This window comes from Kribbella sp. VKM Ac-2568, assembly GCF_004345365.1.
GTDB lineage: Bacteria > Actinomycetota > Actinomycetes > Propionibacteriales > Kribbellaceae > Kribbella > Kribbella orskensis.
This window is the reverse complement of the sequence record NZ_SLVF01000007.1, coordinates 449,767-506,221: the sequence shown is the minus strand read 5'-3', so window position 1 is coordinate 506,221 and position 56,455 is coordinate 449,767. Positions and strand designations below refer to the sequence as shown.

The 56,455-nt window shown below is 68.6% G+C and carries 52 protein-coding genes (2 of these 52 running past the window's edge); 28 read left to right on the top strand and 24 right to left on the bottom strand.

Features of this window, described 5'->3' with window-relative positions; genetic code table 11:
* Positions 1-626, top strand: partial view of an HAD family phosphatase gene (locus EV648_RS23255; protein ID WP_132295433.1) — the 3' portion only. It extends 31 nt beyond the left edge of the window; only the last 626 of its 657 coding nucleotides appear in the window; the start codon falls outside the window, past its left edge; its stop codon occupies positions 624-626.
* A gap of 2 nt (positions 627-628) precedes the next feature.
* Entirely contained in the window at positions 629-1,852 is a 1,224-nt protein-coding gene (locus EV648_RS23250; protein WP_132295588.1) for a glycosyltransferase 87 family protein, read from the top strand.
* On the opposite strand, the gene EV648_RS23245 is transcribed toward EV648_RS23250, so the two are convergent.
* The 3 genes from EV648_RS23245 to EV648_RS23235 form a co-directional block, all read right to left on the bottom strand.
* Positions 1,815-2,552, bottom strand: coding sequence for a nucleotidyltransferase domain-containing protein (locus EV648_RS23245; RefSeq protein ID WP_132295431.1), 738 nt, complete (start codon positions 2,550-2,552; stop codon positions 1,815-1,817). The two genes, EV648_RS23250 and EV648_RS23245, sit on opposite strands and share 38 nt — an antisense overlap.
* Positions 2,553-2,716: 164 nt before the next feature.
* Positions 2,717-4,075, bottom strand: coding sequence for a hypothetical protein (locus EV648_RS23240; RefSeq protein WP_241995509.1), 1,359 nt, complete (start codon positions 4,073-4,075; stop codon positions 2,717-2,719).
* Complete coding sequence (locus EV648_RS23235) at positions 4,072-4,563, bottom strand: cupredoxin domain-containing protein (RefSeq protein WP_132295428.1); 492 nt, start codon at positions 4,561-4,563, stop codon at positions 4,072-4,074. Before EV648_RS23235 ends, EV648_RS23240 begins: the two co-directional genes overlap by 4 nt.
* Positions 4,564-4,783: 220 nt before the next feature.
* Here EV648_RS23235 and EV648_RS23230 point away from each other — a divergent pair, with 220 nt between their 5' ends.
* The 5 genes from EV648_RS23230 to pruA all read left to right on the top strand — a co-directional run bounded on the left by EV648_RS23230 (position 4,784) and on the right by pruA (position 10,251).
* A complete protein-coding gene (locus tag EV648_RS23230) occupies positions 4,784-6,247 on the top strand; it encodes a wax ester/triacylglycerol synthase family O-acyltransferase (RefSeq protein ID WP_132295425.1) in 1,464 nt (487 codons plus the stop codon).
* The gene (locus EV648_RS23225) at positions 6,247-6,786 is read left to right on the top strand and encodes a hypothetical protein (protein WP_132295582.1); all 540 of its coding nucleotides are present in this window, start codon (positions 6,247-6,249) and stop codon (positions 6,784-6,786) included. Before EV648_RS23230 ends, EV648_RS23225 begins: the two co-directional genes overlap by 1 nt.
* 29 nt (positions 6,787-6,815) lie before the next feature.
* Positions 6,816-7,760 (top strand): Ku protein, encoded by a 945-nt coding sequence (locus tag EV648_RS23220; RefSeq protein WP_132295422.1) that lies wholly within the window; start codon positions 6,816-6,818, stop codon positions 7,758-7,760.
* 122 nt (positions 7,761-7,882) lie between these two features.
* A complete protein-coding gene (locus EV648_RS23215) occupies positions 7,883-8,305 on the top strand; it encodes a VOC family protein (protein WP_132295419.1) in 423 nt (140 codons plus the stop codon).
* 317 nt (positions 8,306-8,622) lie between these two features.
* A complete protein-coding gene (gene pruA / locus EV648_RS23210; RefSeq protein WP_132295416.1) occupies positions 8,623-10,251 on the top strand; it encodes an L-glutamate gamma-semialdehyde dehydrogenase in 1,629 nt (542 codons plus the stop codon).
* Positions 10,252-10,266: 15 nt separating this feature from the next.
* Here the strand turns inward: pruA and EV648_RS23205 are convergent, their stop codons facing one another.
* The 3 genes from EV648_RS23205 to EV648_RS23190 form a co-directional block, all read right to left on the bottom strand.
* Positions 10,267-11,127, bottom strand: a complete 861-nt coding sequence (locus EV648_RS23205) for a hypothetical protein (RefSeq protein ID WP_132295413.1) — start codon at positions 11,125-11,127, stop codon at positions 10,267-10,269.
* Positions 11,128-11,736: 609 nt separating this feature from the next.
* A complete protein-coding gene (locus EV648_RS23195) occupies positions 11,737-11,931 on the bottom strand; it encodes a hypothetical protein (protein WP_132295410.1) in 195 nt (64 codons plus the stop codon).
* Between the two features lie 97 nt (positions 11,932-12,028).
* On the bottom strand, positions 12,029-12,526 hold the full coding sequence (locus EV648_RS23190) for a DUF2505 domain-containing protein (RefSeq protein ID WP_132295407.1): 498 nt from the start codon (positions 12,524-12,526) through the stop codon (positions 12,029-12,031).
* A 249-nt stretch (positions 12,527-12,775) separates the two neighbouring features.
* Here EV648_RS23190 and EV648_RS23185 point away from each other — a divergent pair, with 249 nt between their 5' ends.
* From EV648_RS23185 to EV648_RS23175, 3 genes are read left to right on the top strand one after another with little or no spacing between them, the layout of a single operon-like run.
* Positions 12,776-13,258 (top strand): MarR family winged helix-turn-helix transcriptional regulator, encoded by a 483-nt coding sequence (locus EV648_RS23185; protein WP_132295404.1) that lies wholly within the window; start codon positions 12,776-12,778, stop codon positions 13,256-13,258.
* The gene (locus tag EV648_RS23180; RefSeq protein WP_132295401.1) at positions 13,255-13,887 is read left to right on the top strand and encodes an NADPH-dependent F420 reductase; all 633 of its coding nucleotides are present in this window, start codon (positions 13,255-13,257) and stop codon (positions 13,885-13,887) included. Before EV648_RS23185 ends, EV648_RS23180 begins: the two co-directional genes overlap by 4 nt.
* Before the next feature lie 47 nt (positions 13,888-13,934).
* Positions 13,935-14,999 carry an LLM class flavin-dependent oxidoreductase gene (locus tag EV648_RS23175; protein WP_132295398.1) on the top strand — a complete coding sequence of 355 codons (1,065 nt, stop codon included), beginning with the start codon at positions 13,935-13,937 and terminating at the stop codon, positions 14,997-14,999.
* Here the strand turns inward: EV648_RS23175 and EV648_RS23170 are convergent.
* Positions 14,992-15,927, bottom strand: a complete 936-nt coding sequence (locus EV648_RS23170; protein ID WP_132295395.1) for an SDR family NAD(P)-dependent oxidoreductase — start codon at positions 15,925-15,927, stop codon at positions 14,992-14,994. The two genes, EV648_RS23175 and EV648_RS23170, sit on opposite strands and share 8 nt — an antisense overlap.
* A gap of 89 nt (positions 15,928-16,016) precedes the next feature.
* Here EV648_RS23170 and EV648_RS23165 point away from each other — a divergent pair, with 89 nt between their 5' ends.
* The gene (locus tag EV648_RS23165) at positions 16,017-16,562 is read left to right on the top strand and encodes a TetR/AcrR family transcriptional regulator (RefSeq protein WP_132295392.1); all 546 of its coding nucleotides are present in this window, start codon (positions 16,017-16,019) and stop codon (positions 16,560-16,562) included.
* A gap of 17 nt (positions 16,563-16,579) precedes the next feature.
* On the opposite strand, the gene EV648_RS23160 is transcribed toward EV648_RS23165, so the two are convergent.
* From EV648_RS23160 to EV648_RS23140, 5 genes are all read right to left on the bottom strand, one after another.
* Positions 16,580-20,311 carry a S8 family serine peptidase gene (locus EV648_RS23160; RefSeq protein WP_199234760.1) on the bottom strand — a complete coding sequence of 1,244 codons (3,732 nt, stop codon included), beginning with the start codon at positions 20,309-20,311 and terminating at the stop codon, positions 16,580-16,582.
* A 140-nt stretch (positions 20,312-20,451) separates the two neighbouring features.
* Positions 20,452-21,420: a helix-turn-helix domain-containing protein gene (locus EV648_RS23155; RefSeq protein ID WP_241995507.1), complete on the bottom strand. Its 969-nt coding sequence runs from the start codon at positions 21,418-21,420 to the stop codon at positions 20,452-20,454.
* A gap of 156 nt (positions 21,421-21,576) precedes the next feature.
* Positions 21,577-22,722: a hypothetical protein gene (locus EV648_RS23150; RefSeq protein WP_132295386.1), complete on the bottom strand. Its 1,146-nt coding sequence runs from the start codon at positions 22,720-22,722 to the stop codon at positions 21,577-21,579.
* A gap of 31 nt (positions 22,723-22,753) precedes the next feature.
* Positions 22,754-23,695, bottom strand: coding sequence for a glycoside hydrolase family 76 protein (locus tag EV648_RS23145; RefSeq protein ID WP_241995505.1), 942 nt, complete (start codon positions 23,693-23,695; stop codon positions 22,754-22,756).
* A gap of 125 nt (positions 23,696-23,820) precedes the next feature.
* The gene (locus tag EV648_RS23140) at positions 23,821-24,132 is read right to left on the bottom strand and encodes a hypothetical protein (protein ID WP_132295384.1); all 312 of its coding nucleotides are present in this window, start codon (positions 24,130-24,132) and stop codon (positions 23,821-23,823) included.
* Between the two features lie 110 nt (positions 24,133-24,242).
* On the opposite strand from EV648_RS23140, the gene EV648_RS23135 reads away from it, so the two are divergent.
* Entirely contained in the window at positions 24,243-25,094 is an 852-nt protein-coding gene (locus EV648_RS23135) for a tryptophan 2,3-dioxygenase (protein WP_132295381.1), read from the top strand.
* A 274-nt stretch (positions 25,095-25,368) separates the two neighbouring features.
* Here EV648_RS23135 and EV648_RS44950 read toward each other — a convergent pair whose 3' ends face one another.
* From EV648_RS44950 to EV648_RS23120, 3 genes are all read right to left on the bottom strand, one after another.
* On the bottom strand, positions 25,369-30,516 hold the full coding sequence (locus tag EV648_RS44950) for an AAA domain-containing protein (protein ID WP_132295378.1): 5,148 nt from the start codon (positions 30,514-30,516) through the stop codon (positions 25,369-25,371).
* Positions 30,513-31,706, bottom strand: a complete 1,194-nt coding sequence (locus EV648_RS23125; RefSeq protein WP_132295375.1) for a M48 family metalloprotease — start codon at positions 31,704-31,706, stop codon at positions 30,513-30,515. Before EV648_RS23125 ends, EV648_RS44950 begins: the two co-directional genes overlap by 4 nt.
* 76 nt (positions 31,707-31,782) lie before the next feature.
* Positions 31,783-32,952, bottom strand: coding sequence for an amidohydrolase family protein (locus EV648_RS23120; protein ID WP_132295372.1), 1,170 nt, complete (start codon positions 32,950-32,952; stop codon positions 31,783-31,785).
* A 93-nt stretch (positions 32,953-33,045) separates the two neighbouring features.
* On the opposite strand from EV648_RS23120, the gene EV648_RS23115 reads away from it, so the two are divergent.
* The 3 genes from EV648_RS23115 to EV648_RS23105 are packed head-to-tail and all read left to right on the top strand — an operon-like array spanning position 33,046 to position 35,733.
* Positions 33,046-33,663 (top strand): hypothetical protein, encoded by a 618-nt coding sequence (locus EV648_RS23115; RefSeq protein ID WP_132295369.1) that lies wholly within the window; start codon positions 33,046-33,048, stop codon positions 33,661-33,663.
* Between the two features lie 40 nt (positions 33,664-33,703).
* A complete protein-coding gene (locus tag EV648_RS23110) occupies positions 33,704-34,396 on the top strand; it encodes a response regulator transcription factor (protein ID WP_132295366.1) in 693 nt (230 codons plus the stop codon).
* Positions 34,397-34,398: 2 nt separating this feature from the next.
* Positions 34,399-35,733, top strand: coding sequence for a HAMP domain-containing sensor histidine kinase (locus tag EV648_RS23105; RefSeq protein WP_132295363.1), 1,335 nt, complete (start codon positions 34,399-34,401; stop codon positions 35,731-35,733).
* A gap of 10 nt (positions 35,734-35,743) precedes the next feature.
* Here EV648_RS23105 and EV648_RS44780 read toward each other — a convergent pair whose 3' ends face one another.
* Positions 35,744-35,866 carry a hypothetical protein gene (locus EV648_RS44780; RefSeq protein WP_255512860.1) on the bottom strand — a complete coding sequence of 41 codons (123 nt, stop codon included), beginning with the start codon at positions 35,864-35,866 and terminating at the stop codon, positions 35,744-35,746.
* A 210-nt stretch (positions 35,867-36,076) separates the two neighbouring features.
* Between EV648_RS44780 and EV648_RS23100 the strand changes: the two genes are divergently transcribed.
* On the top strand, positions 36,077-37,954 hold the full coding sequence (locus EV648_RS23100) for a sensor histidine kinase (RefSeq protein ID WP_132295360.1): 1,878 nt from the start codon (positions 36,077-36,079) through the stop codon (positions 37,952-37,954).
* Positions 37,942-38,586 (top strand): response regulator transcription factor, encoded by a 645-nt coding sequence (locus tag EV648_RS23095; protein ID WP_132295357.1) that lies wholly within the window; start codon positions 37,942-37,944, stop codon positions 38,584-38,586. Before EV648_RS23100 ends, EV648_RS23095 begins: the two co-directional genes overlap by 13 nt.
* Here EV648_RS23095 and EV648_RS23090 read toward each other — a convergent pair.
* Both EV648_RS23090 and EV648_RS23085 read right to left on the bottom strand, forming a co-directional pair.
* Positions 38,565-39,290, bottom strand: a complete 726-nt coding sequence (locus EV648_RS23090) for a hypothetical protein (RefSeq protein ID WP_132295354.1) — start codon at positions 39,288-39,290, stop codon at positions 38,565-38,567. The two genes, EV648_RS23095 and EV648_RS23090, sit on opposite strands and share 22 nt — an antisense overlap.
* An 846-nt stretch (positions 39,291-40,136) precedes the next feature.
* Positions 40,137-40,328, bottom strand: coding sequence for a hypothetical protein (locus EV648_RS23085; protein WP_132295351.1), 192 nt, complete (start codon positions 40,326-40,328; stop codon positions 40,137-40,139).
* A gap of 800 nt (positions 40,329-41,128) precedes the next feature.
* On the opposite strand from EV648_RS23085, the gene EV648_RS23080 reads away from it, so the two are divergent.
* The gene (locus tag EV648_RS23080) at positions 41,129-41,527 is read left to right on the top strand and encodes a hypothetical protein (RefSeq protein ID WP_132295348.1); all 399 of its coding nucleotides are present in this window, start codon (positions 41,129-41,131) and stop codon (positions 41,525-41,527) included.
* A gap of 126 nt (positions 41,528-41,653) precedes the next feature.
* Here EV648_RS23080 and EV648_RS23075 read toward each other — a convergent pair whose 3' ends face one another.
* Positions 41,654-41,869: a hypothetical protein gene (locus EV648_RS23075; protein ID WP_132295345.1), complete on the bottom strand. Its 216-nt coding sequence runs from the start codon at positions 41,867-41,869 to the stop codon at positions 41,654-41,656.
* A 572-nt stretch (positions 41,870-42,441) separates the two neighbouring features.
* On the opposite strand from EV648_RS23075, the gene EV648_RS23070 reads away from it, so the two are divergent.
* The gene (locus tag EV648_RS23070) at positions 42,442-42,825 is read left to right on the top strand and encodes a VOC family protein (RefSeq protein ID WP_132295342.1); all 384 of its coding nucleotides are present in this window, start codon (positions 42,442-42,444) and stop codon (positions 42,823-42,825) included.
* A gap of 239 nt (positions 42,826-43,064) precedes the next feature.
* On the opposite strand, the gene EV648_RS23065 is transcribed toward EV648_RS23070, so the two are convergent.
* Together EV648_RS23065 and EV648_RS44205 are read right to left on the bottom strand one after the other, a co-directional pair.
* Positions 43,065-43,532 carry an organic hydroperoxide resistance protein gene (locus tag EV648_RS23065; protein WP_132295339.1) on the bottom strand — a complete coding sequence of 156 codons (468 nt, stop codon included), beginning with the start codon at positions 43,530-43,532 and terminating at the stop codon, positions 43,065-43,067.
* Positions 43,533-43,592: 60 nt separating this feature from the next.
* Entirely contained in the window at positions 43,593-43,952 is a 360-nt protein-coding gene (locus tag EV648_RS44205; protein WP_241995503.1) for a hypothetical protein, read from the bottom strand.
* Positions 43,953-44,474: 522 nt separating this feature from the next.
* Between EV648_RS44205 and EV648_RS23055 the strand changes: the two genes are divergently transcribed.
* Positions 44,475-44,618, top strand: a complete 144-nt coding sequence (locus EV648_RS23055) for a hypothetical protein (protein ID WP_199234759.1) — start codon at positions 44,475-44,477, stop codon at positions 44,616-44,618.
* A 223-nt stretch (positions 44,619-44,841) separates the two neighbouring features.
* Here EV648_RS23055 and EV648_RS23050 read toward each other — a convergent pair whose 3' ends face one another.
* Positions 44,842-45,573 carry an SDR family NAD(P)-dependent oxidoreductase gene (locus tag EV648_RS23050; RefSeq protein WP_199234758.1) on the bottom strand — a complete coding sequence of 244 codons (732 nt, stop codon included), beginning with the start codon at positions 45,571-45,573 and terminating at the stop codon, positions 44,842-44,844.
* Here EV648_RS23050 and EV648_RS23045 point away from each other — a divergent pair.
* On the top strand, positions 45,488-46,015 hold the full coding sequence (locus tag EV648_RS23045) for a GntR family transcriptional regulator (RefSeq protein WP_132295330.1): 528 nt from the start codon (positions 45,488-45,490) through the stop codon (positions 46,013-46,015). The two genes, EV648_RS23050 and EV648_RS23045, sit on opposite strands and share 86 nt — an antisense overlap.
* Before the next feature lie 265 nt (positions 46,016-46,280).
* Here the strand turns inward: EV648_RS23045 and EV648_RS23040 are convergent, their stop codons facing one another.
* A complete protein-coding gene (locus EV648_RS23040; RefSeq protein WP_132295328.1) occupies positions 46,281-47,264 on the bottom strand; it encodes an NmrA/HSCARG family protein in 984 nt (327 codons plus the stop codon).
* A gap of 99 nt (positions 47,265-47,363) precedes the next feature.
* Between EV648_RS23040 and EV648_RS23035 the strand changes: the two genes are divergently transcribed.
* From EV648_RS23035 to EV648_RS23005, 7 genes are all read left to right on the top strand, one after another.
* On the top strand, positions 47,364-47,855 hold the full coding sequence (locus EV648_RS23035; RefSeq protein ID WP_132295325.1) for a MarR family winged helix-turn-helix transcriptional regulator: 492 nt from the start codon (positions 47,364-47,366) through the stop codon (positions 47,853-47,855).
* Between the two features lie 136 nt (positions 47,856-47,991).
* Complete coding sequence (locus tag EV648_RS23030) at positions 47,992-48,309, top strand: hypothetical protein (RefSeq protein WP_132295322.1); 318 nt, start codon at positions 47,992-47,994, stop codon at positions 48,307-48,309.
* On the top strand, positions 48,306-49,214 hold the full coding sequence (locus EV648_RS23025) for an FAD:protein FMN transferase (RefSeq protein WP_132295319.1): 909 nt from the start codon (positions 48,306-48,308) through the stop codon (positions 49,212-49,214). The genes EV648_RS23030 and EV648_RS23025 overlap by 4 nt, the downstream gene beginning before the upstream one ends.
* Positions 49,214-49,786 carry a hypothetical protein gene (locus tag EV648_RS23020; protein ID WP_132295316.1) on the top strand — a complete coding sequence of 191 codons (573 nt, stop codon included), beginning with the start codon at positions 49,214-49,216 and terminating at the stop codon, positions 49,784-49,786. Before EV648_RS23025 ends, EV648_RS23020 begins: the two co-directional genes overlap by 1 nt.
* Positions 49,783-51,012, top strand: coding sequence for an NADH-ubiquinone oxidoreductase-F iron-sulfur binding region domain-containing protein (locus EV648_RS23015; protein WP_132295313.1), 1,230 nt, complete (start codon positions 49,783-49,785; stop codon positions 51,010-51,012). The genes EV648_RS23020 and EV648_RS23015 overlap by 4 nt, the downstream gene beginning before the upstream one ends.
* Positions 51,009-51,221 (top strand): ferredoxin, encoded by a 213-nt coding sequence (locus tag EV648_RS23010; protein ID WP_132295310.1) that lies wholly within the window; start codon positions 51,009-51,011, stop codon positions 51,219-51,221. Before EV648_RS23015 ends, EV648_RS23010 begins: the two co-directional genes overlap by 4 nt.
* Positions 51,222-51,343: 122 nt before the next feature.
* A complete protein-coding gene (locus tag EV648_RS23005) occupies positions 51,344-56,209 on the top strand; it encodes an NAD-glutamate dehydrogenase (protein ID WP_132295307.1) in 4,866 nt (1,621 codons plus the stop codon).
* 91 nt (positions 56,210-56,300) lie between these two features.
* Here EV648_RS23005 and EV648_RS23000 read toward each other — a convergent pair whose 3' ends face one another.
* A protein-coding gene (locus EV648_RS23000; protein WP_132295304.1) for a GntR family transcriptional regulator crosses the window boundary here: on the bottom strand, positions 56,301-56,455 show its 3' portion. The gene runs 583 nt beyond the window's last position; only the last 155 of its 738 coding nucleotides appear in the window; its start codon lies beyond the right edge, outside the window; the stop codon is at positions 56,301-56,303.

Genomic DNA, 56,455 nt, shown 5'->3' with positions numbered 1-56,455 from the left:
TGCTGGTGGACTGGGGTGGCGTGCTCACCGACGGTCTCGACGTGGCCCTGGGCCGGTGGGCCGAGCTGGACGACCTCGACTTCGACGCCTACTACCAGGCGATCGTCGACTGGCTGGCCGCGACGCCGGCCGAGGCCGAGCTGAACCCGATCCACGCGCTCGAGCGCGGTCAGATCGCGGTCCCCGACTTCGAGCGCAAACTCGCCGCCGTGCTGATCCGTCGCGACGGCACCCCGGTCCCGGCCGAGGGCCTGATCGAGCGGATGTTCGCGCACTTCGAGCACCAGCCGCAGATGTCCGCGCTGATCCGGCGGGCCAAGTCGCACGGCATCAGGACCGCGCTGCTGTCCAACTCCTGGGGCAACACCTACCCGCGCGACACCTGGGACGGCATGTTCGACGACATCGTCATCTCCGGCGAGGTCGGGCTGCGCAAGCCGGAGAAGGAGATCTTCCAGCTCGCGGCCGAGCGGATCGCCCTGCGCCCGGCGCAATGCGTCTTCATCGACGACCTCGAGCTCAACGTCGACGGTGCCCGCACGCTCGGCATGACCGCCATCCACCACACCTCGTACGACGAGACGCGGCGCGAGCTGGAGTCTTTGTTCGGAGTCGACCTGACGTGACCATGACCTCCAGCTCGCGAACCACCGACCGGCGCTGGATCGTCGCCGCCATCCTGGGCTGCGCGATCTTCGTCACCCTTGGCGCCTGGGCTTACGGGCTCTTCGACGGCATGATCGACCTGCAGGTCTATCGGATGGGCGGCTCGGTCCTGCTCGACCGCGAGTCCCTGTACGACGCGCAGCTGCCGGGCTCGGGTCTTCCGTTCACCTATCCACCGTTCGCGGCGATCGCGATGGTGCCGCTGGCGGCGGTTCCTTGGGGTGTCGCCCTGGTGGTCTGGACGACGATCTCGGTGCTCTGCATCGGGCTGATCTGGCGCGCCAGCCTCCCGGCGACGGCCTGGTCCCTGCTGCCCGGGCAGTGGCGCGAGCGGCGGATCGTAGTACTGGCGGCGTTGACGGGCTTGTCGTTGCTGCTCGAGCCGGTCTGGCAGACGATCCAGTTCGGCCAGATCAACCTGTTGCTCACCGCAATGATCCTGCTGGACCTGGTCCGGCCGGCGAACGCGAAGTGGCGTGGGTTCTGGGTCGGGGTCACGATCGGGGTGAAGCTGACGCCGCTGCCGTTCCTGGCGTTCCTGCTGATCACCAAGCAGTGGCGGGCCTTCCGGAACGCGGTGCTCGGACTGCTCGCGACGATGGCGATCGGCTTCGCGGTGGTGCCGAACCAGTCCTGGGAGTACTGGACGGTCGTCATCCGCAACGCCAACCGCGTCGGCGGTCTGGCCTACACGGCGAACCAGTCCTTCATGGGATTCCTCAGCCGGCTCGGCGACGAGGCGTCCTGGGTCGAACCGACCTGGTTCCTGCTGTCGGCGGTCTTCGGCCTGGCCGTGCTCTGGCTGGCGCGTCGTTTCTGGCTGGCCGACGAACGGGTCACCGCGATCTCGGTGATGGCCCTGGCCGTGCTTTACGCGTCTCCGGTCTCGTGGAGCCACCACTGGGTCTGGATCATCCCGCTCGGCGTCAGCCTGATCCGCGCGGTCAACCGCCAGTGGGGCTACCGACCGGCCGTCGCCACCGGCATCCTCTGGTACGGCCTGTTCGTGCTCAGGTCGATCTGGTGGGTCCCGTACCGCGACGACCGCGAGCTGAGCTGGTCGTTCTGGCAGTCGATCCCCGGCAACTCCCACCTGATCCTCGGCATGATCGCCTTCCTCATCCTGGCCTACACCAGCCGCTCGCTGCCTAAGCCAGCGCCTGCAAAGGCCCCGTCAACCGTCTAGCCAGGTCCTGGTCGACGTGGGCGATCTCGGTCAGCAGTACTGCGACCGCGGCGCGGAGGGCGCGGGTGAGCTCGTCCTGGTCGAGTGAGCGGACCAAGGTTTCTTTGATCGGGTCGGTGGTAGCCACAGGCAGCAGGTGGAGACCGCGGCCCTGCGATGAGGTGACGCCGTGCCGAAGGCAGGCCAACGCAAGCACCTGGTCGCGAACACCACTGATCATGTACTCCGCCTGCCACGCCTTGCCGCGAGCGATACTCGACCGAGCGTGCAGGGCATACAGCCACCCCATCGAGGCCAGGTCGATCGCCGCCGGCTCCTGCGCCTGCTCCTGCTCGACCGCCTCCCCGAACAGCAGCCGGAAGGTCGGTGCGTAGGCGCCGAACTCCTCCGCGGGCGCGAAGGCGACATCCACCTGCAACGTGTTCTCCAGCAGGAACACCCGATAGATCGTCCCCCGCCGACCTATGTCCATGTGATGCACACACCCGTACTCCCGATACATGCGGGCAGTCCAGTCGGCGATCACCTCACCCTGATCGGCCCCCTCGACCAGCCCGAAGGCCAGGTCGATGTCAGACCACTCGTCCTCAGCGCCAACAGCCCCGGACCCGGTCAGAGCCGCCCCACTGATCCTGCTGTCCGCCTTGGCTGCCGCAACGAGTTCGTCCCGTAGCTGCTCGCGATCCCGCACACTGAACATCCCGCCAACCTAACCCCGCCCCCATCAGCCGACGCACCGATTTTGGAGCGATGCCCGTGGCAGCCCGCACGCTGCTGGGTTACCCACTCTTGTTGTGGGTTGCCTAGTCGTCTGCGCAGGGGTAACCCACAACAAGAGGAGGTAACCCGGCGCGGGACGTAGTACTAGGCGGAGAACAGCAATAGGAGGCCGCCGACTGTGTAGCCGACCATGACGATCAGCAGGGGGATTTGGCCGGCTAGGGCTTTGTTGCGGGGGAAGAGGGCTACTGCTCGGTCGTGGGCTGAGACGACGCCCATGAGGTGGCCGCCTACTACTGCTAGGACCTGGATGACGGCGATCGTGGTGCTGTGGTTGGTGATGCCGGTGTTGAGGCCGAGCAGACCGGTGCCGAAGATGTTGGCGCCGTTGCTCAGGGGGTCGCTGAGGTAGATCAGCGACCGTTGGCCTTCCAGGATCAGCAGGGTCAGGTAGTGCGCGACGACGTACCCGAAGGCGATCGGTACGACGGAGTGCGCGAACAGCCTCGGCAGCGTTCGACGGGAGCTGTCGGACAGCCGACCGGCAAGCAGGGCGGCACTCGAGAACGTCACCAGCACGAACAGGATGAACGCGAGCAGCGCCAAGGTGCCGAGCGTGGTCATCGAGTAGTCGGTGTTCTGGGCCCACCCGATCCACGCTGTCGAGTTCGAGAACCCGTCGTACGCCGTTGAGCCGAGCAGGGCGGCCACCATGCCGACGAGGCCGGGTTGTGGCTTCAGGCCGTCGAGGTTCTCCAAGGGGCGGCGGATCACCAGGGCGCCGTCGGTGCGGCGGCCCCAGGGGGACAGCCGGGACATCAGCGTGGCGTAGACCTCGAACGGGTCGGCGGTGGAGAACCAGCGGTCGCCGAAGAGGATCGCGCCGAACAGCATGATCACGACGTACAGGGCGAGCCAGGCCTGGAGTACCGGCAGGGTGGCCCGGTCGGGGGCGACCAGTTCCAGCCACGTGAAGGCGAAGATGCCGACTGCCGCGGGCCAGAGTCCGAGCCCCGCGGGCAGTTCGAACAGACCTTTGGAAGGCGGCTGCCGCAGCAGTTTGCTGATCAGCAGGTGGATCGTCCGGAGCGGGTTCAGGGTGCGCCAGACCGGGCCGAGCAGGATCGAGATCGGGACCAGGCCGACCCAGACCAGGATGTAGACGAAGCCGAAGATCGGGTTTGTCAGCCGGTCCACGCCGAACAGCAGCGCGACCATCGCGTAGAGGAAGATCGCCAGCCCGACCAGCCGGACGAACCAGCGGAAGCCGGACGAGTCGACCGTCCGGGTGATTGCGGCGGGCAACGGCTTGCCGGAGGCGTTGCCGCGGTACCTCGGGTTCCGCCAGGCCACGGCCAGGATCGCGAACGACAGCGCGATCGCGACCGCGGCGCCGCCGACGGCCAGACCGAACGGGATCGGCAGGTCCTGCCGGCCGCCGATCCCGTGCAGCGGCAGCAGCAGCGGCGTCGCCAGTTGCGTGGGGAGGATCAGCGCGGTCACGAGACGACGAGCTTGGCGACCAGCTTGCCGCTCTCGTGGGTCTCGACCTCGAAGGTGCCCTTCATGTTCGCGGTGAACTTCACCGAGGCGGGCTTGCCCGGGGCCAGCTCGAGCTCCTTGTCGTAGCCGTGGATGTGCAGCTCGTCCGCGGCGTCGCTGACGGCGGTGATGAGCACGGTCTGGCCGGCCTTCACCTTGATGCTCGAACCGCTCGGGTTGACCTTGCCGTTGGCAACGGTGACGTTCAGGGTCACGTCGGCCTGGTCGCCGGACGGGTCCGCGGTGTTCGACGGCGTGTTGGTCTTCGGCCCACCCGGGGTGCTCGGCGTGCCGCTCGGCGTCTCGGTCGGGGACGCGGTGGGCGCTACCGACGGACTGGGGCTCGCGCCCGCGCCGGAGTCGTCGCCGCCGCCACAGCCGGCCAGAACCAGCATGCCGAGGGCGGGCAGGAGCGCGAGCGCGGTACCGCGGGAGAGCGTCGAACGCATGAGACGAGGGGCCTTTCAGCAGGTCGGTTCCAGTACGCGGGCGCGTGACGCACCCTCTTGCCTGACGAACGCGCCCGGTCCAGTGTTCCCGGTATGCACCATCGGTCGTGTCACGATCGCTGTGGGCCACGTCCGCCTCGCCCAGCCAGTGTCGCAGCCCACTGTCGGCGCACACCGTTAGGGTGACTGCACACGTACCTGAGGAGTAAGGAGGGCCTGGATGCCGGACCGGTTGACGTCGCTGGACCTGACCTTCCTGAAGGCCGAGAGTCCGGCCACGCCGATGCACGTCGGCACCGTGGACATCTTCGAGCCGCCGGTGCACGGCGACGACGGGTTCGACTACGAGCGCCTGGTTGCGCTGATCCGCGACCGGATCGCCTTCGTGCCGCGGTACCGGCAGCGCGTCCAGAACGTGCCGGGCCGTTTCGCCGGGCCTGTCTGGGTCGACGACGAAGACTTCGACATCACCTTCCACGTACGGCGGTCTGCCCTGCCCCGGCCGGGGACGCACGCCCAGCTGCTCGAGCTGGTCGCCCGGATCATGTCGCGGCGGCTCGACCGGGCCAGGCCGCTCTGGGAGATGTACCTGGTCGAGGGCCTGCAGGGGGACCGGTTCGCGATCATCTCCAAGTCCCACCAGGCGCTTGTCGACGGCACCAGCACGGTCGACATCGGCCAGGTGGTGCTCGACTCGACCGCCCACCCGCGGGACACGCCGACCGACACCTGGCAGCCCGCGCACCCGCCGTCCGCGCTGGAGTTGCTCGCCGGGGTGTTCGCCGACGCCACCCGCCACCCGACCGCGGTGCTGGAGCTGGCGCGGGCCGAGATAGCCAGCCTGACCGGGTCCACCTCGGTCCGCGAGGTGCTCGGTGACGTGGTCGGCTCGGTGGTCGCGCAGCGGCACGTCCAGGAGAGCTCGCTGCACGTGAAGACGTCAGGCCAACGCCGGTTCACCACGGTCCAGACGGACCTGGAGGACTACCGCACGGTCCGGGCGATGCACGGCGGCACGGTGAACGACGTGGTCCTGGCGGTCGTCGCGGGCGCGTTGCGCGCCTGGATGATGACCCGGGGTGAGAGCGTCAGCCCGACCCGTGGGGTCCGCGCGGTCGTGCCGGTGAGCATCCGCGACGACGATGACGAGGAGCCGACCTCGCTCGGTTCCCGGGTGATCTCGTCGACGGTGAACCTGCCGGTCGGGGAGAACTCGCCGGTGATGCGGCTGCACCAGATCTCCTACCAGACGAAGGTGCACAAGGACACCGGCCGGGCCGTGAGCGCCCGCTCGCTGGTCGGCATCGCCGGCTTCGCGCCGACCACCCTGCACGCGCTCGCTGCCCGGGTGGCCACCGCGACCGTGCGGCCGATCGACGACGTGGTGATCACGAACGTGCCAGGGCCGCAGTTCCCGCTGTACGCACAGGGCGCGCCCATGCTGGCGTCGTACCCGGTCGTCCCGCTGATGCCCGGCCAGGGCCTGTCGGTGGGCGTCACGTCGTACGACGGGAAGGTGTCCTTCGGGCTGAACGCGGACCGGACGGCGATGCCGGATCTGACCGTGTTCGCCCAGTGCGTCACCGACGCGCTCGACGAGTTGCTCGACACCACCAAGGGGAGCCGGAACCGTGCCTCGCGCGGCCGGAAGAACCCTCGCAGCACGAAGAAGGCGGACTCATGATGAGGATCTACGTCCCATCGACCATTCCCCTGCTCGACGCCGCCTGCCACGCCGGGGAGATCGGACCGGCGCCACTGACGGCGTACGCCGTGACGCCGGCGCTGCGCGAGTGGTACTCCGGCGGCGATGACGAGGAGCTCGAGTACGCCGCGATGGCTCAGGCGGCGCGAGCCTCGGTCGGGCTGCTCGCGGCCGACCCGAGCGCGGCGCGGCGACGGGTGGTCATCGCCTGCGAGGTCGGCGCGGTCCCGCCGGCCGACGGCACGGTGGAGCTGGGCGACGCCCGGTTGGAGATGCGCGTGGTGATCCCGTGGACGAAGGTGGCCGCAGTACACGTGGACGCGGTGGCAGCCGCGGGGGTGGTCGGGAAGGCCGCGGACACCTGGGACGCCGCCCACGGTGACACTGCAAATGGGGGTGATGAGGACGCTGTTTTCGCCCTCGACTCGTGCGAGGGTGAAGATCTGTTGTGGTACGCGACCCAGGAGATCCCGGATCTCCTCGCCGCGGAAGGCCCGCGCGGCGGGCTCCGGGCCTGACCGGTTGAGCTGACAGGGAGCTGATGGCGATGCAGGCGATCTGGAAGGGTGCCATCTCGTTCGGGATGGTGACGATCCCGATCAAGGTGTTCTCGGCGACGGAGGAGAAGGACATCTCCTTCCGGCAGGTCCACGTCGCCGACGGCGGCCGGATCCGGTACAAGCGCGTCTGCCAGGAGTGCGGCGAGGAAGTCCCGTACTCCGACATAGGCAAGGGCTACGAGATGGCCGACGGGCGGATGGTGGTGCTCGAGCCGGAGGACTTCGCCGACCTGCCGCTGTCCAGCAAGAAGGTCATCGACGTGCTGGAGTTCGTGCCGTCCGACCAGGTCGACCCGCTCTACCTGGGCAAGTCGTACTACCTGGCGGCTGACGGTGGGCCCGGCGCGAAGCCGTATGTGTTGCTCCGGGACGCGCTGGAAGGCTCCGAGCTGTACGCGCTGGTGAAGGTGGCGTTGCGCTCGCGGGAGAGCCTCGGATTGCTGCGCACCCACGACAACGTGCTCGTCCTGCAGGTGATGCTCTGGCCGGACGAGGTCCGCGACTCCTCCTTCGCGGCGCCGTCCGAGGACGTGGAGATCCGCAAGCAGGAGAAGGCGATGGCCGAGTCGTACATCGACACCCTGCGCGGGGAGTTCGACCCGGACCAGTACCACGACGAGTACCGGCAGGCGCTCGAGCAGGTCGTCGAGGCGAAGGCCGCCGGCGTACCGATCCCGGAGGCCGAGGAGGAGGAGACCGAGGGCGCCGAGGTCGTCGACCTGGTCGCCGCGCTCCGTGCCTCGGTGGAAGCCGCAAAGGCCCGTCGCGCGGGTGGCGGCTCGGGCGGTGGCGGCAAGGGCGACGCGGAGGAGAAGCCCGCCGCCAAGAAGTCCGCCCCCGCGGCGAAGAAGGCTCCCGCCAAGAAGGCCGTCGCGAAGAAGGCCCCGGCCAAGAAGACCGCGGCCAAGAAGGCAGCGAAGAAGTCCGCCTGATGACTCCGGGTGGCCGGAGGATCTCGACCGGTGAATTTCCGGGAGATCCTCCGGCAACACCTGCCCGATCACACGGTGTTGTGGGATCTTTGGCGGATTGTTCCTGAGGCGAGAGGCCCGTCATGAGCGAGAATCCGATCGAGAACCCGACGGCGGCGGTCGAGGCGGGTGTCTATCTGCTCGAACTCGTGCCGGTGCCCGTCACCGACATCGACCGGGCCAAGGCGTTCTACTCCGAGAAGGCCGGCTTCAAGGTCGACGTCGACGTCACCCCGGCGGACGGCGTACGGATCGTCCAGCTGACGCCGCCTGGTTCGTACTGCTCGATCACCCTGAGCTCGGGTCTCCCCACCCTCGACATGCCGGCCGGCTCGATCCGGGGCCTTCACCTGGTGGTCGCCGACATCGAAGCGTCCCGGGCGGAACTGGTCGGCCGCGGCGTCGACGTTGCGCCGGTGGAAGACATGGGCGGCGTGTTCTACGCATCCTTCGCCGATCCCGATGGCAACACCTGGACCCTCCAGCACATGCCCTGGCGTCCCTGAGGGGTCACGCCTGATCTAGCTCTCGTCAGGGCATTGTGGTGCCCTGGGTGATCTTGCTCGCACGCAGCAGCGGTGCCGTCTCAGCATCGTTGCTGTGCCGGGTGTTCGGCTGAAACGCATGCTACAAATGGTGCCGCGGGGTGTGACGGGTTCAGGAGCGGACCAGTCGGGTTCGTGGTAAGGCGTCCGACGTGGCAGCATGAAGACGCGAACCTGTCGCGGCAGGCCCCGATCGGGCCCCACGAGGGAGCCGCCAGCAGTCGACAGACCCAGCCGGGCCGAGAACCAGCCGAGCCGATCTAGGAGCACCGCACACCATGGATGCCGTCACCGCCGTCCCCACGCCTGTCAACGAGACCGTCCGCGGGTATGCGCCCGGCTCCCCAGAGCGCGGCAGCCTGGAGGCGAAGCTCAAGGAGTTCAACGCGGCCGGCGCGATCGACCTGACCTGCACGATCGGCGGCGAGCAGAAACTCGGCGGCGGCGCCCAGGTCCAGGTGGTCCAGCCGCACAAGCACGCGCACGTGCTCGGCACGCTCGGCAACGCCACCGAGGCGGACGGCAAGGCGGCCGTGGACGCCGCGCTCGCGGCCGCTCCGGCCTGGCGCTCGCTGTCCTTCGACGACCGCGCGGCGGTGTTCCTCAAGGCGGCCGACCTGCTGGCCGGCCCGTGGCGCGACACCCTGAACGCGGCGACCATGCTCGGCCAGTCCAAGACGGTCCAGCAGGCCGAGATCGACGCCGCCTGCGAGTTGATCGACTTCCTCCGCTTCAACGTCGCTTTCGCGCGCAACATCATCAACGACCAGCCGATCTCCTCGCCGGGGATCTGGAACCGGGTCGACTACCGGCCGCTCGAGGGCTTCGTCTACGCGATCACCCCCTTCAACTTCACCGCGATCGCCGGCAACCTGCCGACCGCGCCCGCGCTGATGGGCAACACCGTGGTCTGGAAGCCGTCGCCGACCCAGCAGTTCGCGGCGCACTGGACGATGCGGCTGTTCGAGGCCGCCGGGCTCCCGGCCGGTGTGATCAACCTGGTCACCGGTGACGGCATCGACGTCAGCAAGGCCGCGCTGACCCACCCGGACCTGGCCGGCATCCACTTCACCGGTTCGACCAGGACCTTCCAGAGCCTGTGGGGGACCGTCGGGCAGAACATCGCCGGCTACAAGACCTACCCGCGCCTGGTCGGCGAGACCGGCGGCAAGGACTTCATCCTGGCGCACCCCTCGGCCGACCCCGCCGTACTGAAGACCGCGATGGTCCGCGGCGCCTTCGAGTACCAGGGCCAGAAGTGCTCCGCAGCCAGCCGCTCGTACGTCGCCCGCTCGGTCTGGAACAAGATCCGCGACGACATCGCCGCCGAGACCGACTCCCTCACGATGGGTGACGTCAGCGACCTGTCGAACTTCATCGGCGCCGTGATCGACGACCGCGCGTTCGCCAAGCACAAGGCGGCGCTGGACCGGGCCCGGCAGTCCGACGCGATCGAGGTCCTTGCCGGTGGCACCTATGACGACTCCCAGGGGTACTTCGTCCGCCCGACGCTGCTGGTCTCCGACGACCCGACCGACGAGATCTTCACCACCGAGTACTTCGGACCGATCCTCGGCGTGCACGTGTACGAGGACGGCGACTACGCCAAGGTGATGCAGCAGATGGAGAGTGCGGCGCCGTACGGCCTGACCGGTGCGGTGATCGCCCAAGACCGGGCCGCCGTCGCCGAGGCGAGCGAGTACCTGCGCTTCGCGGCCGGCAACTTCTACGTGAACGACAAGCCGACCGGCGCGGTCGTCGGCCAGCAGCCGTTCGGTGGCGCCCGCGCGAGCGGCACGAACGACAAGGCCGGCTCGATGTGGAACCTGATCCGCTGGGCGAGCCCCCGCTCGATGAAGGAGACCTTCGCCCCGCCGATCGACTACCGCTACCCGCACCAGGGCTGAGCCCAACCAGGCAGCTTAGAGACGACCGGCCGGCGCACCTGCCTCGGCCGGTCGTTTCTTGTTCGGACTGTCCGGCATCGCGCCGCAGGACGGGCAGCCGACCTGCTGCAGACGGCGGTGTTCTTCCAGCATGTTCGCCGCGCCGGGCGAGACCCGGCTCAGCAGGCGCAGGATCCGCCCGCGGGCGATCGGCTGCGTCCCGGCGTGCCACCACGGCACCTGCCCACTGGCCCGGGTCGCTCGACGATGAAGGAAGTGAGTGCGGAGCAGCAGGAACTGGCGGCGGAAGCGGTGCCGCTCGAACAGCACCAGACCGACCAGCACCGCGGCGATGAACACGCGGGTGAGAGTCGGAGAAGGGCGGTCCGGAACCTCGTACCCACCATCGGTCAGCCCGGCGGCTCGCTCGAAGTGGTTGTAGGGCCCAGGCGCGACCAACTCGTCGGCGCTGTACGCGACCGGGAAGGCGAGCGGCCCGCCAAGGAGAGTGCCCGCCGCCCACTGGGTGGTGTGCCGCGTCTCATGCCGCTTGATCGACCGCAGTTCGCGGTACGAGTAGTCGTCGTGCGCATAGGTAAGGAACACGTGGCCGTACATCGTGCCCCCGCGGGCGAATCCCGACTCCATCCGCGCGACGAGATTGCCGTTCGGCGCGAACCTGCAGACGTTTGCGCCCCGCGTCTTCGCGTAGGTCAGCGCCAGCCCGGTCTGGCCGGCCGTCAACACCTGGCGGGCGAATACCGCCGGACTGGCGCCGCTGCGGGTGTAGGCCGCCGCCTGGTTCACGGTCAGTTTCGCCGGTGGCTGGCAGGTCGGTGCGCCCAGACCGAAGGCCGCCAGCCCCAGCAGGCCGACGACCTGCAGGCTGACGAGCACCGCGAGCAGGCGTAACAGCCGGCGGTGCCGCTTCCGGCATCCGCCGCACTTCTCCTGTCGGTCCTCCCGCCGCCGGCCGCATGTGCCAGAGTCCCAGTCCACCGGTCCCGAAAGTCCGCAGCACGCCCTCGCCCCAGGTCGACCGAACGCGTCGGACCAACCTCGCAAGCACGGATCATCGCCTCCCACCCCTAAGGATGAGGCCGAGCCCGTCGCCGCGGTATCAGTCAGATGACCGCGATCGGAAGGCCCTACCGGGACAGGCCGCGGCGGACGGTGATGTAGAAGGCAGTCAGGTCGTCGATCAGGGTCTCGACCTGTTCCGGGTCACGCTCGGCCGGCGTCCCGTCTTTCCGGGGCGGCACTTTGTGCACCGGTTGAGTAGTCGGGGCGCAGGAATCTGCTCAGGTCGTGCACAAAGTGCCGGTTTCGGGGGTCTCCGCCGGCCCCGGGGCGGGACCCCGAACTCTGGGTACTGACGCCTGCCGGCCGAGCTCGTCGGACATGTCGGGCTCGCGTTCGACTCCAACCGTCGCCCAGTTGGTCGCCAATGCGCTCGACCCGGCTCACGCCCGCTGGGTCAGCTGTGGTTTCGTCCCGCGCCGTGGTTCAGGCGGTGCGGTGCAGCGGCTGCGCGGCCGGTCCGATCAACAACGCGAAACCGCACATCACGCAGATCCACTCGGCCGCCGGGTCGTCCTCGGGGTGATCCCCGGTCTCGACCCGTTCGAAGAGCACCACGGCGTCGCAGAGGACGCAGTACTGCGTGTCGTCGGTTGCCGGCCTGCGGCGTTGGGTACGCATGAAAAACCCACCTCCGAGTGTCCTTTTCAGACTGCCACCGGAGGTGGGTTCACCAGGTCAGCGACACGGTTCAGCAGGCGTGTCGTTGGGCCGATCGTCAGTTGGTGCCGTTGTGCCAGTCGCGGCCGAGGTCGTGCTCCTTCTGCAGGCCGGAGCGGATCGCGCCGACGACGAACGGTTCGATCTTCTTGCCGATCAGCGGGACGGCGACCTTGACGTCGAGGTCGATCGACTGGACGGTCTCGCTGCCGCTCGCGGCGATCCGTGCGCTGCCCTTGAGCGTCACGGGGGTGTTGGCGATCTCGCCCTTGACGTCGGCGTCGCGCGACCCGTCGGCGTTGGCCGGGTGCCAGGTCTCGGTCTGCACGACGGTCAGCGTCTGGCCGACGAACTTCCGGGCGATGTCCGGCACGTCGTCGGACGGCATCTCGCGCTGCACCCGGACGATCGTGTCGCCGCCGGACTGGCTCACCTTGACGTCGTACGACAGCGCCTTCGTCTTCTCGCAGGCCTGCTCGCGGAAGGTGGCGTCGCTGACGATCGCGAAGACTTCCTCAGGGGTGGCGTCGTACGACGCCGACATCTTCAGCTCCATGCCGCACATCATGGCACTACTGATCGGTCACCGAGGTCGTGATGCAGCCGTGCCGCGACAGTGACGGAGTGTTACGGGAAAGTGATTACCGAACAGTGATAGCCGCTCGTAAGTTTCCTACCAATGCAGGGCAGGCTTCTAGGTAGGAGGCGCGATGCGGGTTCGTAGGGTCTCTCGTTCGCGGATTTGATTGACGTGTCATCATTGATACATCAATCGGATACGGGACGACAGAGCGAGGCAGGCGGGATGGTGGGGAACGGCAGGACGGCCGCGGTGGACCGGCGGCGGATGACGGTGGAGGAGTTGACGGTCTGGCGGTCGCTGGTCGACACGACCGCCGAGCTCCGGCGGCTGCTGAGCGTTCAGCTGGCCGAGGAGTCGGGGCTGTCCCCGGCGGACTACCAGGTGCTGCTCGCGCTGAGCGAGGCCGAAGGCAAGCGGAGTAGGTCGTCGCGGCTGGCGGCGGAGATGGAGTGGGAGCGCAGCCGGCTCTCCCACCACCTCGGGCGGATGGAGAAGCGCGGGCTGATCCGGCGGGAGGACTGTGCGACCGACAACCGCGGTGCCGAGGTCGTGCTGACCGACGAGGGAGCCGCCGCGTTCCGGCGAGCGACCGCACCGCACACGAAGGCGATCAAGAAGTACTTCGCGGATGCGCTGACGCCTGATCAGTTCGACGCGCTCGCCGACGTGATGCAGACCCTGCAGAAGCACGTGGCGGCGCGATGACCCGGATCGCAGTACTGGGTGCAGGGCATGTCGGGCCGGTGATCGCGCGCGTCGCGATCGAGGCCGGGTACGACGTGTCGATCTCGGCCTCGGGTGATCCGGCGGAGATCGAGTTGATCACCCAGGTGCTGGTGCCGGGCGCCGAAGCGCGCTGGGCCGCTGATGCCGTCGCCGACGCCGACCTGGTGGTGTTGTCGATCCCGCTGCACAAGTTCGCGACGTTCGACCCCGACCTGGTGGCGGGCAAGCTCGTCGTGGACACGATGAACTACTGGCCACCGGTCGACGGCGTCCAGGAACTCTTCGACGATGACCGCTTCGGCAGCAGCGAGATCGTCCAGCGACGGCTCGCCCGGTCGACCGTGGTCAAGACCCTCAACCACCTCGGCTACCACGAGCTCGCCGACGACCGCCGACCCGTTGGTTCTCCGGAACGGCGGGCACTCGGCGTCGCCGGAGGCCGTACTGCGGTCGACCTGGTGGCGGGTGTCATCGAGGACATCGGCTACGACACGGTCCGGCTCGACGGTCTGCGCGCGGGGCGGCTGCTCGAACCGGGCGGTCCCGTCTTCGGAGTGGCGCTGAGCCGCGCGGAGTTCGAGTCGACCGTCAGCGCCGAAGCAGCCTGAATCCCCTGTTTCCAACGACTTTCACAACTTCAGAGAGAGAACGAATCATGACCACAGCAGTACCAGAGGCCGGCGGGGGATTCCCGCTGGTCCTCGGCCTCGACACCTTCGGCGACCTCACCTCCGACGAGCAGGGCCGCCCGCTCTCGCATGCCCAGACGATCAGGGACCTCGTAGAACAAGGGGTTCTGGCCGATCAGGTCGGGCTGGACTTCTTCGGGATCGGCGAGCACCACACCGACGACTTCCCGCTCTCGGCCGCGGACGTCGTGCTCGGCGCGATCGCGGCGCGGACCGAGCGCATCCACGTCGGCTCGGCCGTCACCGTGCTGAGCTCGGACGACCCGGTCAGGGTGTTCCAGCGGTACTCGACCTTGAACGCCCTCTCGGGTGGCCGCGCCGAGGTCATCCTCGGGCGCGGCTCCAGCATCGACTCGTTCCCGCTGTTCGGGTACGACCTGGCCGACTACGAGGACCTCTTCGAGGAGAAGACGAATCTCTTCGCCGAACTCCTCAAGGGCAGCCCGGTCAACTGGGAGGGCAAGACCCGTGCGTCCCTGCACGACCAGGACGTCGTACCGCATCTCGAGAACGGCACGCTGCCGACGTGGATCGGTGTCGGCGGTAGCCCGCAGTCGGTGATCCGGGCCGCGCACTACGGGTTCTCCCTGATGCTCGCGATCATCGGCGGCAGCCCGTCGCGCTTCGCGCCCTTCTCCCAGCTCTTCCACAAGGCGCTGGACAGCTTCGGCCGCGACCCGCTGCCGGTCGGGGTGCACTCGCCCGGCCACGTGGCGGCGACCGACGAGCAGGCCCGCGAGGAGTTCTGGCCGCGGTACCTGGAGGTCATCACTCATGTGAGCAAGACCCGCGGCTTCGCGATCCCGACCAAGCAGTCCTTCCTGGCCGAGGTCGGTCCGCACGGCGCCCTCTTCGTCGGCTCGCCGGAAACGGTCGCGCAGAAGATCGCGGCGAACCTCAAGACCCTCGGCGCGAACCGCTTCGACCTGAAGTACGGCATGGGCGGTCTGTCCCACGCGGCCCTGATGACCAACATCGAACTCTTCGGCACCCAGGTCGCCCCCCGAGTCCGCGAACTGATGGCTAGCTGAGCAGGCCTTCCGAGAGTTCCCAGAGGCGGGTGGCGTTGGCGGGGTCGATGGCGTAGGCCGCGACCCCGTCGAAGCCGCCCGGTACTGCGAGCTCAGCCGGCTGGCAGTCTTCGAAGTAGGTGCCGGTGATGCCTTGTACCAAAGGCGAGGCGGCCAGGAGGACTGAGGTGGCGGCGCCCTGTTCGGTGGTCTTCCAGGTGATGGACGGGTCCACGGCGCCGAAAGAGGTCGGGGCGTTGGCAGTGGTCTCGTCGCCGATGTGGCGCATCAGGTTGGTGCGGATGCGGCCCGGGGCCAAGGCGTTCACGGTGATCCCGGCGGCGGTCCAGCGGCGTGCGGCCTCGACCGCGAAGAGCACGTTGGCCGTCTTCGACTGGCTGTACGCCGCCCAGCGGTCGTACGGGTGGTGCTCGAAGTTCACGTCGTCGAACAGCACCTCGCCCTGCAGGTGACCCCGCGAGCTCACCACCACGACCCGCGCGTCACCCGCGGCGGCGAGTGCGTCGTACAGGCCGGTGGTGAGGGCGAAATGGCCGAGGTGGTTGGTGGCGAACTGCAGCTCCCAGCCGTCGGCGGTGCGGGTCTCGGGGGTCGCCATCACACCGGCGTTGTCGACGAGGATGTGCAGCTGGCCGTGCCAGTTCGCGACGAAGTCGGCGATCGACTGGCGGTCCGAGAGGTCCAGCGGCGCGACGAGGACGGACTTGTTGCCGGTGCCGGCGATCAGGTCGTCGGCGACCTGCCGGCCGGCCTCGACGTTGCGGACGGCGAGCGTCACCTCGGCGCCTGCCGAGGCCAGGGCTCGGGCGGTCTCCAGGCCGATGCCCGAGTTGCCGCCGGTGACGATCGCGCGGCGGCCGGTCAGGTCGACGCCGGCGATCACCTCAGCCGCGGTGGAGGACGGCCCGAAGGGGTTGGTGGTGGTCATGTGAGTGCTCCTATAGACTGATAAGCGGAGCCGGATCCGGTTAATCATCACTGTAACCGGACGCGGCTCCACTTATCAAGGGAGGACTCATGCGAGCCGACGCGCAGCAGAACCACGACCGGCTGCTGGATGCCGCCGCCCGGGCGTTCGGCACGCAGGGCACCGAGGCGTCGCTCAAGGACATCGCCAAGGACGCGGGCGTCGGGATCGGCACGCTGTACCGCCGGTTCCCGAACCGTGAGGTGCTGGTCGAGGCGGTCTACCGGAACGAGACCGCCCGGCTGGGGGCCGCCGCGACCGAGTTGCTCGAGCAGAAGCCGCCGCTGGAGGCTCTGCGGGTCTGGATGGATCGCTTCGTCGAGTACATCGACACCAAGCACGGCATGGGCGACGCGCTCCCCGTGGTGCTCAGCAGTTCGGGTGAGCTGCGGATGGGGTCACGCCTTTTGCTCGCCGACGCCCTCGCAGTACTGCTCGAGGCGGGTGCCGCCGACGGCGCCATCCGCGCCGACGCGGCCCCCGCGGATGTCCTGATGGCCCTTGGCGGGATCACGTTGATCGCCGCCAAGGAACCACCAGGACTGGCCGACCGCCTCCTCGACCTCTTGGTCGACGGTCTCCGCTTCAGTGCCTGACGTTCAGGGCCTGAGGCCTACTCGAGACCGAAGGCCCGGACCACCGTCTGCGTGACGCTGTTGCCCTTGGTGTCCTTGGCTGTTGCACGCACGGTCGCGAACTCGCTCGTCGAAGGTGCGTCCAGCTTGGTCAGCCACTCGTTGCCCGAGCGTCGGAGCGTGGCTGTCCGCCAGGTCGCGCCGTCGTCGTACGAGATCTCCAAGGTGACCGCGCTGATCTTGCCTGCCTCGGCAGCGCCCGGCAGATGCGACGGCGTCACCGCCAGGTCGGTACTCCGGTGGGCGCGTCCGGCCAGGTCGGTGGACACGTCGTAGTCGAGCTGGATCAGCGGCAATGCCTCCAGCGCTGTGTAGTCGGCCTGGTCCGAGACGAAACGCCACTCCGTGTGGGTGCGAGGCGAGTACGGCCGATCGGGAAGGTCGCGGGTGGCGTCCACGACGAGCCGGTACGGGAGCTCGTCCGGGGTGACCTCGGCGGACAGCATGTCGCTGCCCTGGGCAAGCAGGTTGTCGCCCTGATAGAGCGAGCTCTCCAGCGTGAAGCCGCCCCAGATGATGCCCTGGTGGCGACCCGAGTCGCCCCAGCTGGGCATCCCGAACACGCTGATGATGTCGCCGACCCGCGAGGGAGCTGTGGAGACCGCGCTGTCGCTCAGCAGCCGTGGCCGCTGGATCCCGGCGAACCAGGTCTCCTTGGTGGTGCTGCGCGCCTGGTAGGAAAGGGACGAGCCCAATTGGGTGAGGTCCGGCACAGCAGCCTGGGTGAGCCACTTGTATTGCGAGCCGGCGGTGACCCAGGCGGTGTAGTTGCCCTGGGCAGCGACTGGTGTCCCTGCCGCACTCACTGCCCAGGTGAAGTCGGTGGACAGGTCGTAGCGGATGTCGAGAGCCTCGCCCTGCTTGGTGTCGCGGAACGACTCGTCGATCTTCGCCAGCTCGTTCGCTCCCGGCCGGTAGGCGGGATCGCGCGGGATGGCGCCGTCATGGTGCTGGACGAGGTCGTACAGGTACTGCGGGTACGGGTGCGAGGTGAGCTTCAGCGACTTGGAGCCGCGCTGGATCCGGTCGATGAGCTGCTTGCCCTGGTCGGTGCTCAGCGAGGCCACCGGCAGGGGAGATGCCTCCTCCTGTGGGAGATCGGCCCACGCGTCCAGCGGTCCGAAGCCGTCGTTCACGAGCAGGAGGAGTTTGGCGCCGGCCTTCTGGGCGGTGGCTGCCTGGGCGGTGGGGACGGTCACGTCGTTCCGGCGGACCAGCGCGATCTTGTCGCGTACGTTGACCTTCGCGAACTCCGCGGCCGATCCGCTGCCGACGTCGACGACGGAGTACGAACCCGTGCCTTGCGGGAGCTTCGGGGAGAAGCTCTGGATGATGCTGTCGTAGGACTGGTTGCCAACAGCAACCGTCAGCGGCGATTGCACCTGACGCCAGCGAGTGGCGAAGGTGTACGAGCCCTGCGTCACCTTGCGGGTGGGGGTGGCCCAGAGGCTGTCGTAGATCCAGGGCTCGAGCTGATAGGTGTCGACGAACCGGTGCAGGTCGCCGTAGCTCCGGTACTGATCGACCCGCACGTAGCTGTTGGTGGTCGGCTGCGGCGTCGTCGCGCTGACCTTGCGCAGGGTGGAGGCGTCGAAGGTCAGCGTCCGGTCCTTGGCGACCACCACCTCCGGTTCACTGAGTACTGCGCGCCCGAGCGAGTGCGGCCCGTCTAGCCCGGTGACATCGGCGTACAGCCAAGCCGCGTAGGTGCTCGGCCGGATGCTCAGGTCGAGGCTGCCGCTCTCGTCGACCAGGTAGACCTTCGGCACGGTGTCCCGCGCGATGTCCTTCATGACGAGCATGCCGGGCAGTGCGGAGCCGCGCCGGTCCTTGGCCGTGACCGAGAGCTTGACCCGCTGACTCTGCTTGTTGAGGCCGACAGGCGTGTGAGTACGCAGTACGCCGTCCTGGCCGGTCGCCGTGAGAACTGCGCTGTAGCCGGCGTCCTCGACAGCCGCCTCCAGATGACCCACTACACCGGCCGTGGCGGTGCCGTGTGCGGGCACGACCACCTGCGGGGTCGTCAGCGTGAACAGACCGGCGGGAATCCCCTGAATCTTGAGAGCCAGGTCCAGCGTGATCGGCTCCGAGCCGGTGTTCGTGTAGGTGACGTCCTTCTGCACGGTCTGGCTCGGCGGGTACGGCCACTTGGCTGACATGGACGCAGACCCGGTGGCGAACAGCGTGCTCTTCACTGCGGCGGCCACGTCGAGACGACCGCTGCCGGCCGAGAACGGGCTGTACTGGACGGTGGTCTTGGTGGTGCTGACCAGGGCGTCCTTGAGTTGCTGGCCGTTCCAGTCGGGGTGCGTCCGGGCCAGGAGGGCGGCGGCACCCGCGACGTGCGGCGTCGCCATCGAAGTACCACTCATGGTCAGGTATGAGCCCTCACCTTCCGGCGCGTACTGCGAGCGCGCGGCGAGGACGTCGACACCGGGAGCGGTGAGATCGGGCTTGAGGGCGCTGTCGCCCACGCGAGGACCGCGGCTGGAGAACGAGGCCAGGCGATCGGCGCCGTCCACCGCACCCACGGTCAGCGCCGCGTCGGCTGCGCCGGGCGCGCTCACGCTGTAGGGGTCCGGGCCGGAGTTGCCGGCGGCGATCACGAACAGCGCGCCGGTCTCGGCGCTGAGTTCGTTGACGGCCTGGCTCATCGGGTCGGTGCCGTCGGTGGGGCCGGAGCCGAGGCTCATGCTGATGACCTTGGCGTGCTGGTCGCGCGCCGCCCACTCCATGCCCGCGAGGATCCACGAGTCCTGGCCGTTGCCGTCGTCGTCGAGGACCTTGCCGATGTGCAGGTCGGCGCCCGGGGCGACACCCTTCTCCTTGCCGTCGGAGGCTGCGCCGGTACCGGCGATCGTCGAGGCGACGTGGGTGCCATGGCCGTGCCGGTCAGTGACGTCCTGGCCCGGGACGAAGCTGGCCGTCGCGGCGATCCGGCCGCCGAAGTCCGGGTGCGCGGCGTCGATGCCGGTGTCCAGTACGGCGACGTCCACGTCCTGGCCGGTGTCGCCGCCCTGCCAGACCTCGGGAGCGCCGATCTGCGCGGTGGTGTCGGACAAGGTCGCCTTCGCCTTGCCGTCGAGCCAGATCTTGGCGATCCCGCCTCGCAGTACGGCCTGCGTGGTCGGAGCGGCCGAGCGGTTGGCTGTCGAGGTGCCGGTGATGGAGGTCCAGAAGTCGGCGGCGCGGGAGCGGTCGGTCGACAGCGCGGCGCCCTGGATGCTGCTCAGCGTCAGGGTCTGCCGGGCGCCCTCGGGGACGACCTGCTTGCGGGAGCGGGTGGCGGCGTCGGTGTACGAGACGATCAGCGGTAGGTGGTCGCTGTGCGCGTCGTCGTACTCGTCCGCGAGCAACTCCGTGACGTTGAACAGGTGCTCGTCGAGAACGCCGGACGCGAGATAGGGCAGGGCCGAGTCGGGGTAGACGTAGGTGTCCTTGCCGGTGGTCATGATGTGGGCGCCGGCGGGGCGGCCGTTGGGGGCTTGCACGGTCGCGGTGGTGTGACCGTCACTCGTGACGGTCGCCGTCACCTTGTCGCCGGTGATGAGCGTGACGGTGCGCGGAGGACCAGCTGGTGCGAGGTTGCGGGCGGCTGCGAGTGCTGGGGTGGTCGCCGGGCCGGTCTGCGCCATCGAGGGCGTTGCCGCGGTCAGAGCTACCAGTGTGGCACCAAGCGCGATCAACCCGCGTCTGGAGGACGATGACAAGGGGACTCCAAGGGTCGGCGTTCGCGAAGCCCCTGATTAAAGGCACGCCCGACGCCGCCGTGCCACGAAGAACCGTGGCGCAAACCGGTCACGACCAATCCCGCCAGCACCGCTTGCCCAGTGCGGCTCGTCCGGTGAACTCAGAGCCAGCCGCGTTCGCGGGCCTGCCAGCCGAGTTGGAGGCGGGAACGGGAGTTGGTCTGTTCCATCAGTTGCTGGACCCGGCGGGCGACTGTCCGGCGGCTGATTCCGAGCCGGGCTCCGGCCGCGTCGTCGGTGAGCCCGGCGACCAGGAGAGACAGCAGGTAGCGGTCCTCGGCGGACATCGAGGCTTCCTCCGACAGCCCGCCCGACTCGGTCACCGAGAGCGGGCTGGCGCGCGCCCACACGGTCTCGAAGAGCGCGACGAGCGCGTCGAGCAGGTTGCTCGGATGGACGAGCAGCGCCGCGTCGTGGGCCGGGGTGGTCCAGTCGAGTGGCAGCAGTGCGAGCTCCCGGTCGGCAATCGCGAGCTTGGTCGGTAGCGCGTCCGCGATCCGGGCTTGCTCGCCGGACCGGACGTGGCTCACGGCGCTGGCGGCGAGCACCGAGTCTGCGAGAGCTGAGCTGTCGTAGACCACTCGATAGGCGACTCCGGCGGCCTGGCGGTCGAGCTGGGTCCGGTTCACCTCCGTGGAAGCCGCGTACGGCGGCGCCACCAGTTCTCGCATCTCCTTCTGGGCCGTGCGCTGCACCCGGTCGAACGCCCACCCGACAGCGGCCTGGCCGGAGACGATCTCGATCAGCTCCTCGGTCCGCCGGTTGATCGGTCGGCTGTAGGCCTCTGCAGCCAGCCGCTGCGCCGCAGCACGGGTCCGTTCCAGCTCGAGCTCCTGGCTCTTGATGAACTGCTCGACCGCCAACTCGGGCGGTACTGGTACGACGAGCTCTTGTGGTGGCGGCGTCCGGTGCACGAACCCCTCGCGCTGCAGGGCGGCCACGGCCCGGCGTACCTGGACGACCGTCAGCCCAACTCGCTCGGCCAGTTGCGTGACAGAGGCGCTGCCCTGCCGGACCAGCGCGAGGTACGTCGCTTCCTTCGTCTCACTGAGGCCGGCAGCTTTCAGCACAGATCGCCTCCCGGCGCTCACAACTCCGATCCAATGACGGCGCAGCTCACCCGGCAACACTGACGGCCAAGCCCAAGAACTCGATTTCCCCAGTCGAGCGGGCCCCATCGTACGTCGACCGCCCACCCCGGCCACGGCCGCCGGGTTGCTCGTGGGTTAGTCGGAGTTGAGCCAGGACCACGTGTCGGTGGTGGTGGGGGCGCCGGCGGCTTCGAACCAGGTACCTACGCGGAGGTGGTTCTCGCGGAGGGGGAGGTTGTCGCCCAGGTCGCCTCGGGTGATCAGGGCAGCGAAGCAGTCGATCAAGCGCGCCTGGGGCGAGCCGGTGCTGGTGCGGCGGAGTCGTTGGTCGAAGTAGGTGATCAGTGCAGGCAAGGAGTCGTACGGCGCGTGCACGGTGTACGCGTACTCGCGGCCGGGGTCGTCGGCCAGCGGGAGATAGTCGTAGGACTCGGTGAAGCGGATCCCCTCGGCGCCGCGCTCCGGGTCGAACGTCATCCGGAGGGCGAAGATGCAGTCGTTCCGTTGCCGGTGCACCTTGAGCAAGGTCGTCTTCCACTCGGATCCGTAGCTCTGGAACGGGACCCCGGCCGCGGCCAACCACCCGGCGACCCGATCCCGTACCGCGCCCGGCTCGCCGAGCTCGAGCTCCCCGCGAGCCGCCACCGCCCGGAACGCGGCAAACAACCGATCATCCCGACTCAACTCCACACCCGGCCTCCACTTGCCAGGCACCTCCTCGGGCGGCGTCGGGTCGAGCGATCTGCCTTCCAGTACTTCGATCAGGGCGTCGAGGGTGGTGTGGCCGAGGTGGAGTTGGTAGAGACCTGATCTGTCGGCGGCGGGTCCGTGGCACTCCTGGAAGATGATCTGCCGGTTGTAGGAGTTGATCGTCAGCTCGACGGACGCCTCGCCCCGCGCGAGCAACACCTCGTGCCGATCGAGTCCACCGCGGCGTGGCGCCAGCCCGGCCTCTTCGCACCAGGCGAACACCTGATCGCGGAGCGCGGAGCCACCACCATCGGGGCTCAGCTCGCCGCGGGTGATCAGCTCCTCGAGGCAGTGGACCAACTGCTCCGCAGGATCGCCGAGCACCTCCAGCCCGAACCGCCCGACCAGGAACGCCCCGAGCACGGGCACCTCGGAGTACGGGAGTTTCAGGTCGTAACTGTGGCCGCGCAGTTCCTCGGGACCGCGGTAGAGCTCCTCGAAGGTGAAGGTCCCCTCGCCGGACGACGAGAAGTCGGTACTGACGATCAGGTCGCTCGACGGGTCGACGTACAGGATGTCCTTGCGCCTCACAGCCCCCAGGTTAGAACGGGCGGAAAACGCTTCAGGGAGTGGCGTTCATCAGGTCGAGGGCGCTGTGCTGGCGGGCTGCGTCGAGTTTGTCGATCGGGCCGTACCAGCGGAGGCCGTACTGGTCCATCGGGGTGCGGTCGGCGGCGAACGCGCGGTCGGCCTGTCGCTGGAGGTAGGTCGTGTACGGGTGGTCGGCGAGCGCCGCGTTCAGCTTGCCGAGGCCGCGGACGTGCGCGCCCTTGAAGGACGGGCCGTCGCCACCGCAGTCGCCAGACTCGCAGGGCTCCCGGAGGATGCCGTCGGCGGTGTTGAGTGCGGACGAGGTCGTCGCCGCGTCGGCGAGCTGCCTGGCGGTGGTCGGGTAGCTCGTGTTGTTCGTTGCCTTGGACAACTCGGTGAGGGCCCCGAGCAACACTCCCTGGTTGTAGCTCCAGGCAACATCACCGTTGTTCTTGCAGGTGGACAGGTTGATGCCGTCGTTGACCAGGTGCGAGCTGTTGATCATCCCCGTCTGCTGGAACCAGGTCCAGCCGCTCTGCGCCCGTTGCAGGTAGGTGCTGTCGCCGGCGATCCGTTGGTGCAGCGCCGCGTTGAGCTGGATGTAGAGGGAGTTGGAGATCGCGTTCTTGTACGTCTTCGCCTGACTCCACCAGACCCCGCCGCCACATGTGTTGTCCCAGTACGCCGCCATGTGGTCGGCGTCGGCGCGAGCCGTCTGCAGGTAGCGGGACTCGCCGGTCAGGTCGTAGGCGGCGACCCAGGCGAGACCCCACCAGCCGGTGTCGTCGAGGTAGTCGTTGCGGAACTGGCCCTGCTGGGCGTTGAGGTTGAGGTCGTACGTCCGGGCGATCGCGTAGCGGTAGCTGCCCATCCCGGTCACCCGGGCGTTGTCGATGATCGCGTTCAGCGCGTTTGCAGAGTTCCACCAGCCGGTGGTGTCGAACAACCCGGTCCCGTAGTTGTAGAACTGCATCGTGATTGTCCCTGGGGCGGTAGGAAGAGAGCGCTTTCACCGAAACTACGGCGCACCCAGTGACAGGGTCAATACGCCAGGTGATCGATCCTGTGCAAAACGTCGACTGCCGGTTGAGGTCGAAGTCAGCCGGGCCGGCCGATCGGAGTGAGGGTGGAGCCGGTGGTGGAGTCCTCGCCGACACCCGTAATCAGGGAGGCCAGGATTGCCATTGCGAGCACGGCGGTTACTGCAATCGCCACGGCGCGGCCGCGAGCCTTGCGGCGCATCAGGTCGGTCGGGGCCAGCGGCACTGAGCAGGGGTCGAAGACAGAGGCGTCCAGGGGACCGCTCAGGCAGCCTGCCGCACCCTTTTCGAGCGTGGCCTCGATGATCGCGCCCTGCGGGTGTTGCACGCCCATCGCGCGCAGTCGGAGTTCCGACTGCTCCACCGACACCGATCAACTAACGAGCGACTGTCATCGCGGTCACACCATCGCTGCCTGCTGAGCCGGTGTTGGTCTGTGGAGCGCCCGTGACGGGATGTAGTGGCGGTTATCCTCGGCGCGTGAGCAGCGCGAGCGAGACAGACGGGGTTCAGCCCAGCGGTGATGCGGTCACCGGCCGCTGGGACGGGGTCGACGTGCACTTCGGTGAGGAAGGCGGTCGGCTCACGTACGGCAGCTACCTGCGATTGGGGGAGTTGCTCGACCAGCAGCGACTGGAGTCCGACCCTCCGGCGCACGACGAACTGCTGTTCATCACCATCCACCAGGTGTACGAACTGTGGTTCAAGCAGGTTCTGCACGAGATGACCGCGTCCCGGGACGCGATGCTGGGCGGCGAGGTCTGGCTGGCGCAGCACCTGCTCCGCCGGGTGCACACGATCGAGCGGACGCTGACCCAGCAGGTCGACATCCTGGAGACGATGACGCCGCAGGACTTCGGCGAGTTCCGGCACCGGTTGTCACCGGCCAGCGGGTTCCAGTCGGTGCAGTTCCGGGAGATCGAGTTCCTCTCCGGCGCCAAGGACCCGTCGTTCGTGAAGCGGTTCCGCGGCCTGACCAAGGCGGAGAAGACGCGGCTCGAGCGCCGCCTGTCCGAGCCGACCCTGTGGGACGCGTTCCTCGCCGTGGTCGAGAAGGCCGGTTTCTCCACGGCCACCGAGGACGACCTCCGCAAGGCGCTGCAGACCGTCGCGGGCGATCGCGGCCAGCACGCCGCGATCTGGGAACTGGCCGAGGCGCTGCTCCAGCACGACGAGCTGGCCGCCTCCTGGCGCGCGCGTCACGTCGTCATGGTCGAGCGCATGATCGGCACCAAGCCAGGCACCGGCGGCTCCTCCGGCGCCGGCTACCTCCGCAGCCGCCTGGACCTCCGCTACTACCCCCTCCTCTGGGACCTCCGCACCACCCTCTGACCCGCTGCCCACCCCTATCCCCGACTCCGGGTAGCTGGGTCCGCTGAGTGGGACCTTGAACACCAACTGGGGACCTCGGACAGGCAATGACCTGTTCAAGGTCCTCACGAGGTGACCGCAGTCCCGACAGCGTGGTCGGCAACAGCGTTGCGTCTGGCAGGGCGAGCGTCGGCCGGACCAGCTGCCGGGCGGGGCACCGGGGGTGGTTCAGGTGCTGTGCCGAGCAGGTGTCGGGCGGGGCAGCAGGTGCCGGGCCCGGTGGGTGCCGGGGCGATCAGCTGTCAGTGGGGCGGTCGAGGGTGTCGAGGAGGCGGGTCAGGACCGCGTCCGGGGTGCGGGTCCAGTCGGTGGTTAGGACGTGGTGGACTCGCCAGCCGCCGGTGGTGAGTGCTCGCGGGTGGGTGCTCAGCCGCTCCAGTAGGGAGTCGGCGGCCACCCGCTCCGGTGTGTCCACCAGTACTGCGAGCCGATGGCCGACGTCGCCTGGACGACGCAACGCGAGGTCACATCGGAACACTGATTCGCCGACCGAGGTGTCCACCTCGATGCAACGTGCTCGGAGCGCCGCCGCCAACTGCTCGACTACGGCAGACCCATCGCCCTCCGCACCGGGACCGCCCGTACTGCGGGACGCCGTGCGGGCGGTGAGAGTTGGGCGGTGGGTGGACTGGTAAGGGTTGAGGGCGGCGCGGGTCGCCTCCGGGTTGCCTTGGGAGACTGCGTCGGCGTAGGTGAGGAAGCGGCGCAGGGTGTTGGCGCCGTCGTTGTAGGTGTTGGTGATCGCGTCGGGCTCGATGCTGGAGACGATCACCATGTGCTCGCGGGCGCGGCTGAAGATGACGTTCAGCCGCTTCTCGCCACCGGCGGTGTTGATCGGGCCGAAGTTCATCAGCATCCGGCCGTCGGGTCCGGCGGCGTAGCACACGCTCATGATGACGATGTCGCGCTCGTCGCCCTGGACGTTCTCGAGGTTCTTCACGAACAACCCGGCGTCCTGCTCGTCGCGGCTCCGCACCTGCTCGGCCTCGTACCGCGCGCCGAAGTCCGGGTCCGCCTCCGCCAGGGCGTCCAGCGCACGCTCGATCTCACCCTGCTGGGCCTCGGAGAACGCGACGATCCCGATGCTCTTGCCGGTGTCGCGGTAGAGCAGTTCCCGCACCAGCCCGGCGATCCAGCTCGCCTCCGCCGGGTTCGTCCGCCGTACGTAGATCCCGTCCACCACTCGCACCGACGTGATGCTGCCGGCCAGCACTCCGTCCACGACACTGCCGAACCCAGCCGACCCCGGATCCAGCGTCGGTACCTCGTCCTGCGGCACCGAGCGGACGGCCCACGGTTGTGCACTGGCAGCTGGCAGGCGGTCGGGGATGGTGGCGAGCCGACCTTGGTAGAAGGCCGCGTTGCTGAAGGAGATCAGTGCCTCGGAGCGGCTGCGGTAGTGCCAGGTGAGCATGGTCGAGGCCAGCCTCAGGGCACTGATCGCGAGGAAGCTGTCGTCGGTCAGGGCGATGCCGACCTGCTCGGCCTCGTCGTCGTCCGGGTCCACCGTCGGCGTGCTGACCCGGAAGTACTGCGTGGGCGGCAATTGCATCTGGTCGCCGACGACGATCACCTGAGGCGCGCGGTGCAGCGCGGGGATCGCTTCCTCGATCGGGATCTGGCTCGCCTCGTCGTAGATCACCACGTCGAAGGCGGTGTCGAGCGGCAACGTGTCCGACACCGACGACGGGCTCATCAGCCAGACCGGCCGCAGCAACGACACCACCTCGCCAGGCGCACCCGAGGCGAGATCGCGGATCGACTTGTAGCGCATCACCTTGCCGAACTCGTGTTCAAGCTCGCGCCGGCCGGTGCTGAAGTTCTTCTTGCGGGTCCGGTCCTCCGACGACATCCCCGTGACACTCAGCTCGGAGTGCGCGAGCTCGGTCAGGAACCGCCGCCGCACTCCGGCGACCACGACCTCCGCGTTCACCGTGGTCAGTTCGTCGTACACGAGGCTCAGTTCGCCGACGATCGAGTCGAAACGCGCGGAGGTGAGCTCGTTCAGCAACGGCGTCGCCGCCCGCGCCCGCTCCCAGTGCAACGCGCAGACCGCGTACTCGAGCTGCTCCGGCGTTGCCTCCAACCCGCGCACAGCAGCCTGCACCGACGTCGGCGCCTCGGCCAACGCACGCATCGCCGGGATCACCTGCTGAATCGCCGACACCAACCCCGCCGACGCCAAGGCCCCGACAGCAGCCTGTACTCCGGCCAGCGTCAGGCGGGCGTAGTCGTCACTGAGGAACCCGCGAGTGGCGTCCTCGGCGGAATCCAGCACGGCGGCAACCCGAACCAGCGCAGCAGCCACCTTCGGATCCTCGGCCAGCCGCGAACGCCAGTCAGCGAGCGAAGGATCTTGCTCCACTGCGCGAATCCGGCGGGCCAGGCCGACCGGGTCCGCCGAACCCCAGTCGCGCTCGGACTTCTCGGCGTTCTGCTGGACCGCGGCGGACGCGTCCTGCGCGGCGACCAAGGTGGTCAGGATCTCTGTCACCGAAGGGCGAACGTCCCGGCCCGAGGCATCGAAGCGTGACCGCACCAGCGTCTTCACCCGCCGCCAGTCGCCGCTGAGGAACGACAACAGCCCGCCCTCTTTGCCCTGGGCAACTGTCAGCGCGGCCCGTGCATCCCTGGGCGCGAGCGGCTCGGACCAGCCATCGGCCTCCGCCCAAGCGGAGCTCGCCGTCGCGACCAAAGCCTCATGGTCGCCCGCCGCGGCCTGCAACCGCTGCGCGGCAGCCGACCCAGGTTGGAGAGCAGCACCCATCCCTCTCTCGGACAGCGGCTGCATCACCATCCCGAGCTCGGCCAGCCGCCGAACCTCGTCCAGCCCCAGCGCTCCCCAGGTCTCAGCGGAGGCCGACGGATCGGCTTCAGCCAAGGCATTCGCGACCGCCGTCCAGCCATCGCGAGCGCGACTAGCCGCAACCGGGATCTCGGTGTCCGCTCCTGGCGCCACCCACACGTCAGAGGAGACGAGGCCAAGAGGACTCCGCGCCAACAACCCATTGCTCGACGGATCAGCCTCAGCCAGCACTTTGGCCAACCCGGTCACAGTCTCGCGCGCGGTCCACCAGTCGCCAGGCGATGGAATCAGTCGACGCTCGAGAGGCTCCAGCTCAGAACCCCACTGGTGATCCCGCAGCCCGGCCAGCTGGTTCACCACCGCACGCAGGCTGGGCGAATCACCGGCCAGTTGCGTCTCGAACTGCCCGACCGTCGCGAGCAGGCGATCCACCCGCGCCACGAGCGCGTCCCGGCGTCCGGTCAGTTCGTCGAGGTCGTCCTCGGCGGCCAGCCACGCCTCGTACGTCTCGCGCAGCCTGTGGACGAAAGCCTTCTTGTCCGCCTGCGAGTCGTGGATCAGCGTGCACAGTCCGTCGAGCCGGCGGCTCGCCAACCGCGCGTGCACGACGTCGAGCGCCGCGCGCTTCTGGCAGACGAACAGCACCCGCTGCCCGCGGGCGACGAAGTCCGCGATCATGTTGGTGATCGTCTGCGACTTACCCGTCCCTGGCGGACCCTGGATCACGAAGCTCTCGCCTCGCTGCGCCCGCGCGACCGCCGCGACCTGCGAGCCGTCCGCCGGTACGACGAGATGTCGCTCCGCGGTGGGCAGCTCCGGTGGCTCGCTGCTGATCGGTCGCGGCTGATCCGAGAACAACTGGTCGAAGGACTGGCACGACCGGCCGGTGTCGAGCAGTTCGTCGTAGTCCCGGACCAGACCGAGCGTGCGGTAGTTGAAGTTGGCCAGCGCCACGGCACACAGGTCGACATCCCACGAGTACGGGCTCCCGTCATCGCCCGTCTCGAGCGTGTACGTGTCCGTCTCGATCGCCCCGGGCCGCCGTGGCTCGCCCAGCACGATGCTCAGCGGCAGGTCCTGTACTGCGAGCTGGTTGCGGAAGATCTGCACTCCGAGCGGCTGGTAGTCGGGCCGCTGGTAGGAGTACGCGTAGTGCCGTCCGCCGAACTCGTTCGCCGTGTTTCCGTGCTGCCGCCGCCGGTAGTTGCGCAGCTTCACCATCGCCCGCTGCCGGACCAGGTCGATCCGCGGCTTCTCCCGCAGGTGCAACTGCAGCCCGGGCTCCGACGCCTGCAACTCGGCGCGCAACCGCTCATGCAGTACGCCGAGCGCGTCCGGCTCGGCCAGATCCACCTTGTCCGGCAGGTTGATCCCGTACAGCTGGTGCAGGTGATGCCGCAGCGTCGGGTTCACCTCGGCAATGGGGTCCGTGATCCGCAGGGTGTAGGAGTCGCGGACGCCACGCTTCTTGGCGAGCTCCACCTTCACCAGCACCAGGGGAGACGACAGCCGGGTGGCGGGGTCGTTCTTCAGGTCGTGCCAGCGCAGGAACGCCGGAACCAGCCGCAACTGATCCTGCCCGTACTCCGCGCGGTCCCGCCGGGCCGTGGAGATCAGCTTGTCCAGCGAGGACGCGGCGTACGGGGCTTCGTCGTACCGGATCCACTTCCCGAGGGTTTGCGCCTTGCCGTCGACGAGTCGCGCGGCGAGCTCCGCGTTCCAGGTGAACAGCTGCTCGGCGCGGATGTTGCGCACGTCGAGCATCAGCGGGACCGACACCTCGGTCAGGTTGAGGGTCTGCGCGGTGTGCCGGAAGTTGACCAGCCGGTTGCGCCGGGAGAGGTCGAACAGCCTGTCCCGCAAGGCTTTCAGCACAGCCGCGCGCCGGTCCGCCTTACCGCGGGTGATCGCGGCGACGTCGAAGTCGAGCGGCTGGTCGCGGTAGTCGTCGAGCTGCCCGATCAGCGACCGGAGATCCTGCGCCCGGTGGTGCCGGTCCGGCTCGGCCATCTGCGCCGCGACCGAGACGATCACCGGGTGCAGCGTGCTGGTCAGGGTGTAGAGGTTGCCTCGGGCCCCGATCAGCCGGGCGACGTCCTCCGGGCGGGACAGGTCCAGGCCGCAGCCGAGAGCGATCAGCAGTTGGCCGAGGCTGAAGATGTCGGTCAGCGGGTCGTGGTTGCCGACGACATGCTCCCAGCTCTGCCAGCCGGGCACGAGCACGGGCGCGGTGATTGCCTCGGGCACCGGTTCGGTGACCTGGAGCCTGCCCTGGCCACCGCTCTCGCCGAGATCCGTCTCGACCTGGCGGTGCGCGACCACCTCGACTGCAGAGTCCCGATGCCCTTCCCTGGTTGAGATCTCGTCGGGCGCCAGCACCGGCCTCGACGCATCCTCCGGGGCGAACCCGAGCCGGGTCTGCTCGTCGACCGTGATCCGGTCGAGCCCACGCAGCGGAGCGACCAGGCCGCGCTCGTGCACCTCCGCGGTCGCGTGGAACAGCGGCAGCACGGCCGCCAGCAACGCGTCGTTGCCGAGACCACCCTGGGAAACCGCGAGGGCGACGAGATCCTTCACTGGATCACCCCGTCCGCGGCCGCGGCCAGCTCCGCCCGGCGCTTGTCGCTCCACCCGAGCTCGTCGTCCGCCAGATCGTCGTACGGCGTGAGTCCGGCGCGGCGGGCGAGTCGCAGGGACGCGACCAGTCCTTCGTCTCCGGCATCGGGATCGGCCGTCGCGAGATCCAGCAGGAGATAGCAGAGGTACTGCTTCGTGGCGGCGGTCAACGCCCGCGGCCGGGGAATCGGTGCGCCGTCCACCGGCCGGATCGCCAGCGGCTCGTCGAACCGCGGCACCGCGCCACCCGGTACGCCGAGAGGCCCGGGCGGATCCGCGAACCCGGCCGCATATGTGGCGACGGTGTCCGAGCGCAGGCCTTCTGTCTGGGCGATGTGCGCAGCGAAGTCCATGCTCAGCTCGCGCAGGAGCACTGCGTCCAGCAGATCGGGCGCATCCACGTCGAGCGGACCGGTCAGGAGCACCTCGACGTCTTCGCCTGCGATCCAGTTCTGCAGGGCCCAGGCGCGGGCGACACCTTCAGGGTGAGTGGTGCCGCGGCTGCCCGTGCTGAGGTCGAGCTCGCCGGCCTGCCGCAGATAGGCCTCGGGGTCCACGCCGGACAACCCGGTCTGCACCTTGAGGAGCGCGCGGACCGTAGTACCGAGGTCTCCACAGGACTTGAGCGCGCCGCGATCGGCGAACAACTCCGACGCCATCACCCACCGGCGATGAGTCTCCAGGTACTGCGCGGGTGTCCGCGCGTCACCCGCCGCGGCGTCGAGCAACCGGTCGACGGCGAGATAGGCGCCGTCGTCGATGGTCCAGAGCAGGCGATGCGCCAACTCGTGGCCGCAGACTGCTGCCAGCTCGTCGGGCGTCAGCCTGTCCAGCAGCGGACCCTCGAACAGGATCACCGCCTTCTCACTCTGGTGCAGCAGTGACGCGTTGGGCTGTCCCGCCCCCTGCGCCTGGAAGAACTCCACCTCGACCTCGAGCCCCAACGCCTCGGCCGCCCGACACCCAGCCTCGTGCAACGCCGGATGACCACCCGCCTCGAGCCGGTAGGTGTTCCTCAGCAAGGTCTCGGTCAACCCCGGATCGTCAGCCTCCGCCGGCCGCAACGCCTCCCACGCACGCTCGTCCACCCGGCGCACATGCGACAGCACGGCCTGGTGATACCCCAGCGGCAACAACGGAAGCTCAACCACCCCGCCACCCTAACGAGGCCCTCCGACAAACCCAGCCTGATCCCAGGACGGGCCCGACGGCCCAGTCGGTGGTTGGCTAGAAGTCCACGCGGTTTCCCTGTAGGTAAAGGGCTTGGGGACTGCGGAGGCGGGTTATGTCGGCGGTGGGGTTGCTTTGGATGATCAGGAGGTCGGCGTCGAAGCCGGCGAGGACGCGGCCCTTGGTGGTTAGGCCGCAGGTGGTGGCGGCTGTGGAGGTGGCTGTGGTCAGGGCGGCCTCGGGGGAGACGCCGCCCTGGACGAGGCCGATTACTGCTTCGGGGAGGATGCCGTGGGCTTTGCCGGGGTTGATGCCGCCGTCGGAGCCGGAGACCAGGCGCACCCCGGATTCGTGAAGGCCTGCGAAGAGGTGGGTGCGGGCTTCGTAGGTGGTGCCCGTGCGGCGGAGCATCTCCAGTACTGCGGGAGGTGGGTGCGCGCCCGGGACGATTCCCAGGGTCGGGCAGACCGTCGTACGGGAGGTGATCAGGTCGGCGACCACCGACTCGTCCAGGTCGACGCCGTTGGTGGTGATGAAGGAGCAGTGTTCGATGCTGTCCACGCCTGCGCTGAGGGAGTTCTTGATGGACTCCAGGGAGTGGGCGTGGGCCGTGACGGGGAGGCCGCGGGCGTGGGATTCGTCAACGACCACAAGGATTTCCTCGGCGCTGAACTGGACCACGGCTGGATCGGTCCCAGGGGTGTTGGCGCCGCCGCTGGCCATGACCTTCACGAGGTCAGCGCCGCGCTCGGCACGTTCGGCGACCGCCCGGCGGAGCTCGTCGGCACCGCGGACGGCGCCTCCCATGTTCCAGCAGTGTCCCTGCGGAATCGTGATCGGCGGCCCACTCGCGACCACAGTCGGGAACGAACTGTCGCCGGACCGCCAGTCCACGACGGCAAAGGAACGGTCGCCCAGGTCGCGCACCGTGGTGACCCCGCTGGCCAGTTGCGCCTTCAGGGAGTTCTCGATGACGGTGACGAGCTCGGCGTCGCTGAAGTTGGGGATCCGGTCGAGTGCGCCGGGTCCGCTGTCACAACACAGGTGTACGTGCGTGTCGATCAGTCCCGGCAACAACGTGCAGCCCTCGAAGCGCGTCACCTCGCACGACAACGCAGTACCGCGGGGCTCGACGCCTGCGATCCGTCCGTCGTCGACGATCACGACCGCACCGTCACCGGAGTAACGCTCACCGTCGAAGACGGCGTCCACCTCGATCGCGAACACGCATCACGGTAACCCCTCGGCGCCGCGGCGGTCAGTAGTGTCGCCTTTGGCCGAGCGGGGCATTAGAGGAGTAGTCGACGAAGGGGATTGCTGGTGAAGCTCTACTCGAGTGTGGGCGTGCAGCGGGTGGGGCAGATGTTCGGGGATCTGATGCTGGTCGCCTGGATCGCGTTCTGCACTGCGCTAGGCCTGACCGTCTTCAAGATCACCAACGCGCTGGGGTATCCGGGGCGCAAGGCGGCCGAGGCCGGGGACGGCCTGGCGGGGGATCTCCGGAAGATGTCCGAGCCGGTCGGGAAGGTGCCGGCCGTCGGTGACGAGTTGCGGGCGCCGATCGACGGTGCGGCCGGCGCGGCGGCGCGGTTGGCGCAGGCCGGGCGGGACCAGGCGCACGCGGTCGAGCAGTTGGCGTATCTCCTGGCCGCCGTGACGATCGGGTTGCCCGTACTGTTCGCGCTGCTGATCTGGCTGCCTCGCCGGATCCGGTTCTCCCGGCGGGCGACCGCCGCGCAGAAGTTCATCGACAACGCGGCCGACCTGGACCTGTTCGCGCTCCGGGCGATGGCGAACCAGCCGATGCACCGGCTCGCCAAGATCTCCGACGACCCGGTCGGGGCCTGGCGTCAGGGCGACACCACCGTCATAGCCCAACTCGCCGACCTGGAGTTGCGCAGTACCGGCCTGAAGGCGCCCAAACCGGCGCCTGCCTGAATCAGGGGCGGTCTGGGGAGGACCGTCTACGCTCAGAGGCATGGTGCGAGTACTCCTGGTTGAGGATGATGACGCGATCCGGACGTCGCTGAGCAAGTCGCTCACGGCCGCCGGTCACGTCGTCACGCCACTGGCCAGTGGAGCCGAGGGGGTCGCGGCGGTGGCTCGCGAGAAGCCCGACGTGGTGCTGCTCGATCTCGGCCTGCCCGACCTCGACGGTCGCGACGTGCTCGCCATGGTCCGCGCTGTCAGCGATATCCCGGTCATCGTGGCGACGGCCCGCGACGACGACGCCAGCGTGGTGAGACTGCTCGACGCCGGCGCCGACGACTACGTGATCAAGCCGTTCAGCTCAGCGCAGATCGACGCCAGGATCCGGGCCGTACTGCGTCGTCGTGGTCCCGACCAGCAGGGCGAGTCCGTGCTCAGTCTGGGCGCTCTGGAGATCGACCCGCGCAGCCGCGAGGTCACCGTCGACGGCGATCCGGTCGACCTGACCCGCAAGGAGTTCGACCTGCTGCTCGCGTTGTCGCGGCGCGCGGGCGCCGTCGTCACCAAGCGCGAACTGCTCGCCGAGGTGTGGGGTCTGCCGTGGGGAGGCGGCGACCGGACCGTCGACGTGCACCTGTCCTGGTTGCGCCGCAAGCTCGGCGAGACCGCCGCTGAGCCGCGGTTCCTGCACAGCGTGCGCGGGGTCGGCGTGAAGCTCGCCCCGCCGGAACCAGGCGCCTGACCATGCGCCGCCGGATCCTGCTGCTCTCCGTCGGCATGACGACGCTGGTGGTACTGGCGTTCGCCGTACCGCTGACCATCCTGCTGCGGAACGCGGCCGAGAACGACTCGCTCGAGGCCGCGAGCTACACCGCCAAGAACGTGGCGTACTACGTCGGCGACAGGAACCACACGGCCGCCGACGTCACGGCGTACATCGAGGCCGCCAAGAACGATGTTCCAGGCCGGATCTCGGTCCGGATGGCCGACGGTACGACGCTGGGCGATCCGCCTCCCGGTGGGGTCGCGGCGCCGAAGCCGGTTCCGGGTGATCACGGCGACGATGACGGCGACGACCGGAAGGGGCCGCCGAAGATCTCGGACACGTCGACGCGCACGGTGGCCGGCGGAGTCGCGACGGAGATCGACGTCGACACCCACAACGGGCCGGCGTCGGTCTGCCTGTTCCTCACCTCCGAGGAGTTGTACGACGGGCTCCTGCCGCGCATCCTCTTCCTGCTCGCGGGCAGCCTGCTCGTCCTGCTCCTCAGCATCCTCGGCGCCGAACTCGTCTCCCGCCGCCTGGCCCGCCCACTGGAAGAAACCGCCCGTACTGCGGAACGTCTGGCCAAGGGTGACGTCGATGCGAGAGCCCCGACGAGTGGTCCCGCGGAGGTCGCGAAAGTAGGTGCCGCGCTCAACGGTCTGGCGGATCGCATCGACGAGGTGATCGCGGTCGAACGCGAGGCGGTCGCGGATCTCAGCCACCGGCTCCGTACTCCGCTGACGGCACTCCGCCTCCAGGTCGAGGCGCTACCGGACCGAGAGCGGGCCGAGGAGCTCAACACCCAGGTGAACAGCCTCGAACGGACATTGACCGCGGTCATCAGCGCGGCGAGACGGCCTCAGCGCGAGGGCCGGGTCCCGCACTGCGACGCGGTCGAGGTGACCCGACGGCGGGCCGCCTTCTGGGAGCCGCTGTTCGAGGATCAGGGCCGCGAACTTGTCCTGGATCTGCCGACCCCGCCGGCGATGGTGAGGTCGTCGGCGGAGGATCTCGGCGCCGCGCTGGACGCCCTGGTGGAGAACGTGGTCGCCCACACCCCTGACGGGACCTCCGCGCGGATCATCCTGACCAGGCAACCCGTCGGCGGCAGCGACGGCGTACTGATCGTGGTCGCCGACGAGGGGCCCGGCATTCCGCTGGGGGCCGGTGAGCGCGGCCGGAGCGACCGCGGCTCCACCGGACTCGGGCTGGACATCGCCCGCCGCTGCGCCGAGGCGGCCGGCGGCAGGCTCACCATCCACCCCAACCTGCCCACGGGCTCGTCGGTCCACCTGACTCTGGCCGCGCCCTAGCTCCAGCTCGTCAGACCACGATCTCCGACTTGTGCTCGGCCAGCCACTCGGAGAAGGACTTCAGCTCCGGGTTCAGCTCGCGGGCCAGTTCGAGGTCCGCATCCGTGCGGGGCGCCGCTCGAGGGCCCAGCATTTGTCACCCTCGGGTCGTTCGATGCAGCGACGGAGGCGGTGGTGGGTATCCGGAGGGGCCGGCGCGCCAGGCGTGCTACCCGGGCCGGCTGCGCTGTGCGTGTCAGTACGCATGCTTTCTTGGCGTCTGCACCTGATCATGGGATCGGGAACGCATGGCGTCCCGGTCTGGTCAGGGGTCGTGGTGTGAGTTGGACGTGGGGGCGTGGCGATGACGGGTTGGCAAGTCGCGGTGGCCGGCGTGGCGGGTGCGCCGGGCGTCGTGCTCGGTCTGTTGCTGTTGCTTCGTGGACCACGCGTCGTCGGTGCGCTGCTCGTGGCGCTCGGCTTGCTCCCGCTGGCCATGCTCTCGCCCGACTCCGCGGTGGCGGGCCGGTCGCCACCGCACGGCCTCGGCCTCCTCCTCGCGGTGGCCTCCCTCGCCGGGTGGGTGTGGCTGTACGTCCCGCCTGCGTTGCTCGCTGCGTACTTCCCGGACGGTCGACTCGGGCGCGGCTGGTGGGTGCTCCCGGCGGGCTGGGGCCTTTTCCTGGTCGCGTTCCACGTGGCGGTCGCCCTGGACGCGGGCAACTATGGCGGCCGTGCCGGACAGATCCCAGGCAGCCCGCCGGTGGAGGTGCCGCACTGGGTCGACACCGTGCTCGGCGTCGGCTCGCTGATCCTGCTGCTCGCGCTGCTGGTCGGATCGGTGGTGCGCGTGGTCGTGCGCTTCCGCCGAGGAGGCGACGTGGTACGACGACAGTTGAAGTGGTTCGTGTTGAGCATCCTGCTGCTGCCGATCGTCCTGATCGTCACCTGGGCGGCGTACCTGCTCACCGACGTTGCGGGAGTCGTGGTCCAGGTCGGGCTGTTGCTGGTCTTCGTCAGCATGCCGGTCAGCGTTGCCATCGCGGTTCTGCGGCACGACCTGTACGACGTGGACACGCTGGTCAGCCGCACGGTTGCCTACATCGTGCTGACCGGTGGCCTGGTGGCGGTGTTCGCGGCCGTCACGGTGGGGATCGGGGTTGTGGCGGGACGTGGCTCCGATCTGCCGACCGCGGTGGCGACGCTGGTGTGCGCGGCCTCCTTCGGACTGCTGCGGCGTCGGGTGCAGGCGCTCGTGGACGCCCGGTTCGACCGCGGCAGGCGTGACGCCTTGATCCGGCTGGACCGGTTCCTCGACGAGGTGCGAGATGGTCGCACCGGGCCGGAGCAGGTCGAGTCGGCGTTGCGTGAGGCGCTTCACGATCCGGGACTGCGCGTGGTCTATTGGCTTCCCTCCGACCCGACGACGCCATGGCGTACTGGTGACGGCGAGCCGTCGGCCCGACCGGAGGACCCTGCGCTGGACGTCGCCGTGGCCGGCAGACTGCTGGGCTCCGTCGGCTACGACCTGGCCGTGCGGCGCCCCCGGCTGCTCCGGGAGGCGCTGCGAGCAGCGCACCTGCCGCTGGAGCTGGCGCATTCCCGTATCGCTCTGCGCCACGCGCTGGCCGAGACCCGTGCCTCGCGGGCGCGCCTGGTCGAGGCCGGCGACGCCGAGCGTCGCCGGCTCGAGCGCGACCTACATGACGGCGCCCAGCAGCGGCTGGTCGCGATCGGGATGTTCCTGCGGCTGGCGCAGCAGCGCGCGGACCCGGCCGATCCGCTGCAACAGGTGCTCGGTACCGCCGTACGGGACCTGCAGGAAGCCCTGGGCGAGCTCCGTCAGCTGGCCGGAGGAGTACGCCCACGCGGGCTGGACGAGGGTCTCTCAGCCGCGATCCGCGGCCTGGTCCGGACCAGCCCGGTGCCGGTAGAGGTCCACCTGACCGCCGATCCCGTACCGAACGTGGTGGCGACGACGGCGTACTACGTGGCCGCCGAGGCGTTGGCGAACGCGCTCAAGCACGCGGAAGCCCGGTCGGTCGTCATCGACGTCACCCACCGCAACGGGGACCTGCGGGTGGTGGTGTCCGACGACGGTCGCGGCGGCGCCACGGTGTGCGCCGGGTCCGGGCTCGCTGGGCTGCGCGACCGCGTGGCGGCGACCGGGGGTGAGCTCGCTGTGGACAGCAGCCCCGGCATCGGTACGCGAGTGGAGGCGAGGCTGCCGTGCGGATCGTGATCGGCGAGGACTCCGCCGTCGTACGCGAGGGTCTGGCGCTGCTGCTCGCCCAGGCCGGCCACGACATCGTTGCACGTGTTGGTGACGCGCCCGGCGTGGTGGCGGCGGTGCTGGCGCACGAGCCCGACCTCCTCGTCACCGACATCCGGATGCCGCCGAACATGAGCGATGACGGTGCTCGCGCGGCGCGGGAGCTCCGGACTGTGCGGCCAGGGCTCCCGGTGGTGCTGCTGTCCCAGCACGTCGAGACGACCCAGTCGACCGAGCTCGTCGCGACGGGAGCCTTCGGCTACCTGCTCAAGGACCGGATCCTCGACCTCGACGACTTCCTCGACGCCCTCCGCCGGGTCGCGGCCGGAGGTTCGGCGCTGGACCCCGAGGTGGTCGCGTCGCTGCTGGCGCCGATGCATCCCGAGCCCGCCTTCGCCCAGCTGACCGAGCGCGAGCGGGAGGTGCTGGGCCTGGTCGCGGAGGGCCGCTCGAACGCGGCAGTGGCACGTCGGCTCCACACCGCCGAGCGCACTGTGGAGACCCATGTCCGGCACATCTTCGTCAAGCTCGGACTGTACGACTCCGACGACGACCACCGCCGCGTCCTGGCAGTGCTGGCCTACCTGCGCAACAGTTCGTAGGGCTCCGGCTCCGTCCGCGGGTCGCGCCGTCGGAGCAGTGCCATCGCAGCCAGTCCGAAGCCGATCGCCTGCACTGCGGTCCCGATCACGTCCGAGAACGGGAAGCTGATGGCGTGGAACACCGGCCAGGCCATCAGCCCGAATCCCGCGAGCCGATTCGCGGTGTGCGCCCGTACCAGGGCCAGGCCGAGCAGGAACGTGCCGAGGAGGTTGCCCAGGACGAAGAGCAGATAGACCCAGCGTGTCAACGGCTCGTCCAGGACCGCCTGCAACACCGTGACGTTCTGGCTCGTCGAGCCGCCGGCCTCGACCATCGCGGCCGTGGTGAAGCCCTGGAACACCATCGCGAAATAGCAGACGTACGCCGCGGCGGTGAGCACACCGCCGACAAGGCCCAGACGCGCGGCACGGACGCGGACCAGTCGCATCACGCCGAGGACGGCGGGTACAAGCAGCAAGGCCCCGGCCAAGGCGGCCAAGCTGGCCCAGCGGACCAACGTGAGGTGCTCGCCGGTCAGGGTGAGGTCGTCGCTCGGTTCGAGGTCATCACCCCCGTGCAGGGTCATCACCGCGTGGCCTACCTCGGCGGCGACGATGAGCCAGGGGGCAAGAAACATCGCGAGGGCGAGTCCGACGCGGCGTGTCCCCGCGGTGCGCACGAGCGGGCCGCACGCGTCCAGGGAGAATTCTTCGGTGCTGGTCATGGCGACTCCTTCGTGTCGAGGTGGAACTCACCTCGAGCGTCGTACCGGCACCCCGCCGGGCGCGTCGGCGCCAGCACGGCACCCAGGTGCGGGCCAGCACGGACGTGCCGCCACGCGCCAGGGCAGGGGCACGGATGGCTGAGATGCGACAGGTGTCGGCACGAGGACTATGGGACGCCACACTGATCAGCCGGTTCTTGGCGGCGGCCCGGGGCTGTCCTGCTGCTCACCCGTTGTCCTGCACGGATTCCTCCCGCGCTGATCGCGGGTGCGGAGCTGTGAGATGCGGTTGCTGACAGCAACCGATTCCGCCTGCGAACCGCCTGGCATCAACGATCTCGTAGTGACACTCCCCGCAGCCCTCGCCGGCGATGTGCTCACGCCAGTCGTGACCGCACGCGGGACAGGCGCCGTAGTAGGCACGGCGTGCCCGGCGCACCCGGTGGTCAGCCCACGCAGCGCTCAGCCGTTCGACAATGTTCACCATTCCAGCGAGCCACGCGCCGATGCCCTCAGCGACCCCGACTGCTAGGACGAGGCTTGCTAGCGGATTTGCTAACAGGGGCGGCGGACTGCGGTGGACGGCAGCAGACGGTCGTGGGTCGTGTTCCGCGTAGTGCCACCCGCCGAACGGCAGCCAAGGACGGGTTTGGACGGCCGCTCAGCAACTTTGAATCTCGCGGACAACGAGGCCCCCGAGAGGCCCCCGAAGGGCCGTGAACAGCCATCAACGACCCTCGACCACTGTGCACAATTGGCGCTCAGGATCGGGGTCGTCTGCGTGTGGACGCTCATTGAAGCGGACTCGTAATGAGAAGGTCGTGAGTTCTAATCCGTCGGTTCCAGTCAGAGGCATAGGGGGATCGGCAGGTCGGCGGTTACATATTCGCCTGACTTCACCCGAATGGGGATCGGCGCAATCCCTGGGCCTTTGATGTCGTAACTGCCCGGTGTCAGTTCGAACTCGTAGTGCTGATGATCCTTGTCGCTACGGAACGCGTGGCGCCTCACCAGGTTGCCGTTCTGATACACCTCCACCACCCGACTCGGCGTGAGATTGTGATCTGGCCCTGGGCCGTAACACGATGGCAGCAAGCCGCCGGCTGTGCCGGGACCGCTGGGCTGAGCGGCGCACGCCGCGAGCGTGATAGCGGCCACACCGGCAAATACCGATGCTGCCAGATATGACCGCCGTCCTTCGTGCGTCATGTCGCCGCCCCCGATCCTGGAACCAGTGCTTTCTCCCTATACGCTGCCATGCTCAGTCTCGTTGTCCCATAGCGCAATACCGCGCCCGCGCTCTCATCGCGGTCGTTCGGCTTTCACAAGGACGTGCCCCTGAGGTGCCCCCGAAGGGCTCTGAACAGCCAGCAACGACCGCCGACCCCTGAGTGCGATCAGCGCTCCCGGTCGGCGGCCCGGCGCGGAGAGGCGCTCAATGGAACGGACTCGTAATGAGAAGGTCGCGCCGGAGTTGCTAACAATCGGTGTGGACCTGGGTGGATGACCTGCGCGATCAGGGCTGGCGAACCGAGCCGAACTCATCGAGGCAATCCGCGCCCGCTAGCTAGAATCCGCCAGCAGATCTGCGACACATCTCCGCCACCTGGTATGCGACACGTTGTGCGCGTCGCACCCACCTCGCGTTGCCTCAGCCTGAGCGCACTCATCTGCCGATGTTGCGGGGCGCTCCATCTTGGCCCCGCTGGTGTCTCCTGATCGCGCTACGCGTGGGCTGAACGGCAGACGGGAAGACGCTAGGTCGGCCGATGTGCAGGGGCGCGAGAACGGCGTAGGTGCAGGTATCCGAGCCCGGCATCTCCGCATAGCATTCCGGCGTGAAGAGCCAACGGATCGGCCTCGGAGTTGCGCTGGTCATCTCTACCGCCTGCACGGTGGCATTCCTCGTCATGGACGGTCCGAGGGCAGCACTCTCGCCCGCCTTCTCCATGGTCCTCTGTGGCGTCATCTTGTACAGGCTCGTGAAGCACCCACCGCCGCCGCGCCGTTGGAGTAAACAGCGGATCATCGTTGGTGCGGCAGTTCTCGGTTCAGGCACGTTGGTGGTGTTGGCGGCACTGGTCCGGGCGGCAGTGGTCGTGCCCGACTGGCCGACGCGCCTCCTCGTCCTGGCTGGAATCCCAGTTGTCCTGGCGATTGTCTTCTGGGCAGTACGGTTCGCCCGCAGGGAGGACCAGACCGCACGGGAGTCCATGCAAGGCACGCCCACTGATTGATGGTCGCCGCTGCTAACAGGCTTGCTAACAGCACCCACGGATCGGGCCGGACGACCCTGGACATTCCGCGAGATCAATGCGTGCGCTCAGGCGTGCTGTGGTCAACGATGGACGCCCTGAACTCGACTACGGATCAGTTGGGCTCGGGCCGCCGGTCACATCTGCGCTTCCGCGCCGCAGCCACAACCCGAACCTGATCAGCGATACGACGCCGCCGAGAAGGAAGATGACCGCCAGACCGTAGTCGCCGCGCGAGAGGAATCGCGCGCCAAAGACTGCGCCGACAACGGCGATACACGCATCCAACGCGACGTTGAGCCTGCGCGAAGTCACCTCTCGCATTCGGTCATCGTACGGTCGACTTGAGCAACCCACCCCGCTCGCCATGCCACAAACGTGCCACATCAGACGCAGAACGACGGGTCGAACCGGTCAGTCACGGTCACCAATCAGCTCGGCCTGCGCTCAGGAACTCAGCGCTGAGGAACACTGGACACGTCGAAGCGCCTTTGCAAGGCAGGGGGTAGACAGTCGCGGCGAGGGGACGCAACCGAATGGTCGCGACGTGTTCCTGGAGGTTCTGCGCTCCGCAAGTGGCTACGATCCAGCCAGGGGCAGACGGTGGCCTGGCTGTACGGACTGGGAAGTCGTGGCCGGACCAGGGTATCCGTTAGTTGATGCGTCGCAACGTGCTCGGTCACCACCTGAACGCCGGGAGAAGGCCGCCCTTGAACTCGCTGCGGAGCCAGCAGAATTATCGCCCCGACAAGTCCTTGCCAGTTTTCGCTCGACGCGGCAGGCCCACCGCTACTGCCTAGGGTGGAACAACGTGGAGGTCTTCACGGGAACGGATTCGGGGTGCAGAGTGGTGACCACGCGCCAGCTGAGGACCGGTCCCCCGCCAGGAGAGCCCGATGAGTATCGAGCTGAACCACACAATCGTGCACGTGAAGGACCGATGGGCTGCCGCTCGCGATGTCGGCGAGGTGCTCGGTCTGCCGGAGGCGAGAGCGTACGGCCCGTTCGCCGAGCTGAAGTTGGACAACGCTGCGAGCCTGGACTTCATGGACACCGAGGGCGAGATCCACGGCCAGCACTACGCCTTCCTTGTGAGTGAGGAGGAGTTCGACCTCATCCTCTGTCGCTTGCGGGACGACGGCCGCCAGTGGTGGGCCGACCCCTTCAAGCGCCAACTGCGAGAGATCAACCACGGGGACGGTGGCCGCGGCCTCTACTGGGAGGGTCCTGACGGGCACTGGCTGGAGATCCTCACCCGTCCGTACGGCAGCGGCGGCTGATCCGAGCCGCCGCATACGCGCCCGCAGTCTGACCGCGGCATCGACGCCGAAGAGCTCAGGGACCGGGTGAACCGATCCCACTGTCAGAGGCCGCCCGGCTCCTGCGCCGCCCCGTCGGCTTCGTACGGGACCTGGTCGCCAACGGAGAGCTGCACTCGATTGTCACTTCCTCGTTGACGGCCAGCTCCGTCAACCGCCGCGGGCCGGTGCGCTCCACTTGGCCGGCGTCGACGCCGCGGTCAGACTGCGGGCGCGGTCTGCTCGACGGGTCGGCCGTCGACGCTGAGGGTGACTACGACGTTGTCGCGGGTGGCGTTGGAGTACGGGCAGCGCAGGTCGGCTCGTGCCATGAGGTCCGCGGCCTCGGCCGGTGGCAGTTGTGGGGCATGCAGGTCCAGGGTGACCTGCAGTCCGAAGCCGCCGTGTCCGGTCGGGCCGATGCTGACCCGGGCGGTGACCTGGGCGTCCTCGGCGTCAAGGTGGCGGCCCTGGGCCACCGCCAGCAGCGCCGACTGGAAGCAGGCTGCGTAGGCGAGTGCGAACAGCTGTTCGGGGTTGGTTCCGGGGCCGCCCTGGCCGCCCATGTCCTCGGGTACGGACAGTTTGAGATCCAACTGCCCGTCCGAGGTGCGGCCGTGTCCGGCTCGGCCGCCTTCGGTGACCGCCTCGGCGGTGTAGAGGATCTTGTTCAGTGGTGTGGCTGGCATGTGTTTACCGTCCTTTGGAGTCTGTTGTGGTGCCCAACTGTCGCGGCGCGGTTCTCCCGGTCAGGAGCCGTCACTGTTGACCTCGGTGCCGGCCGGGGACAGCACGAACCACTCGGCGCCGAACTCGTTCACCTTCTGGCCGTTGGTATCGCCGGGCTTGCTGTCGCCGGCGAAGTAGTACAACGGGTGGCCGTGGTAAGTGACCTCGGTTGTGCCGTCGGTCCGTTTCGTGGTCCCGAGCAGCGGGCCCTGTACGCCGCCGCCGGCCTGCGGCGACCCAGTCGTGGTGTACGGAGGCCAGGCCGTGGCGCAGGTGCCGTAGCACGACGACGTGCTGCCCTTGTCCTTCTCGAACAGGTAGAGCGTCCGCCCGCTGCCGTCGACCAGGATCGACCCGAGGTTGCTCTTGGTCACCGCCACCGACGCCGCCCCCGACGTCCCGGCCGCCGGGGATGCTGAAGACGAGCCGCCGGAGCCGTACGCACCCGAACCCGACGAGCTCGACGAGCCCGAATTGTTGTCGCACGCGGCCGCGAGCGTCGCCGCTGCTGCCACCAAAGCGAGCGCGGCGAGCGAGCAGCGCGTTGAGCTTCTGACAAACCGGACTCTCACGATTGTCCGTTCCTTTCCATTGATTGCACCGACCTGCCTGGTAGCCGGCCGCGTGGCCTCTACGTGCCACCGTGTCGGGCGACACGCGGAGGACTCGGCCCTAACTGCGACAGTGCCGCTCCAGCGGTCTCGCGGCATCCCGACGAGCCCCCGAGCCCGCCCCCTGCCAGCCGGAATCCGGCCTTCTGGCTAGCAGGAGCGGGTGGAGCGGCTGGACGATCATCGGCGGCGACCGAGGAGGTCCTGGTCGATCTGATCAGCCGCTGGCAATCTGGGCCCCACCGGCGACCCGTACGGTCCAAGGAGGGAAATCACGAGAGGACCACCGAGATGAGCATCGACCGGGGACTGCTTGCGACGTTGGAGGCCAAGCCGGGCAAGGAAGAGGAACTGCGCGCGTTCCTCGAGAAGGGGCGGGAGCTCGCGGCCGCCGACGCGGAGATCCGGACGATCGACGTCATTGCGGTCAAGTAGCGGAGGGCCAGATCAAGAGCATCGTCGGCCCGAACACGCAGTGGGCCTTGTCCGCTGATGCGCTGGATCTGGTGGGTGCAGTCAGTGCGTCGGCCTGGCGGCGCAGTTTCTGGTCCCGGTCGAGACCCTCGCTCCCCCGATGAGGGCCTCATCACCGATCGGGGCGAGCAGGTCATCGTCAGATTCAGCGGCGCCAGATCCAGCGAACCTTCGGGATCCGGGATCAATGCATGTAGAGGCCGCCGTCGACGTTGAGGGTGTGGCCGGAGATGTAGCCGGATTGTTCGGATAGTAGGAACGCGATCGCGGACGCGACGTCGTGCGGCTGCCCGACGCGATTGACCAGGAGGTCGTCGACCAGGGCCGCCCGGCGTTCGGGAGTCAGCGGTCCGCCCATGATGTCGGTGTCGATCGGACCGGGGGCCACCGCGTTGACCGTGATCTCGTGCGGACCGAGTTCTCGTGCGAGAGCACGAGTCAGTCCGATCACGCCGGCTTTCGCAACGGAATAAGGGGTTTTGCTGTAGGTGCCGCCGCCCAGCTGAGCCGAGGTCGAGGAGACACTGACGATCCGGCCGTAGCCGTACCGCACCATGCTTTCGGCGACCCGCCGGGTGACGTAGTGCACGCCGTTCAGGTTGATGTTGATCACCCGGTGCCACTCGTCAGCAGTCAGCTCGAGGTAGGGGATCGGTGAGCTGACCCCGGCGATGTTGGCCAGCGCTGCCAGCGGCGGCAGCGCGGCCTCGAGCTCGTCGATCGCCGTACGAACCTGATCTTCCTTCGACACATCGGCCACGGCGACGGAGGTCTTGACGTTGTACTTCTCGATGATCTCTGCGGCGAGCGCGTGGCCGCCGTGCTCGTCGATGTCGAGGATGCCGATGCTCCACCCCCGCTCGGCGAGGAGCATCGCCGTCGCCCGTCCGATGCCGCGCGGAGCGTTTGTCAGCACCTTGACAAAGACCGACGTCGACGAAGTGCACACTCTCCGCGGTGCCATCGAGAAATTGGCCGCCGGCCGGGCGTGTACGCGGATGCAGGGTGAGGGATTCGCTGAGATGGATGCGGTCCTGGAGCAGATGAAAAGCGTCGACACCAAGATCGATCCGGAGGACGCCGTACGGCTGGACCTCCAGTTCCACGACATCATCTACGCCTACTGCGATCATGCCCGGGTGCAGCGGGTATGGGAGTCCATCCGTGGTCAGGTGACAGTCTTCCTGCGGGCCCGCAACGCGAGCTTTCCGGACTTCCTCGACGTCGGTTACAGCGAGCACAAGGAGCTACGAGATGCGTTGGCCTTGGGCGATCCACAGGCTGCCCAGGACGGAATCGACAAACACATCCTCGGCGCGTACGAACGCCTGAAGCGACTCAACCTCCCAGACCGCTGACGGCCACTGTCGCGTGGGTTCCGGTTCAGCGCAGCTTGAAGATCCGCCATGCCGACGTCAGATCGATGATCGACAGCACCGCGATTCCATGCGGTAAAGGACGCTGCCTCCAGCTTGCCGGTCGACGACCGATGCAGCAGGATCCTGCTCCGTCCCTGCTCCGTGGGACGTTGCCAAACATCGGCTAGTGATGCGAAGCGGTCGGCTGCCTTTGGATGGCGGCTCGGGTTGCCGGGCCGAGCCGCCGCTTCAGGCTTGAAGAACGTCAGTTGATTGCCGCTTTGAGCTGGTTTTTGTGGTCGGCCAGCCAGTCGTCGAAGGACTTCAGCTCCGGGTTCAGCTCGCGGGCCAGTTCGAGGTCGCGGTCGCCGGTGAAACGGTCGGAGTCCTCGGCGTAGAACTGGAACATGTTCGCCATCTCGACGCCGCTCGGGATCCCGAGGGCGCGGAACTCGTCCCAGGTCAGTGGCCGGTAGACGACCTCCTCGCCGAGCGCCTCGGTCAGCTTGGCGGCGTACTGGTCGACCGTGAGGTGCTCACCGGCGACGCTCACCGTCCGGCCGACGAACTCCTCGCCGCGCTTGAAGATGCCGAGCGCGGTCTTGCCGATGTCCTCGGACGCGATGCCGGACAGCGGCTGGTCGGCCATCGGCAGGCTGATGACGAGCTTGCCGTCCTCGCCGCGGACCGGGCCGACGCCCGGGATCGCCATCGAGTCGAAGTAGAACGTCGTCTGCAGGAACGTGGTCGGCACGCCGTACTTCATGAACAGTTCGTTGCCCTCGCCCTTGGCGTCGAAGTGCGGCACCTTGTAGCGGCCGTCATCCAGGCTCGGCACCCGCTCGTCGTCGCCGAAGTGCTCGCGGGTGTCCTCCAGGGTCGACCAGATCACGTGCTGCACGTCGGCGTCCTTGGCTGCGCGGGCGGCGATCTCCGCCTGCTCCAGCTCCATCTCGGCGCGGGTCCGCGCGGCCTCTTCCTCCGGGGTCCGCTCGACCCAGTAGTTCGTCACCACGAACGCCCCGTGCGCGCCGTCGAACGCCTTCCGCACGCTGGCCTCGTCGTCGAGGTCGGCCTGGACCACCTCGGCGCCCGCGGACGCGAGCTCCTGCGCCTTGGCCGACTGCGGGTTCCGCGTCAGCGCCCGTACTGCGAACTGCCGGTCGGGGTCGGCCAGGATCGCCCGGACCAGGCCGCCGCCCTGCGAACCGGTGGCGCCCACTACGGCGATCAACTTCTGCTCGGTCATCGGAATTTCTCCCTCGAAATCTGTCGGGTTGATGTGTCAACTCCGTCGATGGTAGCGCGCTAGGTTGATGTGTCAACCGGCCGCGCTAGGATGGGTCTCGTGGCGAACGAACCGTGGCTCGACGACGACGAGCAGAAGGCCTGGCGGAGCTATCTGCTGATGCGCAGGACGCTGGAGACGCACCTGTCCCGGCACCTGCAGCGCGAGTTCGGCCTGTCCGAGTCCGACTTCGAGATCCTGGTCAACCTGTCCGAGTCCGAGACCGGCCGGATGCGGGCCTTCGAGCTCGGCGAGGCGACCCAGTGGGAGAAGAGCCGGATGTCGCACCACCTCTCCCGGATGGAGAAACGCGGGCTGATCCGCAAGGAGGCCTGCGACGCCCGCTACCCGGAGATCGTGCTGACCGACGAGGGACGGGCCGCGATCGAGGCCTGTGCTCCCGCGCACGCCGGCCGGGTCCGGGAGTTCTTCGTCGACGTACTCGGCAAGGACCGGATGTCAGAGCTGGGCAAGGCCGCCGACGACGTGATCGCCGCCGTCGAGGAGCACGAGCAGACCACCTGCCCCCCAGAAGTCCGCGGCTTCTGCTGACCAGCTCTTCCTGACATCGGCGGGGTCGGACGCCGAGTTCCTGAAGGTGGTCTCTCAGGAGAGTCTCAGCAGAACTTGACCTCGGCTTGATGGTCTCTTGGCGTGCGCCTAGGGCCCGCGCCGCGACGCTGCCGGCATGGTCACCACTGAAGCGTTCGATCCGCACCCCGACCGCACCCGCTGGCTCCGCCGGTCCGCGGCGGCAGCCGTCGCGACCGCCGTGCTCGGCGTCACCGGCACCGGCCTCGCCGTTGCCGTCCTGGCCGCGCGCCAGCCCGACAACTCCGGTGGCACCCAGGCCACCACCGGCACCGACGACGGCACTTCGAGCAGCTCCGGCCCCAGCGACTCAGGCAGTAGCTCCAGCGACAACGGCAGCAGCGACAGCGGGAGCGGCGGTCTGGGCTCGGCCCAGCAGGATTCCCCGACCCAGGGCGGGAGCCACGGCTCATGACCGCCTCGCGAAGCTGGAAGGCGTGGAGCTGCACAGTTCGCCTGACGGTCGATGACCCCGCTGTCCTAAGTGCGGCCTGCGGAGCGCTCAAGGCGTTGATGGATCGTGTGGACAAGGCGGCAAGCCGATTCCGCCCCGACTCCGAGCTGTCCGCGATCAATGCCCGGGCCGGCTCGATGGTCCCGGTTTCGCGGCTCCTGGTCGACCTCGTCGACGTGAGCCTGGTAGCCGCCTCCATGAGCGGTGGCGCTGTGGATCCGACCGTGGGCGGCGCCGTGGTGGCCGCCGGCTACGACGACGACATCGAGGCCGTACGCCGTCGCCTCCCGCAGGCGACCGGTTCCAGCGGTCCTGTCCCCGGCTGGGAGCAGGTCCAGCTGAACCGCCGACTCGCCCTGATCGGTATCCCGAAGGGCACGACACTAGACCTCGGCGCGACCGCCAAAGCATGGACCGCAGACCGCGCAGCACTCGTACTCAGCAAGCGCCACGGGTGCGCAGTACTCGTAGAGATCGGCGGAGACCTACGCGCAGCCGGTACTCCGGCCGAGCCCTGGGTGATCGAAGTCGCCGAACGCGAAGGTGACCCCGGCGTCGCGGTGACCCTGGCCCACGGCGGCCTCACCACCTCCACCCGTACTGCGCGGCGCTGGTCCACCCCGGGCGGCTTCGCGCACCACGTCATCGACCCCCGCACGGGACGACCCGCGGACGGCCCTTGGCGAACCGCCTCGGTCTGGGCGCCGTCCGCAGTACGGGCGAACACCTTCAGTACTGCGCTCGTGGCCACGGGAGACACGGCCCTCGGGCGGTTGACGCTGGCGGGGCATCCGGCACGGCTGGTGGACGAGGACGGCGAAGTCATCGAGCTGGCCGGCTGGCCCGCAGCTAGTAGGGCCGCCTGATGACGCTGTGGTACCTGGCCCGGGCGGCCGGAGTGATGGCTCTGGTCTTCTTCACGATCGCGGCGTCGCTCGGAGCCCTCGGCGCGGGCAGTCGTAAGCCGGAGCGGCGGTTCTGGCTGCAGTACGTGCACCGCTCGGCCGCAGTCACCGGCCTGCTGCTCCTGGTCGCACACGTGATCGCGGTGATCTCCGACAGCTATGTGGACATCAGCGCCTCGGCAGTGGTCTGGCCGTTCGGCTCCGGCTACCGCCCGTTCGCCGTGACCGTCGGAGCGCTCGCTGCCTACAGCCTGGTGTTCGCCGCACTGGTCGGCGCTGCCAGAGGACGGCTGGCCCGTTCTGAGGCCTTCACGAAGCGCTGGCGGTCGATTCACCTCGCAGCCTCCCTCGGCTGGCTGTTGTCGATCGGCCACAGCCTGCTGGCCGGTACCGATCGCGGTACGCCCTGGATGCTCGCCATCACCATCGGCTGCCTGGCCGCAGTCGGTACCTCCGTGGCCGTGCGCCTCCGCCGCCGCGAGGACCAACGCAGTACGCCGCTCAGTCTGGCGCGCGCGGGGAGATTCCAATGACGATCCTGCAGGAGAACCCACTACAGCTTCGGGCGATCGGACAGCCGCGGCTGCTCGCCGGGCTCAAGGAAGGACGGGCGGAGCTGCACCGGCACCTCTGGACCCACGGGCCGATGCCGCAGCTGTCGAGGGAGACCTACGCCGAGTTGGCGACGGCAGTCGGGCTGCGAGGCCGGGGCGGAGCCGCCTTCCCGGTCGCGCTCAAGCTGGCGGACCTACCTTCGAGGGGCATCGAGGCTGTGGTCGTCAACGGCTCCGAGAGCGAGCCACTGAGTCGCAAGGACCGGCTGCTGCTCACATTGGCCCCTCACCTGGTCCTGGACGGAGCCACTGGATTGGCGCAGGCACTGGGCGCCCCACAGGTCCTGGTAGCGGTCCACGACGCGGCAGCGGCTTCGTCGATCCGGGCCGCGCTGCTGGAGCGCCAGGACGCGGTGGACGTCCAGGTGGCCGATACGCCTGGCCGCTTCGTGGCTGGTGAGGCCCGAGCCGTGCTGAGTGTTCTGGAAGGAGGGCTCGCGGTACCGCCCGGGCGGAGGGTGCTGCCGACGCGGAAGGGGTACCACCGGCGCCCGACGTTCCTGTCGAACGTGGAGACCTTCGCCCAGCTCGCAGTACTGGCCAGGCTCGGCTCCAGGGAGTTCAGCAGCACCGGCCTGAGCAGCGAACCCGGCACACACCTGCTCACGGTCGCCGGGGCAGTCGACCGGCCCGGGGTGATCGAGACACCGACGGGCATCCCGCTGGAGACGGTTCTCCAGTTCGCCGGAGCGCCGCAGACCGGCGCGATCCTGATCGGCGGGTACCACGGTCGGTGGCTGCCGCAGGCGACCGGCGTACAGCTCAGCCGGCCGGACGTGCGGGTGGGTGCTGGGATCGTCCTGGCGCTCGGCACGGACACCTGTCCACTGGGCGAGGTGCACCGGGTCGCCGAGTGGCTAGCGAGCCAGTCGGCAGGGCAGTGCGGGCCGTGCGTGTTCGGTCTGGCCGCACTGGTCGACGACTTCGGGCGGCTGCTGAACGGCGACCCCGCCGGCTGGCACGACGCGCAGCGCCACCTGGGCCTCGTCCCGGGGCGAGGAGCCTGCGCTCACCCCGACGGTTCGGCCCGCTTCCTGGCGTCTGCGCTCGACGTGTTCGGTGAGGACGTCCGGAGCCACCTGGGCGCCGGCGGCTGCGGTCGCGCAGTACGAGGAGTCCTACCGGTGCCTGGAGGTGCGTGGTGAATAAGCTGGAGATCGACTGGACCCGGTGCGACGGACACGGCCTCTGCGCGACGCTGCTCCCGGACGACGTGGTGCTCGACGAGTGGGGCTTCCCGGTGCTCCGGGGACGCGAGATCACCCGCGGTGAAGTGACGAACGCACGCCGCGCGGTACTGGCCTGTCCAGCCCTCGCGCTGCGGTTGTCCAGAGGTGTTGAAGGTGATCTGTAAGGCATCGGAAAGGACCGTCCCGACATCACACCAGTGACTGAAGTGGACTAATGTCTGAGGGAGGCGCACAAAGGCGTGCGGCCCGGCGCAGAGCGTCATGTCACGCGTGGAGACGGTGGGGAATGCAGAGCAAGCTGGACGTCCAGAAGGCGGATGTTCTCGCAAAGGCGGTAGAGGCCGGAACACACGGCCACGACAAGTCGGTCGACCCCGGGAAGCTGAAGACCTTCCTGGAGCGGTACTACCGCTACGTGGCCGCCGAGGACGTCGCCGAGCGGCAACCGACCGACTGTCTGGGCGCTGCCAGGCACCACTACAAGTCCGCGCTGTCGCGGCCGCAGGGCACCGCCAAGGTGCAGGTGTTCACGCCGACGCTCGAGGAGCACGGCTGGACCGCGAACGGCCAGACCGTGGTGGAGATCGTGGTCGACGACATGCCGTTCCTGGTCGACTCGGCCGCGATGGTGATCACCGAGCGGAACCTGGAGCTGCAGCTGCTGGTGCACCCGCAGTTCGTGGTCCGCCGGGACATCGCCGGCACTCTGCAGGAGGTCCTCGACGACGCTGCCCCGGCCGACGAGCACGACCTCGTCCGGGAGAGCTGGATGCACCTCGAGGTGGATCGCATCTCCGACACCACCGAGCACCGGGAGCTGGAGAAGGCGCTGCTGAAGGTCCTCAACGACGTCCGCGAGGCGGTCGAGGACTGGCCGAAAATGCACGAGAAGGCGATCAACATCGCCGCCGGGCTCGACCCGAGCAAACTGCCGGTCAGCGCCGGCGAGGTGGAGGAGGCCCGGGAGCTGCTCGAATGGCTCGCCGATGAGCACTTCACCTTCCTCGGCTTCCGCGAGTACAGCTTCACCATGCGCGGAGAGCAGGGCGTCCTGCGGGGCGTGCCCGGCACCGGCCTCGGCATCCTGCGCCAGGACCCGAAGCTGGACGAGAACACCGGACTGCTGCCGCCGGAGGTGAGTGCCAAGGCCCGGGAGAAGAAGCTGCTGATCCTGACCAAGGCGAACTCCCGCTCGACCGTGCACCGCTCGTCGTACCTGGACTACGTCGGGATCAAGCAGTTCGACGAGGACGGCGAGCCGGTGTCCGAGCTGCGGTTCATCGGCCTGCTCTCGTCCACCGCGTACACCGAGAGCGTCATGCAGGTGCCCGTACTGCGCCGCAAGGCGCTCGAGCTGTTCCGGCTGACCGGCTTCGACCCGAACAGCCACAGCGGCAAGGGCCTGCTGGACGTGCTGGAGACCTACCCGCGCGACGAGTTGCTGCAGGCGCCGGTGGAGGACCTGCTGCCGATCGTGCAGTCCGTGCTGCACCTGCAGGAGCGCCGCGCGGTCAAGCTGTTCGTCCGCCGCGACGTCTACAACCGGTACCTGTCCTGCCTCGTCTACCTACCGCGTGACCGCTACACCACCGCGGTCCGGCTGAAGATGCAGCAGATCCTCAAGGACGCGATCGGCGCGGAGTCTGTGGACTACGCCGCCTACGTGACCGAGTCCGTGCTGGCCCGAGTGCACTTCGTCGTCCGGATGAAGCAGGGCGAGACCGTCGGCGAGTTCGACGCGGACCTGCTCGAGCAGAAGGTGGTCGAGGCCACCCGCGCCTGGCAGGACGACTTCAACGTCGCGCTGCACGCCCTCGGCGGCGACGGCGCCGTCACCCGGTTGAGCAGCCAGTACGCCACCGCCTTCCCGGAGGCGTACAAGGAGGACTTCGACGCCCGGGTCGCGGTCAAGGACGTGACGATCCTGGACGGCCTGCCCGCCGAGGACGGCCTGGCCATGTCCCTCTACACCCCGATCGACGAGGCCTGGGAGGGCGAGCGCCGCTTCAAGGTCTACCGGACCGGTACCGCGCTGTCGCTGTCCCAGGTGCTCCCACTGCTGACGCACATGGGTGTCGAAGTGATCGACGAGCGGCCGTACGAGATCCGCCGGCCCGCGGACACGGCGTATATCTATGACTTCGGACTGCGGACGCCGGGTGGCTACCAGGAGCGGGAGGAGCTGCGCAGGCTCTTCTCCGAGACCTTCCAGGCCGTCTGGGAAGGCCGGGCCGAGAGCGACAGCCTGAACGCCCTGGTACTGCGCGGCAACCTCAGCTGGCGGCAGGTCTCCATCCTGCGCGCCTACCAGCGCTACATCCGGCAGGGCGGTACGCCGTTCAGCCAGCTCTACATCGAGCGGACCTTCCTCAACCACGTCGACGTGGCGAACCTGCTCGTCCGGCTGTTCGAGACCAGCTTCGACCCCGCTCACGGTGCCGCCGACGACCCGGACCGGACGAACGCGGTGGACCAGCTGGAGAAGGAGATCGTCGCCGCCCTGGACACCGTGCAGAGCCTGGACGAGGACCGGATCCTGCGCGGCTACCTGACCGTCATCAAGGCCACCCTGCGGACGAACTACTACCAGCCGGGACCGGACGGGCAACCGCGCGACTACATCTCGATCAAGCTGGAGCCGAAGGCGATCCCGGACCTGCCGCAGCCGCGTCCGGCGTACGAGATCTTCGTCTACTCACCGCGGGTCGAAGGCGTGCACCTGCGCTTCGGCGCGGTCGCGCGCGGTGGTCTGCGCTGGTCGGACCGGCGCGAGGACTTCCGTACCGAGGTGCTCGGACTGGTCAAGGCGCAGATGGTGAAGAACTCGGTGATCGTGCCGGTCGGCGCGAAGGGCGGCTTCTACGCCAAGCAGCTGCCGGACCCGGCCGCGGACCGGGACGCCTGGCTGGCCGAGGGGATCGCGTCGTACAAGACGTTCATCTCCGGGCTGCTCGACATCACCGACAACATCGTTGCCGGTGCGATCGTCCCGCCGCGCGAAGTGGTCCGCTACGACGGGGACGACGCATACCTGGTGGTCGCCGCCGACAAGGGCACGGCGACCTTCTCCGACATCGCGAACGGCGTGGCCAAGCAGTACGGCTTCTGGCTCGGTGACGCGTTCGCCTCGGGTGGTTCGGTCGGCTACGACCACAAGGCGATGGGCATCACCGCGCGCGGTGCGTGGGAGTCGGTCAAGCGGCACTTCCGCGAGATGGGCCACGACTGCCAGAACACCGACTTCACCGTCGTCGGCGTCGGCGACATGTCCGGTGACGTGTTCGGCAACGGGATGCTGCTGTCGGAGCACATCCGGCTGGTCGCGGCCTTCGACCACCGGCACATCTTCCTCGACCCCAACCCGGACGCGGCGACTTCGTATGTCGAGCGGCGGCGGTTGTTCGACCTGCCGCGCTCGTCCTGGGCGGACTACGAGGCCGCGCTGATCTCGTCCGGCGGCGGGGTCTACGCGCGGACCGACAAGGCGATCCCGATCTCCGCGGAGGTCCGGGCCGCGCTCGGGCTGGAGGGCAACCCGTCGACGCTGACGCCGGCGGAGCTGATGCAGGCGATCGTGAAGGCGCCGGTCGACCTGTTCTGGAACGGCGGGATCGGCACCTACGTGAAGGCGAGCGCCGAGTCGCACGGGGACGTCGGCGACAAGGCCAACGACGCGATCCGGATCAACGGCAAGGACCTGCAGGCCAAGGCGGTCGGCGAGGGCGGCAACCTGGGCTTCACCCAGCTCGGCCGGATCGAGTACGCCGCCAAGGGCGGCCGGATCAACACCGACTTCATCGACAACGTGGCCGGTGTGGACACCTCCGACCACGAGGTGAACATCAAGATCCTGCTGGACAAGGTGGTCGCCGACGGGGACCTGACCGAGAAGCAGCGCAACGACGTGATCGCGTCGATGACCGATGAAGTGGCCGCCCTGGTGCTGAAGAGCAACTACCGGCAGAACATCGGCCTGGCCAACGCGACCGCGCAGGCGCCCGCGTTGATGCACGTCCACCAGGACTGGGTCCGCCGGCTCGAGCGCGAGGGGCTGCTCAACCGGGAGCTGGAGTTCCTGCCGAGCATCGCGGAGTTCAAGCGCCGCAAGGCCGAGGGCAAGGGGCTGACCTCGCCCGAGCTGTCGGTGCTGATCGCCTACACCAAGATCGTGCTCGAGGCGGAGCTGCTGAAGAGCACGCTGCCCGACGACGAGTACCTGGAATCCAAGCTGATCAGCTACTTCCCGCGGGCGATCCAGGACCGCTTCGCCGAGCAGGTCGAGTCGCACCAGCTGCGCCGGGAGATCATCACCACCCAGGTGGTGAACGAGTTCATCAACTCCTCCGGCATCACCGCCTACCACCGGCTCTCGCTGGAGACCGGCGGCTCGGTGGAGGACGTGGTCCGGGCGAACCTCGCGGCGTCGCGGATCTTCGCCCAGCCCGAGCTGCTCGCCCGCAACTCCGAGCTCGACAACGTCGTCGACGCCCAGACCCAGACCGCGATGCGGCTGGAGACGCGGACCCTGGTCGAGCGCGCGACCCGTTGGCTGGTCAGCAACCGCCGCCCGCCGGTCGACATCGCCGAGCTGATCGACTTCTTCTCGCCCGGCATCGCCAAACTCACCACCGCGCTTCCGGAGGTACTGCGGGGCCGGGAGCTGGCGTTGTTCGAGCAGCGCCGGCAAGCCCTGGTGCTGAAGGGGGTCCCGGCGGACTTCGCCACCCGGATCGCGGTCCTCCCGCCGGCGTACGCGGCGCTGGGGATCGTGGAGACCGCCGACGGCAAGGACCTCGACGTGCTGGAGGTCGCCAAGGTCCACTTCGCCCTCGGGGAACGGCTCCAGCTCGGGCTCTTCCTCGAGCGGATCATCGGCCTGCCGCGGATGGACCGCTGGCAGACGATGGCCCGTGCTGCCCTGCGCGACGACCTGCACGCGGTGCACGCCCGCCTCACGGCGCAGGTGCTCGAGATGACGGACGACGCGGCCGAGCCGGAGGACCGCGTGATCGCCTGGCAGGACATGAACGAGACGGCACTGTCCCGAGCGGCCACGATGATGGACGAGATCGTCGACACCGAGGGGCCGGAACTGGCTCACCTCTCCGTCGGCCTCCGCCTGGTCCGAACCCTCCTCAGCAACCAGGCCTGACCCCCCGCCCCCGCAGCTGTCGCTTGCGTCCGAAGAACTGAGCGCTATGGCGCTCGGTTGTTCGGACGTACTGCGTTTGTGGTGGCAGGGGTCAGCGTTCGCTGACGATGACGTCGACGGAGTACTGGTCGGCCCGGTAGCAGTGGTCGCCGAACTCGACGGGGGAGCCGTCGGCGTCGTACGCGCTGCGGGTCATGGTGACCAGTGGCTCGGCCTTGGACATGTGCAGGGTGCGGCGTTCCTCGG

What these genes read in the sequence shown, in the direction of transcription:
- EV648_RS23250 (WP_132295588.1), top strand. Translation starts at nt 629, where the DNA reads ATGACCTCCAGCTCGCGAACCACCGACCGGCGCTGGATCGTCGCCGCC.
- EV648_RS23245 (WP_132295431.1), bottom strand. Translation starts at nt 2,552, where the DNA reads ATGTTCAGTGTGCGGGATCGCGAGCAGCTACGGGACGAACTCGTTGCG.
- EV648_RS23235 (WP_132295428.1), bottom strand. Translation starts at nt 4,563, where the DNA reads ATGCGTTCGACGCTCTCCCGCGGTACCGCGCTCGCGCTCCTGCCCGCC.
- EV648_RS23230 (WP_132295425.1), top strand. Translation starts at nt 4,784, where the DNA reads ATGCCGGACCGGTTGACGTCGCTGGACCTGACCTTCCTGAAGGCCGAG.
- EV648_RS23225 (WP_132295582.1), top strand. Translation starts at nt 6,247, where the DNA reads ATGAGGATCTACGTCCCATCGACCATTCCCCTGCTCGACGCCGCCTGC.
- EV648_RS23220 (WP_132295422.1), top strand. Translation starts at nt 6,816, where the DNA reads ATGCAGGCGATCTGGAAGGGTGCCATCTCGTTCGGGATGGTGACGATC.
- EV648_RS23215 (WP_132295419.1), top strand. Translation starts at nt 7,883, where the DNA reads ATGAGCGAGAATCCGATCGAGAACCCGACGGCGGCGGTCGAGGCGGGT.
- pruA (WP_132295416.1), top strand. Translation starts at nt 8,623, where the DNA reads ATGGATGCCGTCACCGCCGTCCCCACGCCTGTCAACGAGACCGTCCGC.
- EV648_RS23195 (WP_132295410.1), bottom strand. Translation starts at nt 11,931, where the DNA reads ATGCGTACCCAACGCCGCAGGCCGGCAACCGACGACACGCAGTACTGC.
- EV648_RS23190 (WP_132295407.1), bottom strand. Translation starts at nt 12,526, where the DNA reads ATGGAGCTGAAGATGTCGGCGTCGTACGACGCCACCCCTGAGGAAGTC.
- EV648_RS23185 (WP_132295404.1), top strand. Translation starts at nt 12,776, where the DNA reads ATGGTGGGGAACGGCAGGACGGCCGCGGTGGACCGGCGGCGGATGACG.
- EV648_RS23180 (WP_132295401.1), top strand. Translation starts at nt 13,255, where the DNA reads ATGACCCGGATCGCAGTACTGGGTGCAGGGCATGTCGGGCCGGTGATC.
- EV648_RS23175 (WP_132295398.1), top strand. Translation starts at nt 13,935, where the DNA reads ATGACCACAGCAGTACCAGAGGCCGGCGGGGGATTCCCGCTGGTCCTC.
- EV648_RS23170 (WP_132295395.1), bottom strand. Translation starts at nt 15,927, where the DNA reads ATGACCACCACCAACCCCTTCGGGCCGTCCTCCACCGCGGCTGAGGTG.
- EV648_RS23165 (WP_132295392.1), top strand. Translation starts at nt 16,017, where the DNA reads ATGCGAGCCGACGCGCAGCAGAACCACGACCGGCTGCTGGATGCCGCC.
- EV648_RS23145 (WP_241995505.1), bottom strand. Translation starts at nt 23,695, where the DNA reads ATGCAGTTCTACAACTACGGGACCGGGTTGTTCGACACCACCGGCTGG.
- EV648_RS23110 (WP_132295366.1), top strand. Translation starts at nt 33,704, where the DNA reads ATGGTGCGAGTACTCCTGGTTGAGGATGATGACGCGATCCGGACGTCG.
- EV648_RS23105 (WP_132295363.1), top strand. Translation starts at nt 34,399, where the DNA reads ATGCGCCGCCGGATCCTGCTGCTCTCCGTCGGCATGACGACGCTGGTG.
- EV648_RS44780 (WP_255512860.1), bottom strand. Translation starts at nt 35,866, where the DNA reads ATGCTGGGCCCTCGAGCGGCGCCCCGCACGGATGCGGACCTCGAACTG.
- EV648_RS23100 (WP_132295360.1), top strand. Translation starts at nt 36,077, where the DNA reads ATGACGGGTTGGCAAGTCGCGGTGGCCGGCGTGGCGGGTGCGCCGGGC.
- EV648_RS23090 (WP_132295354.1), bottom strand. Translation starts at nt 39,290, where the DNA reads ATGACCAGCACCGAAGAATTCTCCCTGGACGCGTGCGGCCCGCTCGTG.
- EV648_RS23075 (WP_132295345.1), bottom strand. Translation starts at nt 41,869, where the DNA reads ATGCGAGAGGTGACTTCGCGCAGGCTCAACGTCGCGTTGGATGCGTGT.
- EV648_RS23070 (WP_132295342.1), top strand. Translation starts at nt 42,442, where the DNA reads ATGAGTATCGAGCTGAACCACACAATCGTGCACGTGAAGGACCGATGG.
- EV648_RS23065 (WP_132295339.1), bottom strand. Translation starts at nt 43,532, where the DNA reads ATGCCAGCCACACCACTGAACAAGATCCTCTACACCGCCGAGGCGGTC.
- EV648_RS23055 (WP_199234759.1), top strand. Translation starts at nt 44,475, where the DNA reads ATGAGCATCGACCGGGGACTGCTTGCGACGTTGGAGGCCAAGCCGGGC.
- EV648_RS23045 (WP_132295330.1), top strand. Translation starts at nt 45,488, where the DNA reads ATGTCGAGGATGCCGATGCTCCACCCCCGCTCGGCGAGGAGCATCGCC.
- EV648_RS23040 (WP_132295328.1), bottom strand. Translation starts at nt 47,264, where the DNA reads ATGACCGAGCAGAAGTTGATCGCCGTAGTGGGCGCCACCGGTTCGCAG.
- EV648_RS23030 (WP_132295322.1), top strand. Translation starts at nt 47,992, where the DNA reads ATGGTCACCACTGAAGCGTTCGATCCGCACCCCGACCGCACCCGCTGG.
- EV648_RS23025 (WP_132295319.1), top strand. Translation starts at nt 48,306, where the DNA reads ATGACCGCCTCGCGAAGCTGGAAGGCGTGGAGCTGCACAGTTCGCCTG.
- EV648_RS23020 (WP_132295316.1), top strand. Translation starts at nt 49,214, where the DNA reads ATGACGCTGTGGTACCTGGCCCGGGCGGCCGGAGTGATGGCTCTGGTC.
- EV648_RS23015 (WP_132295313.1), top strand. Translation starts at nt 49,783, where the DNA reads ATGACGATCCTGCAGGAGAACCCACTACAGCTTCGGGCGATCGGACAG.
- EV648_RS23005 (WP_132295307.1), top strand. Translation starts at nt 51,344, where the DNA reads ATGCAGAGCAAGCTGGACGTCCAGAAGGCGGATGTTCTCGCAAAGGCG.